Origin of the sequence: Actinoallomurus purpureus, assembly GCF_024055795.1 — a bacterium.
Lineage (GTDB): Bacteria > Actinomycetota > Actinomycetes > Streptosporangiales > Streptosporangiaceae > Actinoallomurus > Actinoallomurus purpureus.
Map to the genome: position 1 here is coordinate 56789 of NZ_JAMXMY010000027.1, position 55074 is coordinate 111862.

The 55074-nt window shown below is 66.1% G+C and carries 62 protein-coding genes and 1 tRNA gene (1 of these 63 running past the window's edge); 37 read left to right on the forward strand and 26 right to left on the reverse strand.

Annotated features, from left to right (window positions below; all coding sequences use genetic code 11):
* Positions 1–795: 795 nt before the first annotated feature.
* Positions 796–984 (reverse strand): hypothetical protein, encoded by a 189-nt coding sequence (locus NE236_RS36805; protein ID WP_252846893.1) that lies wholly within the window; start codon positions 982–984, stop codon positions 796–798.
* A gap of 143 nt (positions 985–1127) precedes the next feature.
* Between NE236_RS36805 and NE236_RS36810 the strand changes: the two genes are divergently transcribed.
* On the forward strand, positions 1128–1493 hold the full coding sequence (locus NE236_RS36810) for a hypothetical protein (RefSeq protein ID WP_252846894.1): 366 nt from the start codon (positions 1128–1130) through the stop codon (positions 1491–1493).
* 34 nt (positions 1494–1527) lie between these two features.
* Positions 1528–3270, forward strand: coding sequence for a translocation/assembly module TamB domain-containing protein (locus NE236_RS36815; protein WP_252846895.1), 1743 nt, complete (start codon positions 1528–1530; stop codon positions 3268–3270).
* A 383-nt stretch (positions 3271–3653) separates the two neighbouring features.
* Here the strand turns inward: NE236_RS36815 and NE236_RS36820 are convergent, their stop codons facing one another.
* Positions 3654–3812 carry a hypothetical protein gene (locus NE236_RS36820; RefSeq protein WP_252846896.1) on the reverse strand — a complete coding sequence of 53 codons (159 nt, stop codon included), beginning with the start codon at positions 3810–3812 and terminating at the stop codon, positions 3654–3656.
* Between the two features lie 542 nt (positions 3813–4354).
* Between NE236_RS36820 and NE236_RS36825 the strand changes: the two genes are divergently transcribed.
* Both NE236_RS36825 and cutA read left to right on the forward strand, forming a co-directional pair.
* Positions 4355–4678 (forward strand): hypothetical protein, encoded by a 324-nt coding sequence (locus NE236_RS36825; RefSeq protein WP_252846897.1) that lies wholly within the window; start codon positions 4355–4357, stop codon positions 4676–4678.
* 95 nt (positions 4679–4773) lie between these two features.
* Positions 4774–5088, forward strand: coding sequence for a divalent-cation tolerance protein CutA (gene cutA / locus NE236_RS36830; RefSeq protein ID WP_252846898.1), 315 nt, complete (start codon positions 4774–4776; stop codon positions 5086–5088).
* Here the strand turns inward: cutA and NE236_RS36835 are convergent.
* Positions 5030–6355: an NsdA family TPR-like regulatory protein gene (locus NE236_RS36835; RefSeq protein WP_252846899.1), complete on the reverse strand. Its 1326-nt coding sequence runs from the start codon at positions 6353–6355 to the stop codon at positions 5030–5032. The genes cutA and NE236_RS36835 overlap by 59 nt on opposite strands.
* Positions 6356–6468: 113 nt before the next feature.
* Here NE236_RS36835 and NE236_RS36840 point away from each other — a divergent pair, with 113 nt between their 5' ends.
* The 7 genes from NE236_RS36840 (at position 6469) to NE236_RS36870 (ending at position 10445) form a co-directional block, all read left to right on the forward strand.
* A complete protein-coding gene (locus NE236_RS36840; protein WP_252846900.1) occupies positions 6469–6801 on the forward strand; it encodes a hypothetical protein in 333 nt (110 codons plus the stop codon).
* Entirely contained in the window at positions 6798–7085 is a 288-nt protein-coding gene (locus NE236_RS36845) for a hypothetical protein (RefSeq protein ID WP_252846901.1), read from the forward strand. Before NE236_RS36840 ends, NE236_RS36845 begins: the two co-directional genes overlap by 4 nt.
* Positions 7082–7246 carry a hypothetical protein gene (locus tag NE236_RS36850; protein ID WP_252846902.1) on the forward strand — a complete coding sequence of 55 codons (165 nt, stop codon included), beginning with the start codon at positions 7082–7084 and terminating at the stop codon, positions 7244–7246. The genes NE236_RS36845 and NE236_RS36850 overlap by 4 nt, the downstream gene beginning before the upstream one ends.
* 559 nt (positions 7247–7805) lie before the next feature.
* Positions 7806–8105, forward strand: coding sequence for a hypothetical protein (locus tag NE236_RS36855; RefSeq protein ID WP_252846903.1), 300 nt, complete (start codon positions 7806–7808; stop codon positions 8103–8105).
* A gap of 110 nt (positions 8106–8215) precedes the next feature.
* Positions 8216–8371, forward strand: coding sequence for a hypothetical protein (locus NE236_RS36860; RefSeq protein ID WP_252846904.1), 156 nt, complete (start codon positions 8216–8218; stop codon positions 8369–8371).
* A gap of 1 nt (position 8372) precedes the next feature.
* A complete protein-coding gene (locus NE236_RS36865) occupies positions 8373–8735 on the forward strand; it encodes a hypothetical protein (protein WP_252846905.1) in 363 nt (120 codons plus the stop codon).
* A 993-nt stretch (positions 8736–9728) separates the two neighbouring features.
* A complete protein-coding gene (locus NE236_RS36870; protein WP_252846973.1) occupies positions 9729–10445 on the forward strand; it encodes an SMI1/KNR4 family protein in 717 nt (238 codons plus the stop codon).
* Between the two features lie 256 nt (positions 10446–10701).
* Here NE236_RS36870 and NE236_RS36875 read toward each other — a convergent pair whose 3' ends face one another.
* The 5 genes from NE236_RS36875 to NE236_RS36895 form a co-directional block, all read right to left on the reverse strand.
* On the reverse strand, positions 10702–11061 hold the full coding sequence (locus NE236_RS36875) for an ankyrin repeat domain-containing protein (RefSeq protein WP_252846906.1): 360 nt from the start codon (positions 11059–11061) through the stop codon (positions 10702–10704).
* Positions 11062–11207: 146 nt separating this feature from the next.
* The gene (locus tag NE236_RS36880) at positions 11208–11810 is read right to left on the reverse strand and encodes a hypothetical protein (RefSeq protein WP_252846907.1); all 603 of its coding nucleotides are present in this window, start codon (positions 11808–11810) and stop codon (positions 11208–11210) included.
* Between the two features lie 479 nt (positions 11811–12289).
* Entirely contained in the window at positions 12290–12712 is a 423-nt protein-coding gene (locus NE236_RS36885; protein ID WP_252846908.1) for a gamma-glutamylcyclotransferase family protein, read from the reverse strand.
* Positions 12666–13847 (reverse strand): hypothetical protein, encoded by a 1182-nt coding sequence (locus NE236_RS36890; protein ID WP_252846909.1) that lies wholly within the window; start codon positions 13845–13847, stop codon positions 12666–12668. The genes NE236_RS36885 and NE236_RS36890 overlap by 47 nt, the downstream gene beginning before the upstream one ends.
* Complete coding sequence (locus NE236_RS36895) at positions 13834–14721, reverse strand: hypothetical protein (RefSeq protein WP_252846910.1); 888 nt, start codon at positions 14719–14721, stop codon at positions 13834–13836. Before NE236_RS36895 ends, NE236_RS36890 begins: the two co-directional genes overlap by 14 nt.
* Positions 14722–14761: 40 nt before the next feature.
* Between NE236_RS36895 and NE236_RS36900 the strand changes: the two genes are divergently transcribed.
* The 3 genes from NE236_RS36900 to NE236_RS36910 are packed head-to-tail and all read left to right on the forward strand — an operon-like array spanning position 14762 to position 17207.
* On the forward strand, positions 14762–15613 hold the full coding sequence (locus NE236_RS36900; RefSeq protein ID WP_252846911.1) for a replication initiator: 852 nt from the start codon (positions 14762–14764) through the stop codon (positions 15611–15613).
* The gene (locus NE236_RS36905; protein WP_252846912.1) at positions 15610–15801 is read left to right on the forward strand and encodes a helix-turn-helix transcriptional regulator; all 192 of its coding nucleotides are present in this window, start codon (positions 15610–15612) and stop codon (positions 15799–15801) included. The genes NE236_RS36900 and NE236_RS36905 overlap by 4 nt, the downstream gene beginning before the upstream one ends.
* Positions 15798–17207: a tyrosine-type recombinase/integrase gene (locus tag NE236_RS36910; protein WP_252846913.1), complete on the forward strand. Its 1410-nt coding sequence runs from the start codon at positions 15798–15800 to the stop codon at positions 17205–17207. Before NE236_RS36905 ends, NE236_RS36910 begins: the two co-directional genes overlap by 4 nt.
* Positions 17208–17772: 565 nt before the next feature.
* On the opposite strand, the gene NE236_RS36915 is transcribed toward NE236_RS36910, so the two are convergent.
* A complete protein-coding gene (locus NE236_RS36915; protein WP_252846914.1) occupies positions 17773–19077 on the reverse strand; it encodes a PIN-like domain-containing protein in 1305 nt (434 codons plus the stop codon).
* Positions 19078–19280: 203 nt separating this feature from the next.
* On the reverse strand, positions 19281–19820 hold the full coding sequence (locus tag NE236_RS36920) for a hypothetical protein (RefSeq protein ID WP_252846915.1): 540 nt from the start codon (positions 19818–19820) through the stop codon (positions 19281–19283).
* Positions 19821–20151: 331 nt separating this feature from the next.
* Here NE236_RS36920 and NE236_RS36925 point away from each other — a divergent pair, with 331 nt between their 5' ends.
* Complete coding sequence (locus NE236_RS36925) at positions 20152–20721, forward strand: NUDIX domain-containing protein (protein ID WP_252846916.1); 570 nt, start codon at positions 20152–20154, stop codon at positions 20719–20721.
* On the opposite strand, the gene NE236_RS36930 is transcribed toward NE236_RS36925, so the two are convergent.
* On the reverse strand, positions 20718–21860 hold the full coding sequence (locus NE236_RS36930) for an NsdA family TPR-like regulatory protein (protein ID WP_252846917.1): 1143 nt from the start codon (positions 21858–21860) through the stop codon (positions 20718–20720). The two genes, NE236_RS36925 and NE236_RS36930, sit on opposite strands and share 4 nt — an antisense overlap.
* 155 nt (positions 21861–22015) lie before the next feature.
* Between NE236_RS36930 and NE236_RS36935 the strand changes: the two genes are divergently transcribed.
* From NE236_RS36935 to NE236_RS36945, 3 genes are all read left to right on the forward strand, one after another.
* Positions 22016–22399 carry a hypothetical protein gene (locus tag NE236_RS36935; protein WP_252846918.1) on the forward strand — a complete coding sequence of 128 codons (384 nt, stop codon included), beginning with the start codon at positions 22016–22018 and terminating at the stop codon, positions 22397–22399.
* Positions 22396–22620: a hypothetical protein gene (locus NE236_RS36940; protein ID WP_252846919.1), complete on the forward strand. Its 225-nt coding sequence runs from the start codon at positions 22396–22398 to the stop codon at positions 22618–22620. The genes NE236_RS36935 and NE236_RS36940 overlap by 4 nt, the downstream gene beginning before the upstream one ends.
* Positions 22621–22899: 279 nt before the next feature.
* Positions 22900–23358 (forward strand): GntR family transcriptional regulator, encoded by a 459-nt coding sequence (locus tag NE236_RS36945; protein WP_252846920.1) that lies wholly within the window; start codon positions 22900–22902, stop codon positions 23356–23358.
* 34 nt (positions 23359–23392) lie between these two features.
* Here NE236_RS36945 and NE236_RS36950 read toward each other — a convergent pair whose 3' ends face one another.
* Positions 23393–24829: a translocation/assembly module TamB domain-containing protein gene (locus NE236_RS36950; protein WP_252846921.1), complete on the reverse strand. Its 1437-nt coding sequence runs from the start codon at positions 24827–24829 to the stop codon at positions 23393–23395.
* 150 nt (positions 24830–24979) lie between these two features.
* A complete protein-coding gene (locus NE236_RS36955) occupies positions 24980–26110 on the reverse strand; it encodes a helix-turn-helix domain-containing protein (RefSeq protein ID WP_252846922.1) in 1131 nt (376 codons plus the stop codon).
* 259 nt (positions 26111–26369) lie between these two features.
* Between NE236_RS36955 and NE236_RS36960 the strand changes: the two genes are divergently transcribed.
* From NE236_RS36960 to NE236_RS44815, 9 genes are all read left to right on the forward strand, one after another.
* Positions 26370–26540 (forward strand): hypothetical protein, encoded by a 171-nt coding sequence (locus NE236_RS36960; protein WP_252846923.1) that lies wholly within the window; start codon positions 26370–26372, stop codon positions 26538–26540.
* A gap of 79 nt (positions 26541–26619) precedes the next feature.
* On the forward strand, positions 26620–26955 hold the full coding sequence (locus tag NE236_RS36965) for a WhiB family transcriptional regulator (RefSeq protein ID WP_252846924.1): 336 nt from the start codon (positions 26620–26622) through the stop codon (positions 26953–26955).
* A 37-nt stretch (positions 26956–26992) separates the two neighbouring features.
* Positions 26993–27463 (forward strand): hypothetical protein, encoded by a 471-nt coding sequence (locus tag NE236_RS36970; protein ID WP_252846925.1) that lies wholly within the window; start codon positions 26993–26995, stop codon positions 27461–27463.
* A gap of 90 nt (positions 27464–27553) precedes the next feature.
* Positions 27554–28702, forward strand: a complete 1149-nt coding sequence (locus tag NE236_RS36975; protein WP_252846926.1) for a DUF2637 domain-containing protein — start codon at positions 27554–27556, stop codon at positions 28700–28702.
* Positions 28699–30927, forward strand: coding sequence for a hypothetical protein (locus tag NE236_RS36980; RefSeq protein WP_252846927.1), 2229 nt, complete (start codon positions 28699–28701; stop codon positions 30925–30927). Before NE236_RS36975 ends, NE236_RS36980 begins: the two co-directional genes overlap by 4 nt.
* A 230-nt stretch (positions 30928–31157) precedes the next feature.
* A complete protein-coding gene (locus NE236_RS36985) occupies positions 31158–31445 on the forward strand; it encodes a hypothetical protein (RefSeq protein WP_252846928.1) in 288 nt (95 codons plus the stop codon).
* Between the two features lie 97 nt (positions 31446–31542).
* Positions 31543–31815, forward strand: coding sequence for a hypothetical protein (locus NE236_RS36990; RefSeq protein WP_252846929.1), 273 nt, complete (start codon positions 31543–31545; stop codon positions 31813–31815).
* Between the two features lie 65 nt (positions 31816–31880).
* Positions 31881–33863 carry a DUF3987 domain-containing protein gene (locus NE236_RS36995; RefSeq protein ID WP_252846930.1) on the forward strand — a complete coding sequence of 661 codons (1983 nt, stop codon included), beginning with the start codon at positions 31881–31883 and terminating at the stop codon, positions 33861–33863.
* A 419-nt stretch (positions 33864–34282) separates the two neighbouring features.
* Positions 34283–35671: a tyrosine-type recombinase/integrase gene (locus NE236_RS44815; protein ID WP_252846932.1), complete on the forward strand. Its 1389-nt coding sequence runs from the start codon at positions 34283–34285 to the stop codon at positions 35669–35671.
* A 14-nt stretch (positions 35672–35685) separates the two neighbouring features.
* Here NE236_RS44815 and NE236_RS37010 read toward each other — a convergent pair whose 3' ends face one another.
* The 3 genes from NE236_RS37010 to NE236_RS37020 all read right to left on the reverse strand — a co-directional run bounded on the left by NE236_RS37010 (position 35686) and on the right by NE236_RS37020 (position 37702).
* On the reverse strand, positions 35686–36546 hold the full coding sequence (locus NE236_RS37010) for a DNA-processing protein DprA (RefSeq protein ID WP_252846933.1): 861 nt from the start codon (positions 36544–36546) through the stop codon (positions 35686–35688).
* Between the two features lie 15 nt (positions 36547–36561).
* A complete protein-coding gene (locus NE236_RS37015) occupies positions 36562–37392 on the reverse strand; it encodes a hypothetical protein (RefSeq protein WP_252846934.1) in 831 nt (276 codons plus the stop codon).
* 237 nt (positions 37393–37629) lie between these two features.
* A tRNA-Arg gene (locus NE236_RS37020) sits at positions 37630–37702 on the reverse strand.
* 269 nt (positions 37703–37971) lie between these two features.
* Between NE236_RS37020 and NE236_RS37025 the strand changes: the two genes are divergently transcribed.
* Entirely contained in the window at positions 37972–38352 is a 381-nt protein-coding gene (locus NE236_RS37025) for a hypothetical protein (protein WP_252846935.1), read from the forward strand.
* A gap of 355 nt (positions 38353–38707) precedes the next feature.
* Here NE236_RS37025 and NE236_RS37030 read toward each other — a convergent pair whose 3' ends face one another.
* Positions 38708–39232, reverse strand: a complete 525-nt coding sequence (locus tag NE236_RS37030; protein ID WP_252846936.1) for a hypothetical protein — start codon at positions 39230–39232, stop codon at positions 38708–38710.
* 485 nt (positions 39233–39717) lie between these two features.
* On the opposite strand from NE236_RS37030, the gene NE236_RS37035 reads away from it, so the two are divergent.
* Complete coding sequence (locus NE236_RS37035) at positions 39718–40173, forward strand: hypothetical protein (RefSeq protein WP_252841529.1); 456 nt, start codon at positions 39718–39720, stop codon at positions 40171–40173.
* A gap of 223 nt (positions 40174–40396) precedes the next feature.
* On the opposite strand, the gene NE236_RS37040 is transcribed toward NE236_RS37035, so the two are convergent.
* Positions 40397–40987, reverse strand: a complete 591-nt coding sequence (locus NE236_RS37040) for an SMI1/KNR4 family protein (RefSeq protein WP_252846937.1) — start codon at positions 40985–40987, stop codon at positions 40397–40399.
* Between the two features lie 175 nt (positions 40988–41162).
* On the opposite strand from NE236_RS37040, the gene NE236_RS37045 reads away from it, so the two are divergent.
* The gene (locus tag NE236_RS37045; RefSeq protein ID WP_252846938.1) at positions 41163–41453 is read left to right on the forward strand and encodes a DUF4240 domain-containing protein; all 291 of its coding nucleotides are present in this window, start codon (positions 41163–41165) and stop codon (positions 41451–41453) included.
* A 68-nt stretch (positions 41454–41521) separates the two neighbouring features.
* Here NE236_RS37045 and NE236_RS37050 read toward each other — a convergent pair whose 3' ends face one another.
* Positions 41522–42025, reverse strand: a complete 504-nt coding sequence (locus NE236_RS37050; protein WP_252846939.1) for a DUF4265 domain-containing protein — start codon at positions 42023–42025, stop codon at positions 41522–41524.
* 449 nt (positions 42026–42474) lie between these two features.
* Positions 42475–42681, reverse strand: a complete 207-nt coding sequence (locus NE236_RS37055) for a hypothetical protein (RefSeq protein WP_252846940.1) — start codon at positions 42679–42681, stop codon at positions 42475–42477.
* Positions 42682–43123: 442 nt separating this feature from the next.
* On the opposite strand from NE236_RS37055, the gene NE236_RS37060 reads away from it, so the two are divergent.
* Positions 43124–43384 (forward strand): hypothetical protein, encoded by a 261-nt coding sequence (locus NE236_RS37060; RefSeq protein ID WP_252846941.1) that lies wholly within the window; start codon positions 43124–43126, stop codon positions 43382–43384.
* Between the two features lie 569 nt (positions 43385–43953).
* On the opposite strand, the gene NE236_RS37065 is transcribed toward NE236_RS37060, so the two are convergent.
* The gene (locus NE236_RS37065) at positions 43954–44106 is read right to left on the reverse strand and encodes a hypothetical protein (RefSeq protein ID WP_252846942.1); all 153 of its coding nucleotides are present in this window, start codon (positions 44104–44106) and stop codon (positions 43954–43956) included.
* 387 nt (positions 44107–44493) lie between these two features.
* Here NE236_RS37065 and NE236_RS37070 point away from each other — a divergent pair, with 387 nt between their 5' ends.
* On the forward strand, positions 44494–44715 hold the full coding sequence (locus tag NE236_RS37070; protein ID WP_252846943.1) for a hypothetical protein: 222 nt from the start codon (positions 44494–44496) through the stop codon (positions 44713–44715).
* A 247-nt stretch (positions 44716–44962) separates the two neighbouring features.
* Positions 44963–45154 (forward strand): hypothetical protein, encoded by a 192-nt coding sequence (locus tag NE236_RS37075; protein WP_252846944.1) that lies wholly within the window; start codon positions 44963–44965, stop codon positions 45152–45154.
* Between the two features lie 140 nt (positions 45155–45294).
* Here NE236_RS37075 and NE236_RS37080 read toward each other — a convergent pair whose 3' ends face one another.
* A complete protein-coding gene (locus tag NE236_RS37080; protein WP_308209198.1) occupies positions 45295–45537 on the reverse strand; it encodes a mycothiol transferase in 243 nt (80 codons plus the stop codon).
* A 346-nt stretch (positions 45538–45883) separates the two neighbouring features.
* Between NE236_RS37080 and NE236_RS37085 the strand changes: the two genes are divergently transcribed.
* Complete coding sequence (locus tag NE236_RS37085) at positions 45884–46471, forward strand: hypothetical protein (protein WP_252846945.1); 588 nt, start codon at positions 45884–45886, stop codon at positions 46469–46471.
* Between the two features lie 261 nt (positions 46472–46732).
* Here the strand turns inward: NE236_RS37085 and NE236_RS37090 are convergent, their stop codons facing one another.
* Together NE236_RS37090 and NE236_RS37095 are read right to left on the reverse strand one after the other, a co-directional pair.
* Positions 46733–48283: a hypothetical protein gene (locus tag NE236_RS37090; RefSeq protein WP_252846946.1), complete on the reverse strand. Its 1551-nt coding sequence runs from the start codon at positions 48281–48283 to the stop codon at positions 46733–46735.
* A 467-nt stretch (positions 48284–48750) separates the two neighbouring features.
* Positions 48751–49491, reverse strand: coding sequence for a polyprenol monophosphomannose synthase (locus tag NE236_RS37095; protein ID WP_443612864.1), 741 nt, complete (start codon positions 49489–49491; stop codon positions 48751–48753).
* A 288-nt stretch (positions 49492–49779) separates the two neighbouring features.
* Here NE236_RS37095 and NE236_RS37100 point away from each other — a divergent pair, with 288 nt between their 5' ends.
* Both NE236_RS37100 and NE236_RS37105 read left to right on the forward strand, forming a co-directional pair.
* Positions 49780–50763, forward strand: coding sequence for a GNAT family N-acetyltransferase (locus NE236_RS37100; protein ID WP_252846948.1), 984 nt, complete (start codon positions 49780–49782; stop codon positions 50761–50763).
* 61 nt (positions 50764–50824) lie between these two features.
* Positions 50825–51496, forward strand: coding sequence for a lysophospholipid acyltransferase family protein (locus NE236_RS37105; protein WP_252846949.1), 672 nt, complete (start codon positions 50825–50827; stop codon positions 51494–51496).
* 12 nt (positions 51497–51508) lie between these two features.
* On the opposite strand, the gene NE236_RS37110 is transcribed toward NE236_RS37105, so the two are convergent.
* Together NE236_RS37110 and NE236_RS37115 are read right to left on the reverse strand one after the other, a co-directional pair.
* Entirely contained in the window at positions 51509–53917 is a 2409-nt protein-coding gene (locus tag NE236_RS37110) for an ATP-binding SpoIIE family protein phosphatase (protein WP_252846950.1), read from the reverse strand.
* Positions 53918–53982: 65 nt separating this feature from the next.
* Entirely contained in the window at positions 53983–54300 is a 318-nt protein-coding gene (locus NE236_RS37115; protein ID WP_252846951.1) for a hypothetical protein, read from the reverse strand.
* A 266-nt stretch (positions 54301–54566) separates the two neighbouring features.
* Here NE236_RS37115 and NE236_RS37120 point away from each other — a divergent pair, with 266 nt between their 5' ends.
* Positions 54567–55074, forward strand: partial view of a sigma-70 family RNA polymerase sigma factor gene (locus NE236_RS37120; RefSeq protein WP_252846952.1) — the 5' portion only. 80 nt of this gene lie beyond the right edge of the window; the window shows 508 of its 588 coding nt (coding positions 1–508); it begins with the start codon at positions 54567–54569; the stop codon falls past the right edge of the window.

The window sequence follows — 55074 nt, forward strand, 5'->3', positions numbered from 1 at the left end:
GTAGTTCTCTAAGCAGCGACCGACGGTCGCCCAAAGGAAAGGACAACCTCATGCTTCACGGTCGAATCCCGTTCGAACCGCTCGGCACCACGCCGGAAGAGCCGCCGCAGCCCATCGGGCCGAGCTGGCCGGTGGAACCGGCGCCGAAGCCGTCGGGGCGGTGACCAACGACACCGCATGAGGGCTCCGTCTGAGGAACCCTGATCAACTGATCCCGGCGGGGTGGTTCTGTTGAACCACTCCCGCCGGGACTCTTTCATCTCTGGCCCTTTAAAAGGACCGAAGCCGGTCTCGTTCTCGTCCGAGGGACCCCAGACCCCGTGCAGCAGTTGCTGCTGGCTGACCTGGGACTAATCGCTGAGGTAGTGGTGTCCTGGCTTGGCGGGATGGGGACCACGCGCTTCTCGCCGACCGGCCGCCGCTCCGGGTTTCCGGCCCCCGATCGCGACTCGGGTGAGCTGGGAGGGTCCCGGTGCACCCGCTTGGTGCCTTCTGGGCGTGGTGCCCAGTGTGGCTCAAGCGGCAACGGACGCAGAGCTGGCCCCAAGGCGTACCGGCCGAGCGAGTTTTCGCAGTTGCGTCCGTGCCAGAGCCAGGATTCAAGCGTCGTTGACAGGGTGATCTCTGTGCGGTGGAAGTCCATCGTGGATCCGCTATCGGTGACGCGAGGGCGGTCACCGGTGTCTAGTTTTATGCCTCCGCCGGAATCAAAGATCCCGGTCCCTCGCCTGAGCGAGGGACCGGGATTCGTTGGTCACCAGCCGGCCAGGGCGGTGACCTGTTCAGCAATCGGGACTAGTCGGCGTTCTCGATGAGCTCCTTCGCTTTGCTCTCCGAGATCCCGTTTGCCGTGGCGAGGGAGCTGACCGCGCCATTGAGGGTTACGTCCCCGTTCGCGACGCCGCCCTTGAGATTGGCGGCCTGCTGCGGGAGGTCAGGGGAGTGACGTCCCCAGTCTTCGTCGTCTCCTCCGCGTCGCGCCATGTCTTCCTCCTGGTGATAGTCGGTGTGTGGCCGACTGTTCGGGTTTCCTTGGCTGTGTGTTCCGCGTGCCGTTTAGCGCACGCACAAGGGATTGTCCGTACGCACCGCGTATCGGCCATCGCAGGAAACCCGGTCACACCTGATTGGCTCGGGTCCGGCGGCTGGCCAACCAAGCATTCTTCGAGAAGCTGCTCGTCACGGACGATCTCGACGGCGTGAAGGTCGCAGGTGCCGTCATCCGGGAGCCCTGGGCCAGCCTGCTCGCCGAAGACCTACGTAGCGAACAGCCGCTCAACGCAACGAACCTCGACCCTGTTGATCTTGGCCGAGGTTCGAAAATGATGACTTTGGTGCCCCGGCGGGATACACACCACATCTACGGCGCCACGACCGGCATCTTCATCCGACCGGCTGGTCATCGAAGCACAAGTTCGCCTCAAATAGAGTTTCGAGACGCAGCCAACCAGCCCCTGCCGGCGAAGCCCAACCCGACGATCATCGGGTATTGACACCGGAGACGCGTGACACGAGAGTGTCCGCGCGATGGACGCCAAAGATCTGACAACCGCAGAACGCCGTGTCTACCGGGCCTTTCCCCGTGGCGACGAGGTCGACTTCCGCGACGGCGATGACGATCCCGCCGACGGTGCGTCCTGGGGCCCCGAACGGACCATCCGTGCCAAAGTTCTCCGTACGCTGCTCCTCCGCGAGGGTGCCGGTCGAGCCCAGATACCCGCGCTGCGGATCGTCGGCGCCCGCATCACCGGTCCGCTGGACATGCGGAACGCGGTCGTCATGCATCCCGTCCGCCTCAGAGCCTGCTACTTCGAGGAGGCGCCGAACCTGTACGCCGCGCGGACCCGCCAGCTCAATTTCTCCGGGTCGGTCCTTCCCGATCTGGTCGCCACCGAGATCCAGATGGAAGGTGCTCTGCACCTCACCGATTGCCACGTCCTCGGAACGGTACGGCTGGTCAGCGCGAGGATCACCGGCGCGCTCCTGCTGGACGGCGCCCGCCTCGGCTCGGGAAAGGGCGAAGTTCTCCAGCTCAATCCGGCGCACATCGAACATGACCTGTGGGGCCCATGCCTCAGCGCAGCCGAGCAGGTCCGGCTGGACGGGGCGCACATCGGCGGCGCGTTGAACCTCCAAAACGCCAAACTGACCAACCCCGGCGAGGTCTGCCTACGGGGAGTCAATCTCACCATCGGTTCGGGAATCTATGGCGAACGCCTGACCTCCCACGGAGAGATCAGGCTGACCGGCGCCCGGATCGGCGGCTCGTTCAACGTCTCAAACGCCGCGCTCACCAACCCTGGTGGCCCCGCTCTGACAGCCCCAGTGATCAACGTCGGGCTCGACATGCTCTGCGTCCGGATGCAAACCGAAGGACATGTCCGATTCAGAGGCGCGCGCATCGCCGGGGTCGTGAACCTCGACGACGCGACGCTCACCGATCCCGCCGGCACCGCCTTGCAGGCCGAGAACCTCGCCGTCGGCACGGATCTTCAGGGGATGCGGCTACGCGCCGACGGCCGAGTGGACCTGCGGGGAGCGAAGATCACAGGCCAGCTCAACCTCGCCTACGCCAGGCTCGCCAATGCGGGCGGCATGGCTCTGCAGGCCAGTGGCTGCACGGCGGCCGAGTGCTGGCTGCGCGATGCGGAGCCGATCGTAGGGTCGGTCAACCTGCGCCGTGCGCAGTTCGATCTCCTCCACGCCGCCCCCGGCGTCTGGCCCGGCTCCGTCAAGCTCGATGGCCTGACCTACGGCAGACTGACTCCCCACCTGCCCGCGCGTGAACGCCTGGAACTCCTGGAACGCGACGAGGACGGCTACGTTCCGCACGCCTATGAGCAACTCGCCGGCGCGTACAGCCGCATCGGAGACGATGCCGCGGCACGCCTCGTACAACTGGCAAAGCAACGCCGGCACCGTTCCACCCTTCCCTGGTACGCCAAGGTCTGGGGATATCTGCAGGACGCCACCGTCGGCTACGGCTACCGACCGATGCGCGCGGCCGCCTGGCTGGCCGTACTGCTGGCCATCGGCACCATGACCTTCGGGCTGCACCACCCGCCGCCGCTGGAACACGGCAAGGCACCCGGCTTCAACCCAGTCATCTACACCCTGAACCTGCTACTGCCGATCGTGGACTTCGGCCAGGCAAAAGCGTTCAACCCGCAAGGCCCGTACCAGTGGCTCTCGTACCTGCTCATCGCCGCGGGCTGGATCCTCGCCACCACCGTCCTCGCAGGCATCACCCGCACGATCAACCGCCAGTAGGTACCACTACCGGCACGCCGACCAGCCGACGGAAACCTCTGTACTGTCAATCCCCTCAAAGCGTGGAGGCGCTCTTATGCCACTTCGGCCCTGAGCTGGGCCGTTGATGTCCTCCGTGCTTCTGCCATGTGATGTTCGAACGTGATCGGTGCGAGCCCGTTTGACGTCTCCCCCCCGCAGGACGACGCCGAAGGGCCAGACCTTCATCTCCTGCAGGGCACCACATCCAGCAAGATCGCCTACACACCAACCTCACCTTCAGCGCTCGTGGCGCACCTAAAGAACAAGCTAAGAACGAAACCGCCCCTTCGCCTCTGAAGAGAACTCCAGAGGCAAAGGGGCGGCGTATTGGAGGCTGTCGTTCTAAGTGGCCAGTTCCCTAGTCAGCTGCCACTGCCACCGTCAGCCGTCGGGATTTCCTCGTCGAGCTCCTCGACCAAGTCCTTAAGCACCTGCTTCTGCTTCGGGCTGGTCCCGGGGGCCTGCGCCTCGACGGTAGCCGCCTCCCGCAGCTCCTCGAGGTGGTTTTTCCAGCTGGGCATTCCCGCTCTCCTTTAGTTTGTACGCGCCCTATAGGGGCCTGCAGGGTCAACAGTCCGCGAAGACGCTTGGCCGACCACCTCAACAACCCGCCCGACGCCGCACGGGGCCCGGCCGAGCTCGATCGCGGTGGCGGGTTCGCCGAGGAGTTCATCGCCGGGCCCGTGGCCTCTCACCGCGTCCCACTCGGTGGCCCGTGGGATCGGCCGGCAGTGCGAGCGCGAGGAGCGCCGCGAGGCCGCCGTCAAGACCGCCGGCTTCAAAGCCACGACAGTCGAGAAGGCCCGCCAGCTCATCGCGGACAAGGGCATCGTCCCCCTGCGCGGCCGCCGGGTTTTCCAGGTGTCTCCAGCGACGGCACCGCCACGTACAAGACCGCACCGCAGGGCTGCACCTGCGCCGCTGGCGTCAAGGGCCGCTACGCCTGCTACCACCGCGTCGCGGCGGCGTTGCTGGCGGCCTGCCCCCTCAAGAGACAGCCCCCGGAACGCGGTGACGAGACCACCCGACCGGGGCCCCAACCGGACGCAGGAGGCCCCTACCCATGAGGAACCGCAAGACCCACGACCGCGTGCGGGATCTCTACTACCGGGCCGGATACATCGCCGGCCGCCGCGACGGCGCGCGCCCGGACTGGCGAGACGCCCTCACCGCCGTGCGCGACGCGCTCGACATCCCGTACCCGCGCACGGCAGGCGACGAGGAGATCTACAAGGAGATCCTCGACCGGCGGCTGATGCAGGCCCTCGTCACGCTGCGGAGCATCCTCGACCGCGACGACGCGGACGTGGCCTGGCACGTCGAGTACCTGCGGGCCAAGCTCGTCGAGATGCCCGCCGAGAGCTACCAGCGGTGGGCCGACGAGTAGCCGACACGACAGCGCAGAGACGCCCCGCCAGGTCGACCGGCGGGGCGTCTTTGGTGCACGCGCCTCTCAGCGTAGACATCGTTAGGCTCCGTTGTATGGCGAAGTACGTACAGGTATCCACAACGGCGGACAATCGCGAGACGGCGATCGAGTTGCTGAACTCGGCGGTCAAGGCGCGTCTTGCCGCGTCCGGCCAGGTCTTCGGGCCAGCGACTACGGCGTTTTGGCATCTGGGCGAGTTCGGCACCGGCGAAGAGTGGCAGGTCGTGCTCAAGACCGCCGAGGACCGCTATCCGGAATTGGAGGAGCATCTCCTCCATGCGCACCCGTGGGACAACCCTGAGGTGTCCTTCACGCCTCTCGGTGGCTCGGCGGCGTACCTGGCCTGGGTGAGCCGGGCGACTGCCTGAGGAGTGTCTCAGCCTCATCGATCAGTTCGGCCACCGCGATCACGCCACGGTGCGGCTCCAGCCGCTTGAGCGTCTCTTCGATGCGGTGCCGCGGACGAACCGATGCGATGTCAGCGCACAGCACGACCGCGCGGCGGGTGACGGCTGCGGCCTGCTCGATGTCGCCGTCATCGATGTGAGCATCCGCAAGCCACGTCAGGTACAGCGCCTTATCTCGCGCGTGCGTGTCCTCGTATCGATCAAGAGCGTCCGCAAGGGCGGGGATGGCGCGGCTCGGTTCGCCCAGGACGCTCCAGCAGCGGCCGGTCATGATCTGCAGCTCGGTTTGATCCACCCAGAGCGCCCAGTCCGGGCCTTGCCGATCGTGACCGCCGTCGAGTGCCTCACGTGCCAGATCGAGCGCCTGCTCAGTGGCTCGTGCGTTCCCGGCGACGGCATGGGCCCAAGCGGCGCGCTCGCGGAGCAACGCCTGGACTGCTCGAGGTGTCTCGTCGCTGTCCGCAACGCGACATGAGGCGTCGGCCTCGGAGGCGCCTGGCTGCCCGGTGCTGACCTTCTGATAGGCGAGGAACGCCAGCGAGTTGGCGATCAAGGATGTGTCTCCGGCATCCGATGCAGCAGTGAGGCTGTGCTTAAAGTGCTGACGGGCCGGCGCGTGCCGTCCGGCGTCAAAAGCGGCCCATCCGGCCTGCTGAGCCTGTTTGGCGATGACTCCCATGAGCGCGCGGCCAGTCGCGTCGGAATAGCTTGCCTTGTCGGCGATGGCGATCGTGGACTTCAGTTCGGCCGCGTAGACCGGATAGGTTTCCGCACCGCCCAGCACGTCATCCAGACGTCGGAGCCGGGCCGTCCGGTTATGTAGCCGTACGACCTCCTGTGTCCCGATCCGACGCCCACCATCGAGATTGGCAGCCCTGGGCATGGCGAGCCTGAGCCCGGCGGCCAGTGACGACCCCACGAACTCCCGACGGTCCACATCGTCCTCGCCTTCCCCGAAGAGTTCTTCTTCGGACATCTCGAACGCGCAGGCGTACAGGAGTCGGTAGCGCTCGCTGATCTCGTCCACGTCGCCGCGCTCCCAGCGCTTGACGTACGACAGCAGGCTCTCGTGGCTCGGAAGCCTGTTGCGCGCCTCTCCGGCGGCATCCGCAAGCCGGCGCGCCATCTCCGGCTTATCCCAGACGCGCGCCTTGCGCTCCTCCCGGATGCGGTCAGTCCACACCCTACGAACGTCGGCCATCGTGTTGCGTGCACCTTTGCCGAGCATCCCAGAGCACCCTCGCGTGCTCCGTCGTGCTCCGCATTGTCCTCTGTCGCTGCCTGGTACGCAGCCCCTTCACTGACCGTAGTCGAAACGCGACGGAATTCGGGAGGCGTCAGGTGCACGCGCAAACGAACCCTTCCCCACCTGTCGACACCGTCAGGGCCCTGGTGCTCAAGCTCGCGCCGCTGCTGCTGCGCGACGGCTTGAACGTCGCGGTGCGCTCAGACGGTGTCGTCGAGGTACGGAACCCCGGCGACACGCGGATGACGCAGCCGATCGTCGCCCGCGAACACCAGGGCGCGCTCTGGTGGTGGTGGGTCTGGTCGGGGCCGACCCGCGACGCTCCGCTCGAGTACGAGCCGATGGTGCCCGCTGACGACGTCGACGAGGCGGCCCGCCGTCTGTCGAACGTGCTCCGCGTCGCGGAGCCTGCCAGGGCAGAGCAGTGATCGCGGGCATCCGGCACCTCGTCGGCATCGAGCCGGCCGGGCCGGTGCGTCCTCCGATCCGCCGTCCGGTCGTCACGGATCCGAGTCCTCAAGATCTCGCCGCGGTTCAGGCGGCCTGCCGCGACTGGGCGGTGATGTGGTCGCGTTGGCGGCGCGCGTACACGGCGTTCGCCACGTTCACCGCGGGCCCGCTCATCGTCGACGAGCCGGACCCCGCGCGGCTGCTGCAACGGTGCCGGGAAGTCCGGTATGCCGTGGCACACGGTCAGGCGTTGATCGAATGAGCATCGGCAACCAGGTCGGCGACTTCCGGCGCCTGCTCGATGAGGTGTCCGTGGTCGGGAATCCGAACCGAGAGGCGCAGCTGGCCGCGCTTGAGCGGCTCATCCACCTGTTCCCCGACGAGACACGGGCGATCCTCGCCCGCCTCGACGCCGGGGCGTAGACGTGGGCGCGTCCCGCCGTTTGGCCACGAAGGATCCGACCCGACAACCGGATCGACGGGACGCGGCCCACCAGACCCCCGTGCGGTCGTTTCAGCCCCCTGAGGACGGCCGCACGGGTCCAAACGGGTCGCCTGGGGTGAGCACGAGGTTACTGGCGGGGAAGCTCGTAGTTCCCCCAGGCGGCCTAACCAGAGACGTCCCGGCAGGTATGGAGGTCTGTCCTCTGCCGGGGCAGCGGACCGCCGGGCGCGGCGAGGGAATCCCGCCCGGCGGTCCTGCGAGGAGCGACCGTCTTTCCAGAAGCGGCCGTTCCGTGGGGTTCGCCGAGCGGGTCACGCGGTCGCGGGTGTTCGAGCACCGGCGTCGCACGAAGGTCGGAGCTTTCTCGGCGGCCCTCGCCACGGCCCCGGTTTGTGTCGCGGACACCCGGGGCCGTGGCCATCACCGAACCGACGAGAGGACATCCATGACCCCCATCGAACGCGGCATCAGTTGGATCAAGAGCAGCCACAGCGGCGCGGGCGGCTGCCGCATCGAGGCCGGCGTGACGGAGAACCGATGACGACGCTGGCCGACCGGCTCATCATCACCGGCAGGCAACTCGAGGTTCTGGAGGAAGTCACCCGGACGGACGCCAAGCCGGACGACCTCGAGGCGCTCGCCGAGCATCTGCGGGGGCTGGGCGAACACGGCCGGACGATCCAGATGGTCATCGACCGCATCATCGAGAACGTCGGACCGGAATACAACGACGTCCAGTTCCGCCTTGGGCACGCCGGGAGCCTGTTCGAAGCAGCGCAGACGTTCTCAGGCGACGCCCGTGTGCTACTCGGGAAGATGAACGCCGACCCGTCCTGACCGACACCGACCAGCGGCCCCGGATGCGTGTGCGGCTCCGGGGCCGCAGCCCTAATCGTCGCGGTGCTTGACGACGTACCGCGGGACCGTGACCCTCGGGAGGGAACGCAATGCGCAAGAAGATCATCGAACCCAACGAGCGGCCGAAGTGCACCGGATGCCACGGGCAAGGCGGCTGGTGGGAGCACGGCAACGGCCAGCCCGGCAAGGCCAAGCCGAAGAAGTGGATCAAGTGCAACGCCTGCAACGGCACCGGAAAGAAATGAGATGACCGACCCGATCACCTGCCCCGAGTGCGACGGCCGAGGAGAGACGACTCTCGGCCCGGTCCGCCTGCGCTGCCAGTTCTGTCAGGGCAGGGGTCGGGTCGGCGGTGACTACGAGCCCGCCGAGGGCGGCCACCAGCGCACCGACGGCTACCGGCAACCCGAGGGCGATGAGGAGTACGACCCGAAGGTGCACGGCCCGTTGCCAGCCGCGTGGGAGCATCCGGCGGTCAAGGGTATGCCGGGCTGCCCGCAGTGTTTCGGTACGGGGAAGGTCATCAATCTCGGCGCAGACATGGTCGGCGGTGATGTCCACGGCAAGCTGGTCGAGTTGCCGTGCCCGGCCTGCCTCCGCAGCGCCTGACCCCGGAAAGGGCGAGGCTTTCGCACTCCCCGAGCCTAGGGGGATGCCGCATCACGTATGCGGTTACGTCCCTGGTGACCTGCGGATACGTTGGCTGATCTCACACGTATGGGGCACCTACCGCCCTGATCGGAGTGGGATGATCAGGCGCTCTTCTACGCGTATCCGCGGTGTATCCGCGCCCTGCGGCGCATCCGGGCATCCGGTGGCACACATCTGCGCATGAGCGGAGCCCGATTGGAGTAGGGTTTCCCCAGGTCAGTGCGGGGTTTTGGCTGGTTGATCTAGGTGCCCCCGCCAGGATTCGAACCTGCGGCACACGGTTTAGGAATCCACAGGCGATACGGCGGACATGCGGGGCCTGACCTGCGCTGAAACGGCCTCGGCGACGTGAGGGGCGGGAGGCCATCCCGCGTATATCCCGCGCGGGAATCGTTGGTTCACGCCTCGGCGACCGCCGTCTCCAAGAACCAGACCAGCCGGCGATTCGGGCGCGGGCAGCCGAGGACCTGCCTCAACCGAGGCCACATGTCCGCCTCAACTGGATACCAGTCGACGTCCCACTCAGGTCCGCGGTCCAACATGTCACGAATCTGATCCAGCTGCTCAGCCGTGATCGGGAAAATCGTCGGCGGGCCTTCTCGCACGGGATAGCCAGCGAGTTGCCAACGAACGTCGGCCGCATCGTACGAAGGCTCGTTAGGCACAGCTAGACCCTAGAGACAGGCACCGACACACGGCAGCGGCGTGCAGCACCATCGTCCTGATCGCCAGGAGCGGACACTATCTGATCCGTATCCGACGGCAGCCCACGCTCGATGGTCGGCGATCGCGGGCAGACGGCGTCTGGTGGTCGTAATCGTGTGGCGTTGGTTGTCGTCATTGCCGTCACCGCTGTCGTCAGGTGGCCGCGCCTCAGGCAGTAGGAACAGTCGGACAGATGCTGGTCGCAAGGATGTCCGAGGCTTCTTCTAGGGTCGCGCTGTGGACCAGATGGACATCACGCCGTTCCACCGCGCTTGGGCACGCTTTTCGGGTTGGCTCGCCGAACACGCGCCCGACGATCACGCCGTGCTGCGGCCTGCGGCGACCGAGGAACAGATCGCTGCTATCGAGACCGCCTACGGTGTTGAGCTGCACCCTGAGTTGACGGCACTTCTGCGGCTTCACGACGGAACACCCTGGGACGTATCGCGTCCCAGCTTCGGATGCTTCCTACCGATCGGGCACCGACTCAGCGGCACCGACCAGATCATCTCTATGAGGCAAATCCTGCTGGACTTCCACGAAGACTTCCCCGAAAACTGGGGAGACTGGCGCGACATCTGGACGGACGAACCGGTCATCGCACGGTCACACCGGTGGGTTCCGTTCGCCGAGCCGAACGACGGCGGGCTGGCGTTCGTCGATCACTGCCCCGGACCCACCTACGGGCACGTTTATGAGTTCGGGATGGGCTCCGGCGCCAGCGACGTCACCTTGTGGGGGACCAGCCTGACCGAGTTCTTCGACGCCATGGCCACTGCAGTGGAGACCGGCGCGCCCTTCCAGAACTCCTACCCCACCTTCCGCGAGCTCCGCCGAGACCACTTCCCCGCCTACCACCCTCTGGTCGGCCGACGCTTCTTCGATTGGAACCCGACTCCGGACGCAACAACCCATGACAGCGAGTTCGTGGTCCACCGCGTCACCGCAAGCCGGAAGGCCTAACACCAGTCTCGATCGCGGCGCGCCGCCAGGACACCAACCGGATAGGACAGCGCTCCCCATCTGATCCGTAGCAAGATCAGGAACGTCCACGACCGTCCAGGATTGTCCTCTGACCTGCTTCGGGACCCGCTGCGCCGTCCGCAACCGTCCAGGGCCGACCAGAGCTGTTGTTAGCAGATGCGTTAGCAACCGACGCCGTCCCGCCGTTCGTACCGACCCTCGCCATGACGAGAAGGGTTGGCAGCGCGAGAGCGTCTTATCTTCTTCTAGTGTTCATGAACTGTTGCATCAAACGCTTCGCCGGTTCATGACTGTAGCGTTCAGCTATTTGCATAGGGGTTTCACCGTCAGCGGCCGGCAGTTCAGGATCGGCGCCATAGGCCAACAATATGGCGGTCGCAGCGGTGTTAAGGGGATAATTCGACTGCAAGTGTCCGTCGCCTTCGACATCGATGGCATGAGTGAGCAGTGTATGACCGAAGCACATCTCGTTTGGGTCGACTCCCGAATCTAGGAACATAGTTAGTTCTTCGTAATCACTGGCCTCTACAGACTTATGGACAGGTGTCCATTCGTCATCGCCTAGCTGCAGCTCGTTCAAAACTTCGTCTCCCATTGCTACCTCCATGCTCAGCGTTTATATTCGAGGACAAGCTGACCCGGACCGCAGGAGCCGCCAGGCTCCGAGGACCGGAAGCGGCGCGTCAGCCGATCGCCCTGACCCCGAACGGCGCGCAACCACCCACAGCGATCGTCGCGGCGTTAGGCCGCATTGTGTAGGGCTGTCTTGAGCCACTTCAGCAGTTCGATGTCGGCGCGGCAATGACGGTTTCGCTCCTGACGGCGAATCGCTTGTAGAGCGATGGTATCGCTGTCGGCAGTTTGAAGGATGTCAAGATCGACGAGAGCATCTGCTTGCGCAATCTCAAGCCGGTCGTTCCCGTGTTCACCTGGCGGCATGCGCCGGATGCTGATTTCGCCGTCAGCGTGCATCGAGGTGATGGTGTCCCGTAGGCGCAAAGGTCCTCGTAGGAGGATGCTTTGCAGTGGCGGCACGAGCTCTCCCCGATTTTCCCCGGCCAGCCAGACCGCGCGAAGGCCGTTCACCTCGTCGCGTTGTAGCCAGGGGGGCAGGGGTTTGTTCATCTGCTCGGCGGTGACAGCTTTGCCGGGCAGTCCGAGCGAGAGAAGATGATCGATAAGCTCGTCGGCTTCGCGGGTGCTCATGAATCCGACGCGGAAAAGGTGCTCATCCTCGATGTAGTTGGGTTGGGTTGGCGCGAACTCGTCGAGACCGCCGGGGAGGGTACGGTCTGCGTCAGCGGTTCGAACGATCACGCTGGCGAACTCGACGCCCAATGCCATCGGTGCCGGCCTCCTGTTTAACCGCGCTAGTCTCCGGGGTGGGTTCGGCGGGTGCCGCGTCCCAGGGAAGGTCTGAGGCTAACAGGATGGATCTTGTCGGAGCGCAACGTCTCGGCGTCGCCGCCTGGGCGGATTGTCGATATATTTCCGGCTTCCCCTCGTAATTGCCGTCTCCCTCCCGGCTCGATCTGTCGACCGGGCAACGACTTGGCCTTGACGCGCCGTTCGCGGCTGCGAGCCTCGCGCAGCGTGGAGAGCAAGCGGTCTGGCGGTTGGCTACTCCTCCGGTCTGCGGTGGTGTTCCGTATTGGGTGGGGCGGCCGACCGGTCTCGGGACGGGTCGGCCCGCAGAGGCCGCACGCCCGGCCCGAGGGCCGGGCGGCTGCCCCGGCGGCCCGCTTGCGGGCCGCCTTTAAAGACGTGAAGAAAGTCCTCATCCGGGCGGACTGCCTGCGTTGTCTTGTCCCGGTTGATGCTTGTCAGCCGGCTTGTTCCCGCTGTTCGTAGCGTTGACGCCATGCCGCGCAGCGTTCGACGTAGGTCGGAAGGTGTTGCGCCTGGAAGTTTTCGGCGGACCAGTCGTGGGCCTCGACGTCGGCTCCTGGGTTGCAGACGTATCCCCACCCGTGGCGGCCGTCGACGAGGGCGATTCGCGTGAGGTCGTAGACGGGGTCTTCGAAAGCGTCCAGCACGCGCCATTCTTCGGCGGTGAGTCCGGTCAGGAGGAATCCGCGGGCGATGCCGTCGCCGGGGACCAGTCCGGGGTAGACCCGTTCGGGGAGCGCGGCGACGCGCCATCCCTCGGCGGCCACGGGTTCGTGGTCGGGGACGCGGTCGATGAGAGCGAACAGGACGTCAGGGAATTGGAGGCTTCCGTAGACGAACAGGGCCTCCGGGTCCACCGATAGGCGGTCCTTCGGTCCAGAGCTCGGCGAGGTCGGCTGGGGTGAGTGGGTCCCGGTATGCGGCATTGAGCACCTCCCGGGACACCTTAACGTCGGCCTCGGCGAGGGCGGTGAACCAGTCGAACCCCGCCGGGTAGGCCCACATGTAGGACCGGTGGGTGGGGTCGGCTCCCCGGTCGGTCAGGTCACCGGCGATGGTCTTGTCACTCTCCCAGGGCAGGCAGGCGCGTAGGTGGTCGGCGCACTCGATCGCCGGGGTTCCCGCGTTGATGGCGCGGTGGACCTGGGCGAGGACGAGATGGGTGTAGTGGCTGAGCCGCAGGCGGGCGATGAGCACCTTGTCATCGGGAAGGATGAACAGCGGCCATGCCTGGGCGAGTCCTTCGAGCATGACTTGCTGCGGGGCGTGGATGGACAGCAGGCGGACCCACGGAACGTCGTCGTTGGCTGCCCTGGCTGAAAGGCTGGCGCTTTGCAGGCCGTGTCCGAGGACTTCGTGGAGGGCGAACTGCCGGGCACCGGCCTGGGTGAACTCGACGTTGGGCAGGTTGAGCCGCAGGCGGACGTGTTCGCCGGCGCCGTCGAGCCAGTACGCCCAGTAGGCGTCGACCTCGGTCGTCTCGATCGTCAGCGTGTAGGGGGCGGTGCTGCCGGTCGCCTCCCGTACGGCCGGTTCAAGCTCTTGCGCGGCCTGGCGGATGGTGTCGGGGGCCTCGTTCACGTCCAGCAAGCCTTCGACCTGGCTGAGGTCGGCATTGGTCTTCGGCCCCCATCCGATGCCTAGATCAGCAAGCGCGCGGCGGGCCAGCTCAGCGCGTTCGGCGACGTAGTCGTCCGGCCATCCGGCGGACCCGCAGCCTTGGGTGGCACGGATGTAGTCGCTCAGTGGTGGCCGTTCGCCGAGAAGGGCACCGAGATAGGCAAGATCGGCGTCCAGTCGGCTGGCCAATGGGCCTTCGGCCGACGTGCGGAGCTGAGCGAGTTGGCGATAGACGGTGAGGCGGTCGGATGCCGGTTCAGCTTCCGGGCCGGCGGGGAAGCAGTCGAAATCGATGATCGGTGAATCGCCCCGCTCTATCTCATAAGCGTTCCAGGCGCGAAGAGTCGCCTCGATCGCATCACGCGGGCTCATGCGGGACATCCCATCGCAGTGTGAGGGCCTGGTTCGGGCGCAGGTGGTCGCGGGTCAGGGTCATCACGACGTCATCCCCGTCGTAGTCCCACACCAAAGCATCCTCAGCAGAGTTCTCCGAACCGTTGGGCTCCTCCTCGGTCGCCCAGCACCGCAACAACTGGCGGGCGCCCTGGTGCCGGACACGGAGGGTGTAGTGCCGCGTGTACCGAGGGATCGACTGCCGCCAGTAGTGATCGTTCAGGAACTGCCCGCCTTCGCAGACACAGCCAACGGTGGCCGTCTCCCCCGGCTGGATCGGCGGGGAGATCTGGCAGGCGAACGTGGACAGGTTCGCGGTGTCGTGAATGCGCTGGATCATGACGCGACGGTCCGGGTCGCTGACCGGGTCGATACTGAGCCGGTCCCGTGTGTTCTCGAACCACACCTCCCGCGACAGGCGAGCCATGGGCTTGTCGCTCAGGTTGAGCATCTGATGGCGATAGGTCACCCGGGACCACCCGTCGGGATCGATATCGATGTCGATGCTCATCGACAGCTCAACGATGTTCCCCGACAACTGGGCCAACTGGGCGGCCTCGTCATCGCTGAGGCGGAGGACGCGTTGCAGCTCAAGCAGTTGACGCCCGAGTCTGCGAGCGGTGTCGCTGGCTCCTTCCACCGTGTGGACCAGGGCCGGGGAGACTGATGCGGCCGGCTCTGCGGGCGGACCCCACTCGATGTCGCCCTGAGGCGCGTGAAGGTTCTGATCGATCGCCTTCAGCAGTTCGGTCGCCTTGTCCGTGCTGGCGGGTTCTTCAGCCGGCGGCGGGCGCTCGGCCTTGTCGTCGGTGACCCGCTCGAACAACTGCTCGGCCGTCCACCCGGGGAACATCTTCTCCAGAACCCGGCAGTGGTCGGAGTACGGAAGGCCTTTGACTTCGCCAGAGGTCCACCGCTTCACCCTCGCCCTACGGCGGCGGCTGGCCAAGGCGGCAGGCCTGACCGTAGCCGAACTGCGCGGCGTCCTCACTGTGTCGTTCGCCAAGGTCGCCGAATACCAACGGCGGGGCGTCGTCCACTTCCATGCCGTCATCCGCCTCGACGGACCGGACGGGCCGACTATGTCCCCGCCTGTCTGGGCGACCGGTGACCTCCTCGACGGCGCGGTACGCCACGCTGCCCGTGCGGTCACGGTGACCACGCCGGAGGCTGAGGACCTTCCGGCCCGCGCGCTGGTGTGGGGCTCTCAGGTCGACGTCCGGGCGATCACCACGACCGGCGAACTGACCGACCAAGCCGTAGCCGGCTACATCGCCAAGTACGCCACCAAAGCGGCTGAGTGCGTCGGCACCCTGGACCGGCGTATCCGTGCGACCGATGACCTCGACCGGCTGGACATCCGCGACCACGCGCGCCGGTTGATCGCCGAGTGTCGGCGTCTCGGGGCGCTGGAAGAGATGGCCGACCTTCGGCTTGCCGACTGGGCGCACATGCTCGGCTTCCGGGGCCACTTCTCCACCAAGTCCCGCCGCTACTCGACCACCCTCGGCGCGCTCCGCCAGGCACGCATGGCCTTCAACCAGCGCGAACACGACATCACGACCGGCCGACTGCCCCTCTTCGACGAGGACCAGGTGCTCGTCGTCGCGCACTGGGACTACGTCGGCCAGGGCCACACGCCAGGCGAAGCGTTCCTGACCGCCGCTCTCAGCGGCAAGCCACTGCCCCCTCTCGGCTCTACCGGAGCGGGCGGAAGCCTGCCGGAACTCATGGAGGTCATGTGAGCAGACGAGATGAGCTGATGACCGTTCCCGAAGTCCTCGCCGAACTCGGTGGGGTCTCCCGCCGGACGTTCTACCGGTGGCGTGAACTGGGCAACGCTCCCGCCGGCCTCAAGCTGCCGAACGGCGAGATCCGGATTTGGCGCAGTGAGTTCGCCTCCTGGCTGGAGACCTTGCGGGAGGCGGCGTGAAGTCGACGGATGTGAAGTTCTGGGACGTCCGCCGGAACAAGTCCAGCAAAACGGCCTCGTACGAGATCCGCTGGGTCGTCGCTGGCAAGCAGCGCTCTCGGACGCGCCGGACCAAGGCCTTGGCTGAGAGCTTCCTGTCCGACCTGCGACAAGCGGCAAAGGCGGGTGAAGCGTTCGACGTAGAGACGGGCCTGCCCGAGTCGATGCTTCCCAAGGAGTCGGCCGTCACCTGGTACGACCTCGTGAGGTCGTACATCAAGGCCAAGTGGTCGCCTGCGGCCGGTGAGACCCGCAAGAGCACTCTCGATGCCTTGGCGACGGTGACGCCCGCACTCGTCACGGACAAGAAGGGTGCCCCGGACGCGAAGCTTCTCCGGCGGGCTCTTCTCCACCATGCGCTGAATCCGCCGCGCTGGGAACTGCCTGTACCGAACGACGAGGCTGCGGCGCTCAAGTGGCTGCAAAGCCGATCGCTCCCCGTGGTGGCTCTGGCCGAGGCTGATGTAACGCGCTCCGCGCTGAACGCCATCGCGGTCACCATGGACGGTCGCCCAGCGGCTGCCACGACCATCGCCCGGAAGCGTGCGGTCCTGTACAACGTGCTCAAGTACGCGGTCAAAGAGCGGAAGCTGCTCGACGCCAATCCAATCGACCAGGTCGATTGGAAGGCACCCGACAAGGTCGAGCAGGTTGACCGGAGCGTTGTTGCCAATCCCGTCCAGGCGCGGCAACTCCTTGCCGCGGTGACCTACGTGGGCCGGTTCAACGGCCGTGGTCGTCGTCTCCGGGCGCTGTACGCCTGCATGTACTACGGCGGTCTTCGCCCCTCTGAGGCGGCTGGCCTGCGGCGTCAGGACTGCGAGCTTCCCGAGCTGTGCGCCTGCGACGGTGACTGCTCCTGCGGTCGGCTCAAGGCGGCATGGGGTCGGCTGGTGCTCGCGCGGTCGCGGCCTGGTCCTGGTCGGCTCTACACCGACAGCGGCAAGACGCACGACGATAAGGGCCTGAAGCGGCGTCCGGTCGGTGAGAAGCGAGTGGTCCCGATCCCGCCGGAACTGGTGCGGATTCTCCGCGAACACCTCGACGAGTTCGGGGCGGCCGAGGATGGCCGGCTGTTCCGTACCTCGACGGGCGGAACCGTTTCCGCGTCGGCCGTATGGCGCATCTGGCAGGACGCCCGGACCATCGGCCTCTCCCCCGAGCAACAGGTCACACCGCTCGCCGGTCGGCCGTACGACCTCCGGCACGCCTGTGCGACGCTGCTCCTCAACGCTGGTGTCCCGCCCGAGGAGGTCGCCCGGCGGCTGGGCCACAGTGTCGAGGTGCTGTGGAAGGTCTACGCGGGATGCCTCGACGGCGATGAGGAACGGATCAACCGCATGATCGAGAAGGCACTTGCGGCGTGACGCGCGCTACGGTGACAGGGCTCCGGTTCATCCCGGAGCCCTTCGCTTTTTGGGGGCTGACCTGGGTCGACGCCCGGATTCTCATCCCGCGTATATCCCGCGACCAACGGCCGGGGGCTGCTTCCGGTGGCATACGGCTGCACACATGCGAAACCCCGGCGACCTGTGTTCGTACTGGTCAGCCGGGGTTTTCCTTGATCAGGTGGGTGCCCCCGGCAGGATTCGAACCTGCGGCACACGGTTTAGGAACGCAACGGCTGAAACGCTTCTGACCTGCACAATCTTCGACCAGAACGCTGCGTGTACCCACCTGCTACCCACGAGCGGCGTACTCCGTGCACGAGGAGCCGCGACGCTGAACCTCCGACACGGGCGGTCGGCTCCGCCCAGACGAGCCGGCGGATTTACAGAGGGTCGGCGATTCGGCCTACGATCCCCCGCTGACCTCGCTTACCCCACGCCGTGGGTCGTTGAGAGACACGGTCATCCCGCGCATATCCCGTGCTTGATCTGGGATGCGAGGAACCCGCTGCGCGAGGGTTACTCGGACGTACTGGGTGCTTCGTCACAGCTCGCCTGACTGACTAGGAACTCTCAACGGCACATGGTCGATCAAGCTTCGGATGCGATAAGAAGCTTTTGGATCTTCGATGGCGACTACCACTTGGCTCGCCGTTTTCGCTATCTTGCCGAGCAACGCATCCCGCACTTGCCTCGCATGGTCAAGCTCACGCTTGGCGTTCATCATTCGATATTTCGCTTCACTGGATAGATCTCTCCCATCCTCACTCGACGCCTTCACCATCTGCCCCATTTCTTCGGAGGCGTTTTCATATTGGCGCCGCTTCTCCTGCAAAAGATACTCGGCAATCGCTACGGCTCGATCATAGATTTCTATCGGCATCTCTATGTATTCGGGTCTCCCAGGAGCGACCTCTACGACAGGAGGCAAGCTAGCCACTTGCTCCAGGAAATCATCACTTACCGTAGCGCCAAGATATCTTCGCGCATGATATAGAAACGACTCAGTATCGAGAATAACTAGATCTGCACCTGCGACGCGCTTTGCCTCATCGATAAGCTCTGGACGCGCCGAGATTGTCCGCCCTTTTTCGCGTCGAATCCAATCCTCCTTTTTATCGCGCGTCACGAGGAGGATCGGCAGCTTTCTCTTTGCCGCCTCATCGAGTATTTGCCTCCAAAGGAAGTAGTCTCCGGTTGCGTCGTCCTTTGTCTTCGCATCGGCATAGCCCGGTGGAATCTTCTGGTTGACCCTACGTCCCGCCTCCTTTCGCACCTCCTCATAAGTTGGACCATCGAATGGCTTACCAACCTTGTTTCCGATGATCTTCTCAAATCTATCTCTCACTGGATCATTGGCAACCATCTTATCTAGCGATATCCCGTGCTCCTCTCGAAGTTCCTCCACAGCGGCCGCTGCTCGATCCAAAGCCTTAGCGAGCGGCTTCACAATCCTTTCCTGCTCTTCCTTTCGCAAGGCCGTCGCCTTGCCTAGCGCACTAATGGCGGAGGTCAGCGACTCTTCAAACTTATTTCTCAACTCATCGATTGCCTCCGATGCCTCCTTATAGGCCTTCGCATGGTCGGCGATCACTTTGACGCGGTTTCTATGAAACTCAAAAGCTGCCTGATGCGGGACCCAAAGTCGCTCACCAATAAGCCCGAGCACCCGAAACAGCTCTTCTCTGGCTTTCGGGGCGAATCGATAAGCGTCGAGCATTACATTGGCGTCAAGACATACCAGACCCGATAGTATAAGGCGCTTCCGCATCTCTTCTGACGGCGCATAATATTCTTGAAATAGAGATTGAAAGCTTGTAGCTTGAAGCCCGTCCTCCACAAGAATCACCCAACCTCAAGTCGTGAAGATAATCGCCGCGTTCCCTTGCCGACCAGATTCCGGATGCAGACCGCAAGCGTAGCGAATGTGGCGACGTCTCGACTAGTCACACAAACAGGGGCGGCGTCCGGCGCCCTCCCTTCCTGCTCGGACCGACTACGCCCGACAGGCTCTTCTCGGGCGAGCCGCGAGGTCTCCTCACGCAGCAACACTCAAAGAAATTCCATCCACAAGACCATTAGAGCTGCGACAATCACCATCAACACAAGTCCCCACGTCGGCGTCGTTGCCCACAACACCCAAATCAGCAAAGCGCATAGCAGTCCAGTCCGCATAGGGCTCTCACCGTACTGACTGTTGTGTATCGAGACCATGCCTACTACGAAAATTAGGATGATCTGCCACCAGGACATATGGGTTCGCCAGTGAGCGACGCTATGCCAATGACGAACAACTTCCCGCTGCAAGGACTGCGCAAGCTTGTCGCCGTTGACGTTCTTGGCACTGACGTGAATGCCAAGCTTCTTGAGCGCCGCTTTCCCTGCCTGAGAGATTGCAATGATGGCGGCGATTAGTCCCGCTAGGCCGACTATGAGGCTATTGATCTTCTTAACAGACCCGACGACTCCCCGAGGCTCAGCCTGGGGAGAATTCATATTGGTCACGGCCGCTGCGAGATTCTCGGAGATCTCTCGAAGCCGCTCATAGTCATCTGACGACCGAGGGGTGCCCGGGTCTTCGGGTTCGCTCATCAAGAAGCATGTTAGGACAGGACACAGTTACCGGAAAGAGGCACCGGGATGATGGCCGAATCAAGCCATCCTTCTTGATGAAGATGTCTCAGGCCCATTGACGGATCCGCGCGTGCTCACGTATAACGCGGCAACGATCACGGTCCTTGCCACCCGTTCTTACGGATTGGTGCATGCTTCTGGAGAAGCTTGCGCGATGTCCCAAATCAGCGCGATCGGATGGCGTTGCCCAGCCAACTTCGGCCATGGCTGCCGTAGCCTCCTCCGTCCCGCAGGTAGCGGCCAAGACGAACCGCTGGACATGTAGGACAGGACCGGTACCGTCCTGTGGGTGAGCACTCCTGAGCGCCCAGAAGAGCTGAGGACGAAAGTCTTCGGCGAGCGCACGATCTATGACAACCCGTGGGTTCGGCTGACCTTGGTGGACATCGAGCCGCCGGACGGCCGGCGCTTCGAGTATCACGTGGTGCGGCTTCAGCGCGTCGCCGTCGCCCTGGTCCTCAACGAGGTCGATGAGGTGCTGATGATGTGGCGCCACCGGTTCGTCGACGACTCATGGGGCTGGGAGCTGCCCGGGGGCATCATCGACAAGGGTGAGGAGGGGGCGGCAGCAGCAGCCCGTGAGGTCGAAGAGGAGACCGGTTGGCGCCCCCGGACGATGGAGCACGCGGTGAGCTTTCAGCCCATGGTCGGCATGGTGGACACCCCACATGAGGTCTACATCGGTCGTGGGGCCGAGCTGGTGGGCGAGCCGACCGACCTTGAAGAGGCCGCACGTATCGATTGGCTCCCGATGAGCACCGTCTTGGAGCTCATCAGTAAGGGCGAGGTGCTGGGCTCTGGGTCACTGGTGGGATTGCTGTATCTGCTGGCCAAGCGCGGTGCTGAGGGCGCTTCCTAGGCCGCAAGCCCGACGCTCATGATCCGCTTGCGCTGCCGGACTGAGCCGACTTGGTTGGCCAGCAGCCGGGCACGGCGTAGGTGTGCTCGGGCTTCGTCGAGTTCGCCTTGCGCGGCGAGTGCTAGCGCCAGGTCGCAGCGGAGGCCGGCTGCCGCCCGGACGAAGGACGCATCTATCTCGTGGAGTGCGGTCGTCAGGTAGGTGACCGCCTCTTCATCGCCGACCTGGGCGAGGCAGTGGCCACGCCATCGCGCGTGGTGGGCTTCGTTGAGCGTGATGAACGGCAGCGCTGGATCGTCCGCTTCTGCGGGCAGGAACATCGCCGAGCGTTCCAGTGTCTTGCGGCACGCGTCATCGGCGAGTGCGGCCTGTACCTCTGCCTCGACGGCATGCAGCCAGCACAGCAGCAACGGCGGGCAGCCCTTACCGGCCAACGTCCGTGCCTGGCGTACGAGGCTCAGAGCGTCCGTGAGCCGTCCAAGGTCATGCAGGGCGTACGTCTGTTCCCCCATGGCGTGCGCGAACAGTACGGGCGATGCTGCCTCGCGTGCGGCGGTCTTAGCGGTCTCGTAGTGTGCCCACGCCTGTTGCACGGCGCCGACGTCGAGCGCCTGCCAGGCCGCGAGAGCGCCGGCATCGGCCAGGACCGCCGCGAGTGCTTCCCGCACGGACGGATTGAGGCTGTAGGCCAGCAGTTCGGCCAACGTCGCCATCACCGATCGCGTCTGTTCCAGCAGTGAGGGAGCGCCAAGACGGCGATCGAGTAGCCGGATCTGGTGAACCTGCTGGTGCATCTGCCGGACCAGCGGCATATCAACTCGCCGCGCGGTGGCGAGGCGCTGCCGAAGTTCATCCGCCGGCGCCGTCATCTCTGGCGCGATCGGGCCGGTAAAGCCGAGCTCTTCGTCCGTGCGGCCGTACGCGAGGCGGTAGAGCTTCCGCCAGTCATCTGGGGTCACTTTGCCGGTCTCGTGGCGCGAGATCGTGGTCTTGAGGCTCTTGTCACTGCCGAGAGTCACGCCGGCGTGGGGCGCACAGCGCCTCAACACCGCGATGAGCTGGGACACCTTCCATCCGAACTCGTCCCGTGTCCGCCGTAGTGGCGTCATGTCCGCGCCATCGCCGCCGTCCCGCGTCATGGCTTCAGCATGTCCCACTGGTACCGACTCCCGCCGCCGGTTAACAGCCCCGTGTTAACCGGTGCGGGCTTCCGCGATGGGCGTCACAGGCGATGTCATCGCTCCTGGTCGGCACCACATGTCCACGCTTCCGGCACAGGAAGGAGACCCGCGCCATGGGCGTCATGGAGTCAGGCTCGGACGCGACCCCGGATACGGTCGCTCGCTTCCTCAACCAACTCACGGCCGCACTCGTCGAACGCGGTCTCGTCGCCGAGGCGTTCGGCGCCCGGATGGTGTGGGCGAAGAACCCCGCCGCTGACCCGCCCGGCGGTGAACCGCGGGCGATGACGATGAGCCCAGGGCTTCGTCAGAGCGTCGTCTGCCAACGCGACGGCGAGTCCGGACGGCTCGCATGGTTCTGGGTGTGGTCGGGACCGACACGGGAAGCTCCGTCGGAACTGGAGTACCTGTGCCCGGCCGAGGACTTCAACCAGGCGGCTAACCGGATCACGCGCGTTCTGCGCCTCGACCACGCCGACACGGGACCCGTGGCATGACGGCGCCAACGCTGATCGACGGCCTGACCCCACCGGTCGGGAGCGAGGTGGTCTCAACGGCCTCGATGCTGGGACGCCGCTTCCCATCCGCCGTGGTGTGGTTCGGCGCGTTCACACAACGGTGGTGGGCGATCGTGAGGGCCGGAGACCGCTGGTCGCTGGTCGAGGGCGCCGGACCGGACGAACTCACGGGAGCGATCATCAACGCCAACAGGAGGTGAAGACGCCGCGCGCCCAGCCACGACCGGGGAGGCTCGGTCGCGCGGTCACCCATGACGTGTGCGTCGTCTTGGCGTCATGGGTGAAGAGCGGGGGCGCGGCGGTGCCGGAGGTGAGGGGCCGGCGACGTCGTGCCCCCGCGCCCTGATCTCCCCGGCGGGGCACGACCGGTAGCTCATGGCCATGACACCAACCCGCCCCGCCGGGGCCATCACCAACGGTGCGGCCGGTCGCGAACCGCACCCTCTACTCTGTCATCGCAAGAAGCCGGAAGGAGCCACGTGGCCAGGCCCAAGAGCAGCGACGCCGTGTATCTCAAGATCGCTGCTGTCCTACGCGACCGCATCCGCGGGGGTCAACTCAAGCCCGGCGACAAACTGCCCTCCGAGGCAGCCGTTTCGGCGGAGTTCGGCGTTGCTCGCGGCACAGCCCGCGAGGCACTTAGGAAGCTGGAGAATGACGGCCTGGTGGACGCGCTTCCCGCTGTCGGCCGGATCGTCCGCAGCGAGGAACAGGCGGACAAGACACCGCGTTACCGGCGCATCGCCGCAGAGCTCATCGCCGCTATCGAAACCGGCGACTACCCACCAGGCTCCCAACTCCCCGGCGAGGCCCAGCTAGCCGAACAGTTCCAAGCATCTCGGAATACCATCCGCTCTGCACTCGGCGAACTCGACGGCCGCGGCTTGGTTGAAGTTGTCCACGGCAAAGGACGAATCGTACGCACGGATAGAGCGTAAGCCGCTGTCGCCATTCTCGCACCTATGGACGCAGCTACTGTCGACTGACAATGCGAGTTATACCGGCAACGACTGTTGTGGCCAATATCCAGCCTGCCGCGATCAGAAGATAGGCGAGCCATTGGTAGGGGCCATGAGGAGTGAACGCCTTTTCCTGGCCGAAGTCGATGATCGGTAGCAGAAGATCGAGTGTATAGACAGCGGAATTGAAGTCGGGACCCTTTACCGGTTCAACCGGGCTGGGATGGTGGAATCCATAGACCACCGTCCCAAAGAGCATGAGAGCCAACAGCCAGGCCATGGCACGCGTCGGCCGGAAGCCATAACCCACGGTGGCGTCCTGCATGTAGCCCCAAACCTTGGCGTACCAGGACAGCGTTTTACGATGGCGACGTTGTTTGGCAAGCTGCACGGCACGGGCAGCGGCGTCGTCACCGATTCGCCGGTATGCGGCGGTGAGCTGTTCATACGCATGCGGCACGTAGTCATGCTCGCGTTCCAATAGTTCCAGCCGTCTACTGGCGGGCAGCGGCGGAATTATCGCGCCATAAGAAAGTCCGTTTAGCTTGACGCGGTCCGGCCATATCTCGGGAGCGACAGAAATAAGACTGAACTGGGAGCGCCGTAGGTTGACCTCACCGACGATTGGCATCGCCTCCCGTAGCCAGAGTTCTCCGACCGTGCAACTGCTGGCTCGAAACGCCACTCCACCCGGATTGGACAGTCGCGCATAGTCGAGGTCCAGTTTCCCGGGAATCTTGGAACCTCGTAGATTTACTCTGCCGTCGACTTGGATCGATTTTGCGACCAGGTTGGAGCCGACAGTGAGGTTTTCGGCCTTCAGAGCGGTGTGGCCCGGGTTACTCAGGCTTGCCTTCTCAAAGTTCACGGCCCCGCTAATCGTGGCGCCGACGAGTCGGACTTGTCCGTGGGTTACCAGACCTTCCGCCGAGAGGTCATCGCCGATGGTGGCATGGTTCAGTTGTAGGACCGCGTTCTGTCCTTGATCGCTACTGTGTTCGTCGCCGAGATTCGCCCTGTCGGCAAAGAGGGCTCCGGAAATCTTCGCCCCACCGAGCTTCACCGGACCGGGAATACGGCAGCCGGTGATTCGCAGCACGCCAGCGACACGAATGGTCGGGGCGTCAAGCTCCGGGAGATATGACCTGCTTAGATTAAGCTGGCGGACTTGCGCCCCATAAAAGGTCGGGGGGTATTCGAAACGACAAGCACGCAAACTGATTGGCTGGTCGATGATTGCGTAGGCCAGGTTCAGTCGTCCGGAGATATGCGCACCCTCCAGCCGGAGTGCAGCTATTTTTCCATCCTCTGAAACATTGCCGAGCAACAGTGACTGGATTACCTCGGCTCGCACCGCCCGCTCATCGGTATCACGAAACTTGACCCTCTCCCCGCGCGGGAACGCTCGCCATATTCGACGTTCGGCCGCTGTTAGATCTGTGATCTTCATCGGCGGGACCCTCTCGCGTAACCGATCTTCATGTCAACGGCTGGCGGTGCCGTCGGCAGCCTTTCGCGGGCATTGGATCGTCGAGAGGCAGGTTCGTCCAGGTACTGAGCGACCGGAGCCCGGCTGAGCGTCTGGCAGCTCATGCCCTCCTCAACGTTCGTATTCGGCAAGTCGCTCTATCCGGCGTTTTTGACGGAGCGATCCAGTGCGATTGACCAGGAGGCGCGCGACGCGTAGATGTTCCTCAGCCGGTCCGCGCTCACCACGGACCAGGAGAGCGGCGGCGAGATCGATTCGGACGCCGGCCTCAGCGCGCGCATAGGTGCCGTCCACGCTGACAAGCCCTGCACTCAGTTCCTCGATCGCGTCAGCATCACCCAGCCGCGCGAGACAGTTCCCCCGCCAGCGGGCAAGGTGCGTCTCGTTAAGTACGAGGTAGGGCAGCGGGTCGTCCGGTGCTGCCGGTAGGAGGCCAGTCGCTTCCTCGAGTGCCTTTCGGACGGCGTCAGGGGCGGCATTCCTCATGGCGGCGGCCATCTCCGCTTGTGCGGCGGCGAGCCAGGTTCGCATTAGGGCCGGCACCTTACTCGCGGCTTGCTGACGGGCGTATCCGACCAGTTCAGCGGCCTGCTCCGCGTTCCCCAGGTCGAGGAGCACGTAAGCCTGCTCGGCGGTCGCGAAGGCTAGAAGGGAGGAATCTTCGGCCTCTCGCGCTGCGGACTTGGCGCGTTCGAAGTGTTCCCACGACTCTCGCGGTGTGCCAACGTCGAGCGCCTGCCACCCAGCCAGGGCGGCGGTGTCTGCGAGCACCTTGGCGAGCATGCCGCGTACGCCAGGGCGTACGGCGTGGCGGTTCAGTTCCTCGATGTGGGCGATGTGGGCGCGCATCTGGTCGCGGATGAGTTGCGCGCCCTGGCGTCCGTCCAGAAGCCGGATGCCGTCCGTCTGGGCCTGAAGCAGGTTGGCCACCTCGACGTCGACGGAAGCGGCCCGTGCCAGCTCCGTTGCGAGCTCGTCTGTCGACTCGTGATCGGTGACGGTCACCTTGGGCAGTTCGACGAAGCCGAGTTCGGCTGGCGAGCAGTCGTACACCTCGCAGAACAGCGGCTGGTAGAAGTCGCCGACCGGACCGTGGCCGTTCTCCCAGCGTGAGATCTGACGGCCGAGGCTCTTCGGCGGAGGGAGCGCCTCTTTGTGTCTCTTGGCCACCTCGCGAAGCCGCCTGTCGAGCTGGGCCTGAGTCCATCCGCGTTGCTCCCGCTGGGCGCGCAACGGGGTCACCAGCACTCCTAGCCGTACAGGTCGCACATGTTTACTGACCCGTCATTCTCCCGGATCTACGCGACCTGACAAGGGGATGACAGTCATCCACTGTCGGCCGGTGTCATCTGTTGCCGGGTCCCCCGCAGCGGCGAACCTGGATCACGTCGGGCCGATGAGGCCAAGGCTCCACAAGCAGAAGGGACTTGACAGGTGATCGCCGAGGCGCGTTATCTGTACATGTACCTCTTGTCTAGTAAACGGCGGAGGAGGTTCGCTGATGTTCCCCCAGCCGAAGAAGTGGCCGCGCTACGTGGTCGGCGCGATCGTCGTGGTCTTCGTGTTCAAGAACCCCACCGCCGCCGCCCACATGGCCAACAACCTCGCCGGACTCATCTCCCAGGGCGCCGCTGCGCTGGGCAAGTTCGCTTCCGCCATCCACACCGGCTGATCCGCTGCACAGCCACCAAGCACGGCATCGGATCTGCCGCCCCCAACCGATCACGACCCCGATCAACCCGGAGGTTCACATGAACACCCACCCCAGCAAGCTCGCGCTGCCCGACCTTCGTGACGAATGCCTCGACGGCGCCGAGTGCCTGTACGACCCCGAGCTTCACGACGGCCCTGACGATGGCGGAGTCATCGAGCATCCGCACGACCAGGCGGCCCGTGAGGACATCGCCAAGGACATCTGCGGCACGTGCCCGGTGCGGAACGCCTGCCTGGACTACGCGCTTCGTACCAAGCCCAACCGAGGCATCTGGGCCGGACTCACGGTGGATGAGCTGGCGACGCTCACCGACTCGCGCGCTGAGCACGAGCCGCCGGCGACCGACCGCGACGCCTACCGCAGCGTGGCCTGACGCCCAGCACCTCACAACGGAAGGAGATCAACGCGCCATGTCCCCCATCCCCGGTGATCTCGCTGCTCTGCTCCGAGTCGGCGCGCGCGGCTACCACCCCGAAGAGGCGGCGATCAAGCTGTTGATCGACCACGGCACCTGGCTACGTCGCCAGGACTTCACCCGCGCGTGTGTGGTCTTCGACGACGCGCAGTCGGCCGCCTTCATCGATTGGCGACTTGCCATCAAAGCGTTGAACGCTGGTGATCTGCCGTGTTCCGCGAGCGAGGCGAACATTCTCCGCCTGGCCACTGCCCTCAACGGCGGCCCCGGCGTCTCCCTTCGAGACGCACTCATCGGCCTCGACTCCCGCAACATCCGCCTCGTTGCCCAAGCCGTCCTTCACGCGAACGGCACCACCAACGGCACTGTCACCGTTCCCGAGCCTCGTCGGTTTCCGCCCGGCGTCCGCGTCGTGGATGCCGCCGGCAACGTCCTGCAAGACGGCCAGGACGGCGAAGAGCCGTGATCCGCTCATCAAGCATCCACGGCGCACAGCCACCAAGCACGGCGCCGGACCACGACCCCCGACCGATCACGCAACCGAAGGAACAGCATCATGGCTGACCCCTACGCCACCCCGTCTCCTCCGCGTCTGACCTCCGTTCCGCCTCCGGTCCGACCGGCCGAACGGAAGCGGGTTCTGACCGAGCACGAGCAGACCGCCGTGGTGGTCGCCGGCGCGATGGTCGCCGCTCTGGGCCTGCTGGGGTTCGTGAACAGCTTCGCCCGCGTTGCTGCTGCGGCCCGCGCGTCGTTCGGCTGGTTCGCCTTCACGGTCCCGATCGGCATCGATCTTGGGATTGCGGTGTTCTCTGCGCTCGACATCGTGCTTGCCCGCCTGGACATGCGGGTTCGGTGGCTGCGGCTGATCCCGTGGTCGCTGACCGGCGCGACCGCCTATCTCAACGTCGCCACTGAGACAACCGCGTTCGGCCGGATCGCTCACGCGGTGCTGCCCGGCCTGTGGGTCATCGCTGTAGAGGTCGGCGCCCACGTGGTCAAGGTCCGCGCCGGAATCGAGGCGGGTACCCGGATGGACACCGTCCGCGCATCCCGGTGGCTGCTGTCGCCGTGGCCGACCGCCAAACTGTGGCGCCGCATGGTGCTGTGGGAGGAGCGCTCTTACCCCACCGCGCTTGGCCGCGAGCGTGACCGACTTCTCGCGCTGACCGACCTACAGGACACCTACGGCGCCGTCGCGTGGCGGTGGAAGGCTCCCCGCCGCGTGCGCGCCCTCTACCGTCTCGGTGAACTCGCCCCCGTCGCCGACCGGCCCGAACTCGACACACTGACGCCTCTGCTGCCCGTGCCCGTGGCGGACACCCGCCCGGCGCTCCAGGCGGCAAGCGGCGGCGCAGTGGCGGACACCAGCGCTGGTGAGCAGGCGGACATGCCACCGACACCGGCCCGCCACAGCGCGACCCGTACGGCGGACACCCGCCCCAGCACGAAGGCCGCCATCGGCAAGGCCCGGATGGCGGACAGGCAGGCGGACAAGGCGCGTGCCCTCTTGAGTGCCGACCCCGAGATGACCGGCGCAGAGTTGGGCCGACGGCTCAAGGTCTCTGAACGCACCGGGCTGCGGCTTCGGACCCGGATTCTCGCCGAACTCGACGAGCCCACCGCCGACACCACGACAGCCCCTGACACGACCACGACCGCCCGCAGTGAGCCCGCCACGGTGGAAGGAGCCGACGAGCGGTGAGCACCCCTGACCAGTACGCAGACGTCATCGACTTCCCCGCCCCCGACACCTACGACGACACCGGCACGACACCGGCCGCGCTGCCGTCCGGTACCGGTGGCGGGACCGTCCCGCCGAATCCCCCGGCGGGTCCGGCAGGCGACGAGTTCGACGGCCAGGACGCGGCCGATGCCGAGTCGGTGGTCATCACCGGCACCGTCGTCGGCGGTCCAGTGGATCCGCCTGACGAGCCGCGCCGGTTCGGCCCCGGGGCGAGCAAGCATGAGCGCCGGCCGGTGGTCCCGCCGTGGCTGAACTCGCGTTCCACGATCCGCGCGTCGCTGCTGTGGGTGGTGGATGAGGCGAAGTACCACGCTCTGTTTCACGCGGTACGGGTTCCGAAGTACGCCGGTAAGGCGCTCGTGTGGGCGCCGGTCGGCGCTGGTGTCACCACGGCCCGGCTGATCCGGTGGGCATCGGCCGAAGAGGGTAACTGGCACCTGCGCCAGGCCGCCGCCTCTCGCGGTGACGCTGACACGTGGCTCAAGCTCGACGCCCGTCGGCAACGGCAAGCGTCGTGGCGGTGGTTGCTGGTCGTCCCGCTGCTCGTGGTCATGCTCGCCGCTGTGCTGGTGCTGGTGTTCGGGTCGGTGCTGCTGGCGTACCGGGTGCTCGCGGTGCTGGTAGCCGTGCCGGTGCTGGCCCGACTCGGCCGGCCCGCCGATAAGCCGATCACTGACCGCGTGTCCAACGCCCCCGGCTACCGCAAGCTCACGGCCGAACTGGTGCGTCGCGCCCTGCTCAGCGTGCAGTTGGCGGGGATCAACTCCGCGGTCGCCAAGGACCCGAACGCGATCTCCTTCCCGGTGGAGATCCACCGGGAAGGCCCCGGCCACCTGGCCATCGTGGACCTGCCGTACGGGGTCGAGGCCGCCGACGTGATCACGCGGCGCGGCAAGCTCGCGTCTGGGCTGCGGTTGCCGCTGGACCAGGTCTGGCCCGAACCGGCCCCCGGCCACACCGGCCGGTTGGCGCTGTGGGTCGGGTTCGAACCGGCGTCGCAGATGCGGCAACCTGCGTGGCCGCTGATCAAGGGCGCCAAGGTGGACGTGTTCAAGCCGTTCCCGTTCGCCACCACGCCCCGGATGAACGTGGTCAACGTCTCGCTGATGTACCGCAACTGGCTGTTCGGCGGTCAGCCCGGTTCAGGCAAGACGTTCGCGCTGCGGCTGCTCGCGCTCGCCGCCGCTTTGGACCCGCGCGTTGAGCTGCGGATCTACGAGATGAAGGGTGTCGGGGACTTCAAGCCGCTGGCCCCGGTGTGTGCCGAGTACGGCAACGGTTTCGACGACGACACCCTTGCCGCCTGCGCCAAGCTGATCGACTGGCTGTATGAGGAGTGCCAGCGCCGTTCCAAGCGCATCGACCACTACGCAGAGCTGGGCAAGGCTCCGGAGAACAAGGTCACCCCCGAGTTGGCGTCGCTCAAGGGGTCTGGGCTTCACCCGCTCGTGGTGTGCCTTGATGAGTTGCAGGAACTCATGCTCTCCCCGCACGGCAAGCGTGCCGGCGAGATCCTGGAGAAGGTCATCAAGCTGGGCCGTGCCCTGGGCGTGATCCTCATCATCGGGACACAGATCCCGGACAAAGACAGCCTGCCAACCGGCATCACCCGCAACGTCAACACCCGGTTCTGCCTGTCGGTGGCCGACCAGACCGCCAACGACATGATTCTCGGGACGAGCCAGTACAAGCTTGGGCACCGGGCCACGGTGTTCAAGCCCGGCCCGCCGTCCGAGGGCGGGGAAGCCGGCTGGGGCATCCTGCGCGGCATCGGCGAGACCGGCGCCCGCTGCTCCTTCTACGTCGATTCCGACCAGGCCGCCCGCATCATCACCCACGCCGTAGCGCTGCGCACCGCCGCCGGCACCATGCCCGAGGAAGGCACCCAGACCCGCGACACCGGTCCCGCGTACGACGTACTCACCGACGTCGCCGCCGTCTGGCCGGCCGGTGAGGACGCCGCATGGAACGAAACCCTGCTGGAAGCCCTGACCGAACTACGGCGCGACGTCTACGAGGGTTGGACCGCCGCGCAACTGACCTCCGCCCTGTCCACCCACGGCGTGAGCGTGCGGCAGATCGGCCGACGCATCGACGGCAAGACCGTCAACCGTCGCGGCCCGAGCCGCGCCGACATCATGACCGCGATCACCGAGCGTAAGCGGAAGCGGGCCGCGGATTAGGTCGCGAACCGGTGCTAGCGCTAGCGGCCCGCCCTGCTAGCGCTAGCACCCCCGCTAGCACCCAAGATCCACGATCACCAGCACGTTAGCCGCTAGCAGCCTGACCAGCACACATCCCGGAAATCGGCTCTGAGCGCCGTTTCGGACCCCCGTCACCGGGCCGCTAGCCCTACTTCACCGTTCCCTCCAACCGTGACTGTCCGTTACATCCGAGCGTTGGGAGAACCACCGTGCAAACCCTGCTACTCGCCTCCGGCGACCACGCCAGCAACGACACCGGAAGCCTGATCCTGCTCGTACTGTTCGCGCTGGTCCTCTACGGCGCCGCATGTGCGATCTGGCCGTTTCGGTCCTGTCGTACCTGCGGCGGATCCGGGCGCTTCCGCTCCCCGTCCGGCCGCGCCTGGCGGTACTGCCGCCGCTGCAACGGCACCGGCGCCAAGCTCCGTCTCGGCCGCCGCATCCTCACCTACCTCGCCAACACCCGCGACCGTGGCACGCGAGGCCATCGTGACTAGCCCACGAGACGCGAAAGCGGCCCGGCGCACAGCCACCAAGCACGACGCCGGACCGCCGCCCCCAACCGATCACGTAACCGAAGGAGGCCCCTCCATCATGACCCACGCCATCCAGCCCGACCAGCAGAACGCCCGCACGCGCGCGGTTTGGCTGCTTCCCGAAGACGGCGTCATCGACCCCATCGCGATCGACCTGGCCACCCGTGGCGTACGGCCCGTCGCGCTCACACCCGCTGAGCGGCGCATCGCCGCCGCCTCCATCCTCGCCACCGGCGGCACACCGAACACGATCGCCAAGCGGCTACACATGGCGCATTCGACCGCCCGCACCCTGGCCGAGCAGATCACCGCCGACGGCATCGCCGCCTAGAACGCCGCTCCCGTCCCGCCGCCTCGCGCGGCGGGACACCCAACCCCTCGAAGGGAAACACCCCAGTGACCAAGCCCACCGCGCTCCGCATCATCGACGGCGAACAGCCCGACGCGGAGCTCGGCCGAGCGCTCCCGCACAACATCACCGCCGAACAGGTCGTGCTCGGCGCAATGATGCTCTCACCAGCCGCGCTCGCAGAAGTCCGCGAACTCCTCGACGGTAACGAGTTCTACCGACCCGCCCACGCCCGAATCTGGGAGACGATCACCACTCTCGCGGACCGTGGCGCCCCGTCTGATCCGCTGGCCGTCGGCGCCGAACTCGGCCCCGATCTGACCAAGACCGGAGGCGCGCCCTACCTCCACACCCTCGTCGCCCAGGTCCCCACCGCCGCGAACGCCGGCTACTACGCCCACATGATCCGTGACCTCGCCTACGCCCGGACGGTCGTCGAGACCGGTACCCGGCTCATCCAACTCGGCCAAGAGGCCACCGGCGAGAGCGCGAGCAACCTCCGTGGCGCCGTCACCACCGAAGTCGCCGAACTGTCCTCCGCCGATGTACGCGGATGGCCGAACCCCGTCCCGCTGACCACGACGGCCACCGAACTCCCCGGCTTCCCGTTGTGGACGCTACCGAGTTGGATCGGCGAGTACGCCGCGAGCCTGGCCGAGGTCACCCAGACCCCGCCCGACCTGGCAGGCTGCCTTGCCCTGGCCGTACTCGCCGTCGCGGCCGGCGGGAAAGTGTGGGTGCAAGCCCCCGCATGGCGCGAGCCGACGAACCTTTTCACCGTCGTCGTGCTACCGCCCGGCAACCGCAAATCCGAGGTCTTCCGGGCGATATGCGCCCCCATCGTGGAGACGGAAAAGTCTCTGATCACCGAGGCTGAGCCCGTGATCGCCGGAGCGGTCATCGCCCGACGAGTCGCCGAAGCCGAAGCCGACAGGACGGCGAAAGCCGCCGAGAACGCCACCGGTCTCGACTCCACACAGAAGACACTCGCGATCACCGAGGCCGCCGAGGCGAAACTCGCCCTCGACGCCGCCACCGTTCCGCCAAAGCCGCGTCTGTTCTCCGATGACGCCACCGTTGAAGGGCTCACCTCGCTCCTGTGCGAGCAAGGCGGACGGATGGCCGTCCTGTCTCCCGAGGGCGAGATCTTCTCCATCGCCGCCGGCCGCTACTCCGGAGCCCCCAACTTCGCCGTCCTGAAGAAAGGCCACGCCGGAGAAGAGATGCGCGTGGACCGGATGGGACGCGACTCCGAACACATCGAAGCCGCCACCATCACCCTGGGAATCTGCACACAACCCGGAGTCCTGGCCGAACTCGGCGCCACCCCGCAATTCCGCGATCAAGGGCTACTCGGCCGCCTGCTGTACGCGGTCCCGCACTCCCTACTCGGACACCGCAAACACAACCCAGACCCCATGCCCACCGACCAAGAAACCACCTACCAGACACGCGTCAAAGCGCTCGTGCTGTCCCTGGCCAAACTGCCCCAGCCCGCTACCCTCACCTTCACCCCCGACGCCCAGAACGCCATCACTCGGCTTCTCGCCGAAACCGAACCCCGGTTCCGCGCAGACGGCGACCTGGCGCACATGACCGACTGGGGCGGCAAACTCGTCGGCGCCGTCGTCCGCATCGCCGGCCTTCTCCACCTCGCCAAGCACCTACGCGACGGCTGGAACCAGCCGATCACCGCCGACACGTTCGCCGACGCCCGCGACATCGGCGAATACTTCACCGCCCACGCCAAAGCCGCCTACGACGCCATCGGCGCCGACCCCGCCACCGCCGACGCCCGCGCCATCCTCACCTGGACACGCAACACCGGCACGGCCCGATTCGCCGCCCGCGACGTCCAACCCCCGCTACGCGGACGGTTCAAGAAGGTCACCGACCTAGACCCCGCCCTACGCGTCCTCGAAACCCACGGCTGGATCCGCCGCCTACCGCCACCCCCGCGCACCGGACGTGGACGCCCTTCCGCCCCGATGTACGAGGTATACCCCTCCGCGCTGGATACGAGCCGATGACCGCCACAGAGCGTCATCGTCACCTCGCCGCCGGACTGCTCCCCGGCCCTGAAGCACGTAAGCGAAAGACAGCAAAAACAATTCTGCTGATTTCCGCTTACGCGCTTACCCCCGCACGCCCGCCACCCTCTCGACCCACCAGGCACACACCGTGACCGGCGAACAGCCACCAAGCACGCCGCCGGCCCACCTCACCCCGACCGATCACACCACAGGAGCAAACCCGTGAATACGCGGTCCCGCAGTCAGCAGTGGCTGACCGTCCAAGACATACTCGACGATCTCGAAATCCCTCGCCGGACGTGGCAGCGCTGGCGAGAGCTCGGCCGTACTCCGCGATGCAAGCGCCTACCCAATGGCGAACTGCGCATCAGCCGCGCCAACTACGACAGGTGGCTGGACTCGCTAGAGGAGGTCGCGTGAACCTCAGCTACGACATTCGTTTCCGGAAGACGCGGGTTCACCCACGAGCGGGGCGACGGCCTCACAACGTACGGTGGGTCGTCGGTGGCCGGCCGCACGATTCCTACTTCGCAACTAACGCTCTAGCCGAAAGCTTTAAATCTGAGCTGATCCAGGCTGCAAGAAGAGGAGAGGCATTCGATACTGAAAGCGGACTACCACTCTCAAAGCTCCGCGAGCAGGAGCAGGAGGCCACCAACGCAACGTGGTATCAGCATGCAACCGAGTACGTCGACTACAAGTGGACGCGGGTAGCAGCAACCGCCCGCGTCTCCATTGCAGAAACCCTCGTCACCATCACGTGCTCTCTGCTACCAAAATCGGGAACCGGGCGTCCAGATGACAAAGTTCTTCGCAGCGCGCTATTTCGCTGGGCGTTCAACAAGCGTGACCGTGAAACCGAGCGTCCGCCGGACATCGCCAAGGCGCTCAAGTGGGCAGAGGAAGAGTCACTTCCGCTCACCACGCTCGCCGATCTAAAGACAGTGCGCAACGTCCTCGACGCGTGCGCGCTACGCCTCGATGGTAAGCAGGCCGCGGCCAACTATCTCGCCCGACGCCGCCAAGTCTTCTACAACGTACTAAAGTACGCCGTCAGCCAGGAACGGTTGACCTCCAACCCCCTCGACGATCCGAAGCTCAACTGGGAGCGCCCCAGCGACATGGAGGTAGATCACGAGATAGACCCTCGAAGCGTCGGCAGCACGGAACAAACCACCGAGATGTTGGCGGCAGTTAGCTACATCGGACGTCACCAAGGGCCGCGATTCCTCGCGTTTTTCGGCTGCCTGTTCTACGCCATGATGCGACCCGAAGAGGCCATAGGGCTCCGCCGCGAGCACTGCGTACTACCCAACGAAGGATGGGGGCGCCTGACGTTGGCCAAGGCCATGCCTGCGGCTGGCCGCGCATGGACCGACAGCGGCGACGTGCACGACAATCGCGGGCTCAAGCACCGGTCCCGTAAGTCCACCCGCCTCGTGCCAATTCCGCCCGAACTCGTGCGTCTCCTGCGTGACCACATTGAGCGATACGGCGTCGGACCAGACGGGCACCTATTCCGCAGCGTAAACAACAATCCGATTCATCCCTCGACGTACGCGCGCGTCTGGAAGCGCGCCCGTGTACTGGGCTTGCCCCCCGACGCCCAACCCACGCCGCTGCTCGCAACCCCATACGACCTCCGCCACGCGGGCATCTCCGTACGGCTCTATGCTGGCGTACCGCCAAAGCAGGTAGCCGAGTGGGCTGGCCACAGCGTGGAGGTTCTCCAGCGGGTCTACTCGAAAGTTCTCGACGGATTCGACGACAGATGGTTCAAGCAAATCGATGAGGTGCTTCAGTGACACTCGCACTGATATCAAATAGGCAATTCTGCCTGAACGTCCGGATGTCGAGCCAAGGCAAAATCTATAGCTAGTCCTAGTTCGGTCCGAGATCGAGCAGATCGCCCGCCTTGATTTAGGAGGATACGATTCCCTGGCGGCGTGCCTTCACCAAATTCCAAGACGAATACAGGACGGCCGATCTTTAGAGCCCCCTGCCCTGCGGCAAGCGTCCCGCCACGCTCGCCGGCCTCTATGACAACCAGAGCACGCCCAAGCCCGAAAATCACCTTATTTCGCGCCATAGCGTTGTACGCGCCCCACGGCTGAGAGGGCGGGAATTGCGAGACGACAAGTGCCCGGCGCCGATCAAAGTCGTCCGCAAAAACTTTCTTAATCCGGAAGTGATCGAAACCTTCGGCCAGGACAATAACGGTGCATCCTCCTGTTTGCAAAGCAGCAAGATGCGTCTCGGTATCCACACCCTTCGCATATCCAGAGATAACGACTAGCCCGCGTGCGCTAACCTCTTCACCACAGGCACGTGCAGCCTTCAGGCCGAGCTCCGTGGCGGCACGCGATCCGCACATTCCAATTCCCGGCTCTTCAAAAAGTTGCGGATCTCCTTGATAGAACAAAATAGGAGCAGCGGGCCGACCGCGATCAATGAGAGATTTTGGGAAGTCTTCATCCCCGAATATGGTCACCGATATATCTTGCTGCGCAAGAGAGAAGATTTTCTCTCTGATCTTATCTTTAACAACGTCATCGAGTAGATCCCATTGCCGCTTGAGACCTTGTCGCCCCTCGACTCTCAGCGAATTAGTGATCTTTCCTGGAGTTCGCAAGGTTTCGAACGCCGCGAGAGCGAGCGCCAATGACTGAAGATCGGCCACAACCCCTCCCTCATATTAATTGCGTAGCGTCCTGACGGCCACAAGTCCGAAGACACGCTGCGCTCCTGCGCGTCGAGCCGCAAGGGCAACTGAGCTCATCGTCTCTCCGCTTCTGTAGACGTCATCAATAACTATCACATCGCCAGATAGGGTCTGCGGCATTTTAAATGCATCCCGCAGACTTCCCGAAGCGCCTTCCTTACTCGCCGGCCGAGCTCCATTTACGGAGATTGTCTCCACTACGAGTTTTTTCGTTTCCCTCCCGACGGCTCTCGCGAAACCCTCTCCAACACTGTTACCGTCAGCCTTATGTCCAGGGACCGTAACGATAATTGGAGCATCTCGGTATAGTGGATGAGATTGGACTACTGCAACTACTCGCCGCAGTAGCTCACCGGCCGCTTCGCGCCGCTTGGCATCATTGGATGTGTAATACTTCGCGCGATACACGAGCTCACCCACGTCCGTGTTCGGCCACTGCTGGGGATCAAGGTCCGGATGCGGCTTTTTATACCAATCGAGTGCTATCGCGCAGTCAAGCGAAGATCGGCGAGTAAGAGAAAATACCTCCTCTAGCAATCTAACCAGATCCAGGACATCTTGCGGGAGACCTTCGTCAAAGCGGTAGCAATGCGAGTAGTCGGCAACAAATTGATCGTTGGGTTCGACCGCCACACACGCCGATCCCCCTACCATCTCGATCTGCGCCCCCGCCTCAGTCGGCCCGAAGATGTACAGCCATCTGGTGCCGTCGTCGCCTTCGGCGAGCTTCGCCACAAGGAACCTGCCCACGCGATTCGCGCGGCTGTCAGCAACGAACGGGGAGAGCCTTCTGAAGTTGACCACAGAGCAAATCCTCGTGCGGGGGACACCGGATTGACCACACTAGCCAGCAAGTCCGACATTCCGGAAGTTTCCCGGACCGGCGACACCTGTCCGGCGGTACCTTGTGGGGCCGTACCCACGCTGTACCCACGCCTGGCGGCGCATGGTGGCCTTCTCCTGCACCTAGCCGCACAGGCCGAGACTACGCCCGACCAGCGTTCGCGCTGGTCAGCGGGACGTTTTTCGTGATCAAGTGGGTGCCCCCGGCAGGATTCGAACCTGCGGCACACGGTTTAGGAAACCGTTGCTCTATCCCCTGAGCTACGAGGGCTTGACGCTGGTCAGAGCCTAGCGGACCCGCCGGGTTGTCTGCTGCGCAGTGTGATCATTGCACACATGCTGCACTAGCTCCGATCGGACGCTTCGGCGGCCCCAGCCGTCGTCGTACAGGGTACGACGCATCCGCAGCGTGCTGCGCGACGTCGCATCCGTGCGGCCTCGGACGGCGGGCATCCAGAGAAGCGTTACGGGCACGGATCGGGCTGACCGAAGCTGGCCTCGTAGGTGACTCTTCGTCGAGCATCCACTTACGCTCCGGTCATGAAGTGGCTTGCGCGCTACTGGGGGCTTCTGACACTCGTCGTCCTTGTCGTCGCCTGGTGGGTCGGCGGCGTGCAACCAGCGATCTTGTTAACGCTTTCGTTGATCACCGCGGTCTACTTCTTCTTCCGCGCGCCCGCCTGGTGCGGCGCAGTCAACCGCGACGGCACCCTGTGCCGACGCAACGCCAAGGGCGCCTTGATGGGCTGCAGCTACCGCCAGCACAAGTGGCAGAAGCTCAAGATGACCTTCGTCCCACACGGCTGGCGACGGCTGAACCGTGGGCTGTGGGTCACGCCCCGAGAGGGCATGACCACCCTGGCCGGCCTCGCCTCTGTCACATCCGCGATCGCCGCTGCGATCACGCTCGCCCTTCGCTAGGCCAGCACCGGCCTGCACCGAGGACGACTCCGAGGGCACGGATTTACAGAGGGTCGCGATCTTTGCTCGATTTCCCAGCTGACCTCGGCGAACAGCAGAGCGGCGGCCCATTCCACATCAACCATCCCGTAAATATCCCGCGACGGCCGTGGGCCGACCTCACGCCGCCGCCGCTCGCGCCGCCGGATGGATTAGGAATCCGCAGGAAGTTTAGCGGCCGATTGGCAGCTGGCTACGATTGAGACCAGTGTTGCAGGCTGGACAGACTCTCATCCCTTAGGTCCCGCGCTGTAGAGCCGGCCTTGCCCGAGGGGAGCCTCGGCAAGCGGAGTGTCTGGTCTGTCGCATCCTCCCGCTACCGTAGGCCGATCGGGGCCAATAGGCCAGCTACGAAAAACAGCAAACCCACGCCGATGTTCACTGCAAAACCTTGCCAGAAAGAACGTCGATTGTTCTTAGCAAGTTCAGAGCGGATCTGCTCCTCTTGCCTCTCAAGCTCAAGCCGGAGGATCTTGGCAACCGCTTCCTGCTGCTCCTTGTGGATTTCCGCTACCCGCTGCGCATGTTCCGCCTCTGCTCTCAGCTGCTCCAACGCTGCTGCGCGGGCCGCCATCTCGGCGGTTAGCTCGTCGATGAGACTCCCAGATTCCTTTATGAGCTCAGCGACGCGTAGAGCTCGATCCTCAAGACTCGGCGGAGTGAGTCGTTCCTCTGGTGGGCCGTCACCTGATGGACCGTCAGCTGACCCTTCCGTAGGCACCTTACGTCCGAATGCAGACAAGATGCGTTGTCGCGCCTCTTCTATGACCCTCTGGCTTAGCGCGGAAGTAGCGACGCCTGCCAGGGCAGCTACCACAGCAAGGATCTCTTGAACGCCCACGATGAGGAGGATATGCGCAGAGGTAGTTCCCTGTGGGCTGATTTGCCGCGGATTCTAGTTAGAAGAGAGCCACGTTGCCAGGTCTTCCCGTCTGCGCTCCGGGTCGCGGGCGGCTGGGGGTCGCGAGCCGCCCTTCGGGCTCGCTCAATCAACCTGGCCGGCTTTCTAATGCCTCTTCGTCCCGAACTCTCGGCATGATCATGGTCGGCGCTGCCTCGCGCTGCTCCGACGTACGGTGTCGTGTGGCGACGACAGGTGGTGTACGGCGGTGCTGCTGTACTTCCGTGCTGTACAGCAATCGCGCTGACCTGCGACAGCACCGCCATAATTCGGAGGCAACCCCGACTCGCACCGCAGGGCCGGTTACCGTCCGAGGAACGAAAGCGGGGACGACGGCCAATCGACCCCAGCCCCGTGCGGCGAGGTCCGGCGCGGCGATCGTGTTAAATCTAGGACCTCTGAAAGCTGATCACGAAAGCCGTTCGATGAGCGAGATCTTCCGCTACGCGTTCGAAGACGACAACTTCCGGGACATCGGGGACCGGAACACCCACATGTGGCTGTCGCTCGGCCGCGACGGCAACGGCTGGTGGTTCGAAGCTCGATACATCGGCATCGGACGAGTCACGTTGCCCGACGGCCCGGGCCACCTCGCTGACTTCGCCCGCTGGCTCCTGGCGTCCCCGCCCACCGGCCCCCATGAGACGGAGTTCCACCTCGTGCGAGCGGCCCCCTACACCTCAAAGAACACCAAACTGGATGTTTGCATCTACCTCGGCCGTGAGCAGCCCGATGGTCCGGAAGAACTCACGGTAGCTCCGGCGGGCTTCATCGTTGGCACGGGATCGGGCTTCCAGGTCTGTGCCGACCAGACATCCAGCCCACTCGACCGCCCCCAGCTCGAACGCGCGGCTACCTGCCTTCTGGCCGCCGCCATCTGACCTGGGACAGCACCGCCGTGATTCGGGGGCAACCCCGACCCGTACCGCAGGGCCGTTCACGGCCCGAGGAACGGAAGCGGGGGCGGCAGCGATCGCCCCCCAACCCCGTGGGGCGCGCAACCACCCACAGCGATCGTCACGGCCTTAGCCGTCGCCCACCCGTCTCTTTTCTCTACACGTATCGCGGTGTCAGCGTTCGGAGGCTGGACGGCGGTGCTTCGCGTTACCAAGCCTTGTAGGCGTACCACTCCGCGAAGGTCGCAGGATGTCCGTCGTAATGCAGAATCGGATCGATGCGGTCGGTGTAGGCGCGTTCGTCGGACCACATGGTGCCCCGCATGGGTCCGCTGACCACGAGCAGTGTCTCGTAATCGCATCCGCCGCTGCGGAGAAAGATCGCACCGGTGGTACGGGCCTCCTCGGTTGCCTGGTAGGCATCCCACCATGCACGCTGGGCATCTTGATAGGCCGACACGGAGGCGTACTCTTCTTCGCGAGGTTGCTGGGACCAAATCTCGTTGCTCGCCGCTAGGGCGGCGTCATGATCGGGAAACGGTGTCTTCAAGCGGTCAAGGTCTGTGTTCGAGTCCCCGGCCCAGTGCCATTGGCCCTGGTCGCAACGGAGTTCCCGGACTTGGGCACCCGCGCTGACTCGCAGCAGGTACTGACGGTAGTCATCGGGGAGAGCGACACCGAATTGGGCTTCGGCCTCATGGACCTGGGCCTCGGTGAGGGCGGGAGGGAAATCTTTACCGTCGCGTCGAAACCACCTCGAAATCCGCTCATGCATGTCGTCCCAGTCCACTGTCTCCATTCCTGGAACGTATCGCTACCTGAGTTCGGCCCTGGCTCGCAGCCTCGCTCAGACGACGGATGGCCATCCCCCCGGAGCGACCTACGTTTCAGCGATTCCGATGCTGGTGGGGCGGTCGACCGGTTCGGGCCGGGACCGGCCCGCAGAGGCCGCACGCCCGGCCCGAGGGCTACAGTTGGCATGGGCGCTGTACCGGCAGGACCGCAGGGAGTACGGGCGTGAGCTGTCGGGCGACGCCTTCCTCTACACGCGCGCCGCTGTCGTCGCTGCCGGCCCCGAAGTGTACGAGAGAGTCCTGCGGGATCCGGCAGAGTTCGCCCCATATGCCTCGGGTCGCGTATGGGCGGAACGCCTCCTGTACGTACCTGACCGGGCGTACGAGCACATCGCAGGCGAGGAGTGGGATCGTTCGACCCGCTACTCCTACGAGTCGTACTCGAATGCCGCCGGTTGGTCCGGCTCGTAGCCACAGCGCGCAAAACGCTTGCGTCACCAACTGAAATGACGCCTTAGTGCCCGTGAGCAAACCGATCGTTAAGCGCTTCGCCAGGCGTCGGTGATGCAGGACTCCTCGAAGTGCCACCAGCCATCCATTTGGCGTTGCGTCAGCAGCGCCTTAATCTGCCCAAGGTCCGCGTCAGCCGGCACGGTGAAGGCGACCAAGGGAAGCTCCGAGCTGAAGGATTCCCCGCCCAGGCCGAACGGTGCCAACTGCTCGTGCACGGCCTGCGCGCTTCGTCCCAGCGGTCCATCGGGCACCGGCAGGACCCGGACCGTGCAATTGCCCGATGCTTCCACTCGCTCACAGGCCCAGTGAAGACCCTCGTCGTTGGTGATGAAGCGCACCACGTCGCCCTCGGCGACCCCGTCCTGCAGAAATGGGACGTTCGCCACACGGGCGGTGTCCCGGCTCAAGCGCGTGGTCCAAAGCCCTTCGGTGTCGTAGGGAAGCCAGCCTTCCCGAGGCACGAACTGGAACCACACCTTGATCAGATCTGGCTCTCTGGGGAGGCGTTCGGAGGGGGCGGCACGGACCATGCCCACATGATCGCGCAGTCTGCCGAGTGCCCGTGAAGTGCTGATCGCGGGTACCCCTGAAGCGGGTGCGGAGATGCGGCGAAACATCCTCTACGAACAGTGACAGTCCGGTAACACGAGGCGGCGACTTGCATGCTCCAGCTCACACACCTCGGCTTAACGATCGGTTTGCTCACGGGCACTTAGACATGGTCAAGCATCTACCGGGACACGGCATGACACGGCCTACGATCGCTGCCGAATTTAGCTGTATTAGATCAAGGCGCCGCCGCAGGCCGCCCGCTCCGGCACGCCCTACGGGCGTGCGGCGTGGGCGCCGGTCCCTCCGGCCGTGCCGATCGGGCGGCCGAGCGGACGAAGTCCCGACTGCGGGTTCCCACCAGCCTAAAGAGGAAGGAGGGCCCAGCGCAGTGGCTGGACCCTCCCTGGTTGAAGGCTGGGCCGTCTTGCTAGAAGCCGACGGTGCCCATGCCCTCGGGCCGGTCGCTGCCGCCGCCGATGGCGGGGGTGGCGGTGCCCATGCCCTCGGGCCGGTCGCTGCCGCCGCCGATGGCGGGGGTCGCGGTGCCCATGCCCTCGGGCCGGTCGCCGTTGCCGCCGATGGCGGGGGTCGCGGTGCCCATGCCCTCGGGCCGGTCGCTGTTTCCGTGTCCCATGGTGGAACCTCCCAGATTTCCCGGTTTGTGTGGTGCTCTTGCGTTACAGAACTGTCCGGGTGTTCGTGCATAGTGCAACAACACGGCACGCTGCGCTGAGAACCCGCCGTATCCATCGAGATGCGCTACCACCCTCTGAAGCCGGTGCAGGACCGCATCACAGCAACGGTGGCAGCAACACCGGTAGACGACGCAGGCGGATTACGGTCGCGGACGTACGGCCAGACGTCGGCCCAGCCCACGGCTCCACCACGGCAAGCCGAGCGGATACGTCCTTGGGGCGCAGGCCGTCCGACATGCGTCTCAGAGCAGTCGGATCTTGAGCCGTAGTGTCGGGTTGCGATGTTGCGGAACCAGAGGCTCTCAGAACAGTCACCAGCGTCAGCTGCATCACCTGGACGACCACCTAAAAGGGTCGTCCCACGCAACTCGGGAGACCGAAATGAAGGCAACGACATTCATCGCCATCAAGGACATCCATGGTGTCAACCAGGATGCCATCGAGAAAGAGGCGGCCGGGTGCGCCGCTCCGGCGTTCGGCCCCGACACGGACCCGACCACGCTGTGGCTGGAGTTCCCCGAGGGCATTCGCTGGGCCCCGAGCGTAAACCCGGATCATCCGTACTTCGCCCCGATCGTTAAGGTCTGGCGCTCCAAGCCGGCCGACGCGAAGGTCTGGTGCTCCGCGCCAGCCGGCGCCTGATCGTCGGGGACCGCTCCACGGCGGTCCCTCCATACACGGCCCTCCCCGACAAAGGAGGGCCGTACTGCTTTCCCCTACCGCTGACTGCTGCGGCTGCGGTTGTAGGTGCTTGATCACCTGGGGCGAGATCGCGCCGATAAGGATACGGTCAGTTGATTACGCGGGCTGGTCGAGCGCGTATCTGGGGGCTCCGCCGCCCCAGACCCCCGCGGGCCGGAGCACTCGACCGCGCGGATAGGCCTACCATCACATCCCGCCGACGCCCAGATCGCTAGCCTGCGGTCCCGTTACCCCACGTACTCGATTGGCCAGGGGGCCATACTCGTAGGTTTCAGCGGTCGAGATCGGATATGCGCCTACGTCAACCAGCAGCCGTTCTGCAGGAGCGTGTCCACGCCATAGCACCGCCCGCCGGGTCATCCCGTCTGCCGTCGTCCCGGACATTGACAGATTCCACAGAGACCTTGGGATCCCGGACGAGCAGCACCCCAGGGATAAATCCCTGGGGTGCAAGTGAGTCCTGCCACCTTAGTTCAGGAGGACAGGACCGAATCAGTCTCCACCCACACTCAGATGTGGTCGATGACGGTAATGGAGCCGTTGGACTCCTCGACGACTTCCGTGACCGGGATCTCGCCTGCCGCCTGGTGACCGGTTTCCAGCTCGCTGATGACCTGGTTAGCATCGCCGTTGTCCAGACCAGGGTACCGCTCCTGCGACATCGTTTTTCCTCCGGCGTTTGGAGAATGTCACTCTGAGTGACGCTCTCGGATTTTAATTGAGGCAGTACAGCCGGTTTGACGCCGACTGATAGGAGACTGTCCATGCCTGGCGCTGAATGTCCACACTGCGAGAACCCTTGCCGATCATCCGCGCTTGCAATCGACTGAGTCTTCCCTGCCCCGACCTGCGTCCCAGACCGTCTCGGTTTCAGGGAGCGGGTGAACGTCGCCTGATTCGGCACCGCGTGAGAGCCACGGACAAACCCAGGACTGCACGCCGGCGCGTACTCATCCGGAAGGCGATCACGGGGAGACCTCTGGAGAGTCCGAAGCACGCTGTCGATTGATCGAGCGGCCTCTGGGGAAGCTGCCGGATTCTGGGTCGTGATGCCGGTCTTCCTGCCCAGCCGGCGCCAGTTCCGCCGAGTCCCGATCCTCGTTGTGGATGTCGACGGGGTGACGCATACCGCGGACCGCCTGCACCTGCCCTGGTCAAATGTGGCCGAGGTCCGGATCGTTTCCATGCAGGGCCCCAAGGCGGAACCGGTCCCGGTCCTGATGTTCATCGCCGTCGACGACGAACGGGTCTTCCGGGAGGCCGGCTGGTGAGGCCGGGCGGTCGCCCGAAGCAACGTCCGCCGATTCGCTGGTCCATCGTGGATCTCGTGCGCGGCGCTGGACTCCGGCTCGGGGATGGAGTTGGGCCGCACCAGGCGCACGGTGGTCAGTGGCTGGGGTGGAAGCCGGGTCATCCCCTCTGCCGACGGGATGACCCGGCGGGCGGTGCTGTGGCGTGGAAACGGCGTCGACACAGCCCGAGGCAGCCCCGCGTATAGGCACGTACCCTGACCGACATATGAGCGAGAAGATTGTGGTAAGCCTTGATCCAGAGGTCGCCACCGATTTGCGGGACCTCCTGTACATGTACGGGGAGCACTACGCCGCCGGAGCGCCCATCCAACGCCTGCCGCACGAGGCGGAGATGAGGCTCGGCACCTTCCTTCGTGACCTGGATATCGCTCTCGGAGGTAGCGGGCGAATGGCCTAGATCTGGCCCGCGTATGGCCCACGAACGGTGGCATACGGCTGCATACGGCGATCATCTACGGGACGGACGATCTAGTTCAGCTCGACCAGCCGAGCCTCGCGGATCGGAGCTGCGGCCACCGGGTCGTCGTGCTCAACGGCTCACTGGCCCACGCGACCGTCGATGCACTCCCGCAACAGATCCGCGTGGCCGCAGTGTCGGGCGTACTCCTCGATCCGGTGCACCAGCAACTCCCGGACGGCGATGGCGTCCTTCCCCAGACGCACGCTCAGATCCGGATGCTCGGCCAGCACGGCGTCGGTGGCCGCCTGCTCCCGGGCTGGAGGACATGGGGCACGTCTCCGCCTCCGACGGCGACGTCTGGCTCTTCTGACGAGCCTGATCCTCGACCTGACGGCCTGGTGAAGGTCTAACTATCCTGGCGGGGGCCGGCTACTGATGCCGCCGCTCCCGCCAGGATAGTTAGATGGCTGCGTAGCCTGATCCGCCGCGCCTGGACCACCCACCGATGGGACAACCGCCCCACTCGCCGCCGGTGAAGATCACCTATCCGCGCGGGTTCTTATGCCGACCCGTACCGCTCCGCCGCTCCAGACCCCGCGAGCCGAAGCACAGTCACCCGACTGGACTAAACGGTATGTAGCTCACTAATTACACTCCGTGTATAGAGTGAGTACTGCGCGGGTAGAGGTTGGTTGAACGTCAGGGCCCCTGACCAGGAAGGACGTCATGCGTCGACTAACCGCAGCCCTCGGAACCACCATGTTCCTCGGGCTTCTCACGGTGTCCGCCCAGGCGAGCACGGTCACCGCGTCGCCGGACCTGCGCGCCATCACATCGGCCTCGATCACGACCCCCGAGGCGTACAAGGCGCAGCTCGGGCCGTCGGGCATCGCCTACCTGCCGGTCGGCCTCAACCTCCAGCCGACTCCGTCCGGCACCTGGGCGAACTCCAGCCTGCAAGTCACACTTCCCACGGCCGGCATCTACTCACTGGACCTGGACGTCCGCGGACGGCTCAGCGGCAATCCCCCGGTCAACGCGTATATCGTCGCCCGGCTCCTCAACGTCACCTCGAACGCCGTCCTGCCGAACAGCGAGCGGCTCATCACCCAGATAATCGACGGCAACGGGGGCACGGCGCCGTACGGCGTCAACACGACCGCCCCGATCAGTGAGCGCATCAGGGTCGGCGGGCCGACGACGATCAGGTTGCAGGCGACCCGCATCAACGCCGTCGGCTCTACGTTCGCCGCCGATATCCTCTCGGACCCCGCCGGACGTACGTCGTTCCGCTTCGAGCGGACCTTCCCCTGATCCATCAGAGACTGCCGAGGAGGGGGTTCCGTCTTGTACGGAGCCCCCTCCGCCTCCTCGCTGGACGCTGAAGTCTCGGACTCCCCCCCCGGATTGCTCCACGAAGGCGACGCGGCCCTGGCAGCGGGAGCCGACCCGCGGCGATCGGTCAAGGGCGACGGCAAGGTGAGTCGCCCTGACGGCGGACGCCTCCGCGGCCCCGCCTCAGCGGCTCCCGCCTCCGTGGCCCCGCGGACGCCTCCGTGGCCCCCTCCAGATGCCTCAGCGGCAGAGGCGGATGGCACGCGGGTAAGACATGCGGGCCTTCACCACGAAGCCGGGGAGGGCGTCCGGCCGGAGCACGGCGCGGCTGCGGGTGACCAAGGCGCAGGTGACGCCGTAGCGGTCGGCGATCGCGAGCCGGTCGCGGGGGTCGGTTCCCCCGGCGAAGAAGGCGGCGGTGTCGCGCTGCCGGACGGCCTCGTCGACGAAGGGGTACGGCCACGCGGGAGCGACCGTGTATGCGCCCCGGGCGTTGACCAGGCGGGCGAGGGTGCGGTCGTCGGTGATGACGACCTCGCCGGGGTGGATGCCCTTGAGCACGCGGCCGTACGAGGGCGTCGCCGGCGATGCTCCCCAGGCGCCGAGCGTGGACGGGGAGACGTCGCCCCAGTAGGCGCGGATCAGGCCGCCCGACTCTCCGTACAGGCCGACGCAGCAGGCGATGAGGGCGACCGCCGCGTACACGAGCCTCGGCACGCTCCGGGCCCGCTCGGCGAGGTACGACGCCAGCGCCAGGTGGAGGGGCAGCATGGCGACCGGGATCACGCGTGCAAGCCCGTACGAGCCGGTGGCCGCGCCGAGGGCGACGACCGCGACGGCGAGGAGGAACAGGATCTGCAGCTCCCGGCCGAGGGGGCGGCGGCCTCCGGTGACGAGGGCGGGCAGGCCCACCAGCGCCAGGCCGTACGCGGCGAAGCCGCCGTCCTTGACGATGTCCGTGATCAGGACCTTGTGCACGGCGTCGAAGCTGCCCGCCGCACCGAAGAGGGTGGAGACGTCCGACCACGGCCACACCATGACGAGGAGGAACGCCACCGCGGCGCCGATGGCGAGACGGAGGGGCCGGGCGCCGAGGGACGTCCGCGGGTCGGCCAGGACGAACGCGGCCAGGCCGATCACCATGTTCACGGCGGTGAACGGGTGGATCAGGACGACCAGGGTGCCGAGCAGTGCGACGGTGGCCAGCGCGCGCAGGCCGTCGGGGCGTGCCCGGTGGCGCAGGAAGGCGTCCCAGACCAGGAGCATGAGCGCCGTGGCGATCAGGCTGGGGTAGCTCATGGTCCAGGAGAGGGAGTACAGCCCGAGGAAGCCGCTCCAGGCGACGGGGTCGATCCCCCAGAGGAGGAGGGTGAAGACCAGGGCGAGCGCGGCCACGAGCGGGCCGCCCCCGAGGTTGCGGCAGAAGCGCCGCACGGCGAAGAGCAGCAGTGCGACGTTCGCGAGCCCGGCGGCTTCGAGCACGGTACGGGCGGGCGCCCCCGTCATCGCCTTGATCAGGCCGAGCAGGACGGCGTACGGAGAGTAGTACGGGCTGCCGGAGGCCGCGCCGACCATCGGATCGATCGGATCCCACAGGTCGCGCGCCAGGGTGTTCACCGTCGCCAGGTGCAGCAGGAAGTCACTGACCCAGGCGTGCTGGAGGGCGACCAGGATCGCCCAGAGCCCGACGGGTACCGCGACGATGAGGTACGGGTCGCGCCACCACCGCTCACGGGCGGGGGTTCGATCGTCGGCGGAGAAAGGCGGCTCGAGGGCCGGTTCCTCGCTCACCTGGTCGGATCCGGGGATGGGGGGACCGTGGTGCATGGGCGCTTTCTCGTGCGGGGGGAGGAAGTCCCCTCACGCGGCCCGCGTCAGGCGGGCGGCTGGGGACCGTGGGGGTCACGGATCAGCGGCGGGACGCGTTGCACGCGGTCAGGGCTGCACTGCGACCTCCAGTCCCGGGGCCGTTCCGGCCCGTTCGCACTCGGCCTCGCCGGTGTCCCGTTCCGGCGGCCACCGGCGACGAGGTCCCGCTCGGCGTCAGGCCGGGCGGACCGTCCGACGGACTGAGACGGAGACTCATCAATGCTACGGCACAGATGCGCATGTATTTGACGAATCGGGAATGGCAGAAATAGACGTTCGAGGCTTCTCTTGGCCACATATCCGGCCTGCGGGGAGTCGGCCGTCCTCGGGTCTCTCGGCGACGGCCGCCGCCGAGAGACCCGAGGCGCCCGGGGATGCCGAACGACCCCTCAGCGGCGGCGGCCGGTGAGGCGGCTCAGGCGGTACTCCACGCCCCATTCGGTGACTCGCCGGAAGGCCTCGACGATGATGTCGCGGCTCATCTTGGAGCTGCCGCGCGTGCGCTCGACGAAGGTGATCGGCACCTCCGCGACCCGCAGGCCGTGACGGACGGTCCGCAGCGTCAGGTCGACCTGGAAGCAGTAGCCCTGGGAGATGACGTCCTCGATGCCGATCTCCCGCAGCGTCGTGGCACGGTAGGCGCGGAACCCTCCGGTCGAGTCGTGCACGGGGATGCCCAGCAGCAGCCGCGCGTAGGTGTTCGCGCCGCGCGACAGCACCTCGCGGTTCCTCGGCCAGTTCTCGACCTTTCCGCCGCGCACCCAGCGGGATCCGATGGCCAGGTCGCTGTCCTCGAGGGCGCTCAGCAGCCTCGGCAGCTCCTCCGGCTGGTGGGAGCCGTCGGCGTCCATCTCCACCAGGACGTCGTAGTCGCGCTCCAAACCCCAGCCGAACCCGGCGATGTAGGCCGCGCCGAGCCCCTGCTTGCCCTGGCGGTGCAGGACATGGACCTGCTCGTCCCGGGCGGCGATCTCATCGGCGATCTCGCCGGTGCCGTCCGGGCTGGCGTCGTCGGCGATCAGGATGTCGGACGCCGGCACGGCCGCGCGGACCCGGTCGACGATGATCTCCAGGTTCTCCCGCTCGTCGTACGTCGGTATGACCACCAGAACCCGTTGGAGGTCGCCCACGCCGTCCACCCTTCGCATCCGCTGACGTCTGTTCTCAAGCCGGCGTCCGCCATGGACCCGACGACGCGGGTATTCCAGGAGTACGGGCCGAGATGATCGGAAGCGTACGCGACATGTGCGACATAAGTGTCGTCGCGGTCGGCCCAGGAACTCGGGTCGCGGGCCCGCCCCGGCGGGCCGCGGAATCCGTCGCGATACGGGCCCGGGCGGCTGTTCGGAATCAATGACGTGGTCGGGCCGCGGCGCGTACGGTCCTTAGGGAAGCGAGCCAACGATCGAGGAGCGTCCTTGGACAAGGTTCAGCGACTGCGCGACGTTTCCGACAGCGACGTCGCCGCGTGGCACGAGGTCGTCGCCGCGTCGGTCGCCCATGATCTTCCCGGTGAGCCTGCGCCGACGCTCGACCACGTGCGCGGCCAGCTGACCACGCCCGGCCTGCGCAGCCGCCACCTCATGTGGGTCGCCACGGCGGAGGGCGCGGTCACTGGAGTGGCGCGGCTCCGGCTGTTCGAGGGGCCGGGCCGAAGTCACCTCGGGGAGTTCACGCTGCAGGTCCATCCCGAGCACCGCCGCCGGGGCGTCGGGACGGACCTGCTCCGGACGGTCGCGCGGGCGGCGCGAGACGAGAAGCGCCGCAGCCTCGTCGTGGAGGCGTCCTCCCAGACGTCCGGTACGGCCTTCCTGGAGGCGAGCGGCTTCACCTGTGCGCTGTCCCTCAGCCTGCTGCTGCTGAGCGTCCCCGAGGCGCGGGGCGTCGAGGAGATCGTGGGGACCGAGCACTCGGGGTACCACCTCACCCGCTGGCTCGGCGTGGTGCCGGACGACGTGGCGGAGGCGTTCGCCGCGGCCAAGAGCGCGATGGGCGACATGCCGACGGGGAAGCTGGACTACGGCACCACCACCTGGGACGCCGACCGTGTACGCGACATGGCCGAGGTCGTCGAGAAGCGCGGTGACACGCTGCTGACGGTGGCCACGCTGCACGGGGACACGATCGCGGGATTCACCGAGCTCGTGATCCCGGTCGGTGACGGCACACGGGCGATCCAGTACGACACCGCCGTGGTGCCCGCCCATCGCGGTCAGGGGCTCGGGCTCTGGGTCAAGGCCGCGATGTTGGAATGGCTGCGCGCCGAGTGGCCCGCCGTGCTCGAGATCGAGACCGACAACGCCGAGGACAACGCGCACATGCTCGCGGTCAACGAGCGGCTGGGGTTCCGGCCGCTGCGTCAGACCAGGCAGTACCAGTGCGACCCGCGAATGATCCACTGAGCGCGGTGGCGGCCTCCCGGCCTCGACAGGTCTAAAGTGACGGAGAGTCGAGGAGGCACAGTTGCTGTACTGGTTCATGTACCGGGTGGTCCGCCCGCTGCTCCGGATCGTGTTCCGGCCGGTGGTGGCGGGGCTGGAGAACGTCCCCGAGGACGGCGCGGTCATCCTCGCCAGCAACCACCTGTCGTTCGTGGACAGCGTTGTCATCCCGCTCGTGGTGCCGCGCCGGGTCACCTTCATCGCCAAGGCGGAGTACTTCGAGGGCAAGGGTGCGGCGCGGATCCTCGGCGCGTTCCTGAGCGCGATGGGCCACATCCCGGTGCCGCGTACGGAGCAGCGCGCCGCGGTCGCCGCGCTCGACATCGCGCTGGGCGTCCTGGGCAACGGCAACGCCTTCGCGATCTACCCGGAGGGCACGCGCTCGGAGGACGGCCGCCTCTACCGCGGTCACACGGGCGTGGGCTGGCTGGCGCTGAACGCCGGCGCCAGCGTCGTACCGGTGGCGGTCAAGGGCACCGAGAAGATCATGCCGGTCGGCTCGAAGATCCCGCTGCCCCGCCTGCACCGGCCGGGCGTGAAGTTCGGCAAGCCGATCGACTACACGGCCTTCGCGGACATGCCCCCGGCGAAGGGCCGCCGCACGATGGTGGACGAGATCATGAAAGAGATCCAGAAGCTGTCGCGTCAGGAGTACGCCGGCGTCTACAACGAGCGCTCCAAGCAGCAGGCCTGACCTCCCGCCCCCTCACAGGGGAAGCTCGAACCACACGACCTTGCCGGTCGGGGTCCGCTGGGTGCCCCAGCGTTCGGCGAACGCGCTGACGAGCTGCAGACCCCGGCCGTTCTCGTCGGTGGCCTCGGCGCGGCACAGGTGCGGCAGGTCGTAGCCGTCGTCGGCGACCTCGCACAGCAGGGAGTTGGCGCGGATGAGGCGCAGCCCGACGTCGCCCGCGCCGTGCACGACGGCGTTGGTGACCAGCTCGCTGACCAGGAGCTCGGTGGTGGGCGCCAGCGCGTCCAGGCCCCACGTCTCCAGGGCCTGGCGGGCGAGCCGGCGGGTCTCGCGCACCACGGCCGGCTCCGCCCTGACGGTCCAGGAGAAGACGTCCTCCTTGGCGATCCCCTCGAAGAGCACGGCCAGGAGTGCGATGTCGTCGTCGTGGCGGCCCGCCGTGCTGAAGCCCTCGATGAGGGTCTCGCAGACGTTCTCCAGCGGCCGTGGCGGGCCGGTGAGGAACTCCCGCATCGCGGTGAGACCGACGTCGAGGGGACGGCCGCGGCGTTCGACGAGGCCGTCGGTGCACAGCACGAACTGGCTGCCGTCCTCGACGTCGAAGCCGACCGTCTCGAAGGCGACGCCGCCCACGCCGATCGGCGCGCCGGGCGGGACCTCCAGCAGCCATGACTCGCCGGACGGGGAGACCAAGACCGGGGGCAGGTGCCCGGCGTTGGCGATCTCGCAGCGGCGGGCCACCGGGTCGTACACGGCGTAGATGCAGGTTGCGAGGCACTCGTCGCCGAGCCGCCGGGCGAGGTCGTCGAGCTGGCGGAGCAGCTGGTCGGGCGGGAGGTCCTGGGGCGCGAGCGTCCGCACGGCCGTGCGGAGCTGCCCCATGATCGCGGCGGAGGTCAGGCCGTGGCCCATGACGTCGCCGACGACGAGCGCGAGCCTGCTGCCGGGCAGCGGGATGGCGTCGAACCAGTCGCCGCCGACGCGGACGGCCTCGTCCGCCGGGACATAGCGGTAGCAGATCTGCGCGCCGGCGACGACGGGCGGGGCGTCGGGCAGCATGCTGCGCTGAAGCTGCGCCGCGACGCGCGCCTCGCGGCGGTAGAGGCGCCCGTTGTCGACGCACACCGCGGCACGGCGCCCCAGCTCCTCGATCACGGGCACCTCGTGCTCGCCGAACGGCGGCCGCTCGCGCCGGCGCATCAGGACGATGGTTCCTAAGACCTTGCCGCGCGCGATGAGGGGCGTGATCAGCAGCGCCCGGCCGCGCAGCAGCGCCCGCAGGTCGCGGCCGCCGACGCGGGAGGAGATGCGGCGGCTGACGCGCTCGCTGACCCGGGGGATGTTGATGCTCTGCCCGGTCGTCAGGTCACCGGCGAGCGGCATGCCCGACGGCAGCCGGATCACCTCCCCGAGCGGCACGAGGTGGTCCCAGTGGCCGTCCTCCTCGTCGTACCGCATGGCCACGCGCACGACGCTGGGCGATGCGTCCGCCTCCGCGGGAGGAACCTCATGGTCGGAGACGATCGACTCGAGCAGCTGGACACCGGCGAAGTCGGCGAACGAGGGTACGAGCGCGTCGCACAGGACGCTCGCGGTCTGCACGGGATCGAGGGTGTCGGCGAGGCGGGCGCCCATGTGGTTCAGGAAGTCCAGGCGTTCCTGGGCCGCCGCCTGCTCCAGCGCGTCGACGACCGGCGGATCGTACGGGGGCGCGACGGTCGTCCGGACGCGCTTGAGCCGCGGCGAGGTGTCCCGGTGGCCGGCGAACGGCAGGCGCACGGTGACGCTCACGTTGACGGCCGGATAGCCACGGGCCAGGACCTGGTCGGCGATCTGATCGTCGTCGGCGCCGTGCGGCAGCAGCTCAGTGAGCCGGCGCCGGAGCATGGCGGAGTCGGCGGCGGAGGACGGCACGAGGGTCGGCTCGACGCGCAGGATGCGGACGCCGCCGGTGGCGCTCAACTGGGTGCTCGGCGGAGGGACGACGAGGACGTCGCCGAGCGCGAGGCCGGGGCCCTGCTCCCGGATGCGCTGGGCGTCGGCGGCCACCGCCAGCCCCCGGACGTCGTCCGGGCCGGTGAGCGGATAGACCCACCAGGCGATCTCCCGCAGCCGGCCGTCGTCGACGCGCGGGACCAGGCACACGCCCGTCCAGACGTGGCGCAGGTGATGTCCACCGAACTCGAACGCCGACCGGTGCTCCTGCGGCAGTCGCAGGAGCGTGCGCAGCGGACGGCCGGCGGCCGCGTCGTACGGGGCGCCGAACAGGTCCTCGGCGGTGGAGTTCCAGTGGGCGACCCGGCCCAGCTCGTCGAGCAGGATCACGCCCAGCGGGGTGATCCCGAGCAGATGCCGGTCCAGTAGCCGGGGCGGTGCTCCGGCGGCTGCGAGCCGTGTGGCGGGGCGTTGCCGAGTGACCACCGAGGATCCCCCTCCCAAGCGAGCATCACTGACGCACGGCCCCCCGACCCGCGGTGTGACCCACGTTACAACCGGGTGGCGACTCGCACTGCGTTTCGATGCGATTGCAGTACCTCGTGGGATCGCGTGTGCAGTCCGGCCGTCCGGCTACGGGAGATCGCGCACGCATCGGCGGTCCCGCACCGCTCCTGGAACTCCTTCACCGGCAACTCCGGCGGCTGGCGGCCCGTGTCGTTCGACCTGTCGGCGTACGCCGGCAAGAAGGTCACGTTGTGGACGGTGTCCTCCCGCCACAGGGCCAGGGTGACCGCCGGCCCGGTCAGCTCGATCACGCTCGTGAATTCGTCGGCACCGGCGAGGACACGGAGTGTGACGAAGCTCATTTCACAGCGCGTCGAGTTTGCATTAGAATAACGAGTCCGGTAGGTGCCCCATGTGAGAGGCGCCGAGCCTCCAGCCGGTCGGGCCGACGCAGTCGTCGGCGACGCATCGGCGATCCGACTGTTACGCCCCTGGCGGGCACACCATAGCCGAAAGCTGCACGGAGATCCTCCGTGTCCGGCGCCTCGACCCGGCCCCGCGCAGCGGGGGGCTCCCCCCGACTGCGGACGGACGTCCGTCCAGGTCAACACCCCTACGGAGCAGCAAAATGACGACTGTGGCGAGCGATGCACGCCGCCGGGACGTCGAGCGATATCAGCGCGACGTCACGCCGCTCATCGACCCGCTGTACGCCAGCGCGGTGCGGATGACGCGCAACCCGGCCGACGCCGAGGACCTCGTTCAGGAGACCCTCGCGAAGGCCTACGTCAACTTCCACCAGTTCAAAGAGGGCACGAACCTCAAGGCCTGGATGCACCGCATCCTGACCAACAACTTCATCAACACCTACCGCAAGAAGCAGCGTGAGCCGCAGCGCGCCGTGACCGAGGAGATCGAGGACTGGCAGCTGGCCCGCGCCGAGTCCCACAGCTCCACCGGCCTGCGCTCGGCCGAGCACGAGGCGCTCGACCGCCTGCCCGACTCCGACGTGATCCAGGCACTGCGCGAACTGCCCCTGGAGTTCCGCACCGCGGTGTACCTCGCCGATGTCGAGGGCTACCCCTACAAGGAGATCGCCGAGATGATGGGCAGCCCCATCGGCACGGTGATGTCCC

Coding starts and splice junctions, on each gene's coding strand:
- NE236_RS36805 (WP_252846893.1), bottom strand. CDS start 984: ATGGCGCGACGCGGAGGAGACGACGAAGACTGGGGACGTCACTCCCCT.
- NE236_RS36815 (WP_252846895.1), top strand. CDS start 1,528: ATGGACGCCAAAGATCTGACAACCGCAGAACGCCGTGTCTACCGGGCC.
- NE236_RS36820 (WP_252846896.1), bottom strand. CDS start 3,812: ATGCCCAGCTGGAAAAACCACCTCGAGGAGCTGCGGGAGGCGGCTACC.
- NE236_RS36825 (WP_252846897.1), top strand. CDS start 4,355: ATGAGGAACCGCAAGACCCACGACCGCGTGCGGGATCTCTACTACCGG.
- cutA (WP_252846898.1), top strand. CDS start 4,774: ATGGCGAAGTACGTACAGGTATCCACAACGGCGGACAATCGCGAGACG.
- NE236_RS36835 (WP_252846899.1), bottom strand. CDS start 6,355: ATGCTCGGCAAAGGTGCACGCAACACGATGGCCGACGTTCGTAGGGTG.
- NE236_RS36850 (WP_252846902.1), top strand. CDS start 7,082: ATGAGCATCGGCAACCAGGTCGGCGACTTCCGGCGCCTGCTCGATGAG.
- NE236_RS36855 (WP_252846903.1), top strand. CDS start 7,806: ATGACGACGCTGGCCGACCGGCTCATCATCACCGGCAGGCAACTCGAG.
- NE236_RS36860 (WP_252846904.1), top strand. CDS start 8,216: ATGCGCAAGAAGATCATCGAACCCAACGAGCGGCCGAAGTGCACCGGA.
- NE236_RS36865 (WP_252846905.1), top strand. CDS start 8,373: ATGACCGACCCGATCACCTGCCCCGAGTGCGACGGCCGAGGAGAGACG.
- NE236_RS36870 (WP_252846973.1), top strand. CDS start 9,729: ATGGACATCACGCCGTTCCACCGCGCTTGGGCACGCTTTTCGGGTTGG.
- NE236_RS36875 (WP_252846906.1), bottom strand. CDS start 11,061: ATGGGAGACGAAGTTTTGAACGAGCTGCAGCTAGGCGATGACGAATGG.
- NE236_RS36880 (WP_252846907.1), bottom strand. CDS start 11,810: ATGGCATTGGGCGTCGAGTTCGCCAGCGTGATCGTTCGAACCGCTGAC.
- NE236_RS36890 (WP_252846909.1), bottom strand. CDS start 13,847: ATGAGCCCGCGTGATGCGATCGAGGCGACTCTTCGCGCCTGGAACGCT.
- NE236_RS36895 (WP_252846910.1), bottom strand. CDS start 14,721: ATGTTCCCCGGGTGGACGGCCGAGCAGTTGTTCGAGCGGGTCACCGAC.
- NE236_RS36920 (WP_252846915.1), bottom strand. CDS start 19,820: ATGAGCGAACCCGAAGACCCGGGCACCCCTCGGTCGTCAGATGACTAT.
- NE236_RS36930 (WP_252846917.1), bottom strand. CDS start 21,860: ATGACGCGGGACGGCGGCGATGGCGCGGACATGACGCCACTACGGCGG.
- NE236_RS36935 (WP_252846918.1), top strand. CDS start 22,016: ATGGGCGTCATGGAGTCAGGCTCGGACGCGACCCCGGATACGGTCGCT.
- NE236_RS36940 (WP_252846919.1), top strand. CDS start 22,396: ATGACGGCGCCAACGCTGATCGACGGCCTGACCCCACCGGTCGGGAGC.
- NE236_RS36950 (WP_252846921.1), bottom strand. CDS start 24,829: ATGAAGATCACAGATCTAACAGCGGCCGAACGTCGAATATGGCGAGCG.
- NE236_RS36960 (WP_252846923.1), top strand. CDS start 26,370: ATGTTCCCCCAGCCGAAGAAGTGGCCGCGCTACGTGGTCGGCGCGATC.
- NE236_RS36965 (WP_252846924.1), top strand. CDS start 26,620: ATGAACACCCACCCCAGCAAGCTCGCGCTGCCCGACCTTCGTGACGAA.
- NE236_RS36970 (WP_252846925.1), top strand. CDS start 26,993: ATGTCCCCCATCCCCGGTGATCTCGCTGCTCTGCTCCGAGTCGGCGCG.
- NE236_RS36975 (WP_252846926.1), top strand. CDS start 27,554: ATGGCTGACCCCTACGCCACCCCGTCTCCTCCGCGTCTGACCTCCGTT.
- NE236_RS36990 (WP_252846929.1), top strand. CDS start 31,543: ATGACCCACGCCATCCAGCCCGACCAGCAGAACGCCCGCACGCGCGCG.
- NE236_RS37025 (WP_252846935.1), top strand. CDS start 37,972: ATGAAGTGGCTTGCGCGCTACTGGGGGCTTCTGACACTCGTCGTCCTT.
- NE236_RS37035 (WP_252841529.1), top strand. CDS start 39,718: ATGAGCGAGATCTTCCGCTACGCGTTCGAAGACGACAACTTCCGGGAC.
- NE236_RS37040 (WP_252846937.1), bottom strand. CDS start 40,987: ATGGAGACAGTGGACTGGGACGACATGCATGAGCGGATTTCGAGGTGG.
- NE236_RS37050 (WP_252846939.1), bottom strand. CDS start 42,025: ATGGTCCGTGCCGCCCCCTCCGAACGCCTCCCCAGAGAGCCAGATCTG.
- NE236_RS37055 (WP_252846940.1), bottom strand. CDS start 42,681: ATGGGACACGGAAACAGCGACCGGCCCGAGGGCATGGGCACCGCGACC.
- NE236_RS37060 (WP_252846941.1), top strand. CDS start 43,124: ATGAAGGCAACGACATTCATCGCCATCAAGGACATCCATGGTGTCAAC.
- NE236_RS37065 (WP_252846942.1), bottom strand. CDS start 44,106: ATGTCGCAGGAGCGGTACCCTGGTCTGGACAACGGCGATGCTAACCAG.
- NE236_RS37070 (WP_252846943.1), top strand. CDS start 44,494: ATGCCGGTCTTCCTGCCCAGCCGGCGCCAGTTCCGCCGAGTCCCGATC.
- NE236_RS37075 (WP_252846944.1), top strand. CDS start 44,963: ATGAGCGAGAAGATTGTGGTAAGCCTTGATCCAGAGGTCGCCACCGAT.
- NE236_RS37085 (WP_252846945.1), top strand. CDS start 45,884: ATGCGTCGACTAACCGCAGCCCTCGGAACCACCATGTTCCTCGGGCTT.
- NE236_RS37115 (WP_252846951.1), bottom strand. CDS start 54,300: ATGAGCTTCGTCACACTCCGTGTCCTCGCCGGTGCCGACGAATTCACG.